Raw genomic sequence first — 57,671 nt, 5'->3', positions numbered from 1 at the left:
GATGGATATAAACGGGGCTAAGCAGTTTATCCTGCAAAAGCAGGAAGAAGAACTGCCCAAACATTTAACCTATCATAGCATTAATCACATTAAAGATGTGTATAATGCGGTTTGCCGCCATATTGAAGCCGCAAACATAACCGGAGATGACGCTATACTGCTTCAAACAGCGGCGTTGTTTCACGATTCGGGGTTTATGGTGCAGGCACAGGGGCATGAGGAAATTTCGTGTGGTTTTGCGAAAGAATACCTGCCGGGTTTTGGCTACAGCCAAAGCCGGATAGATGCCATTTGTGGCATGATTCGCGCTACTAAAATTCCGCAAATTCCGCATACACCACTGGAGGAAATACTGGCTGATGCCGACCTTGATTACCTGGGGCGTGATGATTTTCAGCCTATATCAAACAGTCTTTTTGAGGAACTTAAAAATATGGGAGTGGTAGATAGCGAAGCCGCCTGGAATCAGATGCAGGTGCGCTTTTTTGAAAGCCACCATTATTTTACTGCAAATGCCAAAGCCTGGCGCGAGGCTAAAAAACAAGAAAACCTGAATACCATAATACAAAAATTAACCAACCAATAAATGAACGCAATAATCAACAAGCTGCATATTAAAGATACACTTACTGATTATGTATATCTAATACTGGGCATACTTTCCATAAATTTTGCACTTAAGGGCCTGCTGATGCCCAACCACTTTTTTGACGGTGGTATAACCGGCCTTTCTATCCTGCTGCACGAAAAATACCATTTTGATATAGATATAGTTATAGTATTGCTCAACCTGCCGCTTGTGGCGTTAGGGTATAAGCTGGTGGGCAAAAAGTTTTTCTTTAAATCGCTTATTGCCATTGTGCTACTGGGGGTGTGCCTGCGCTGGCTTGATGTGCCGGAGCTTACACATGACAAGCTTATTATCTCGGCATTTGGAGGGTTTTTCATTGGCCTGGGTGTAGGTTTTGGTATGCGTGGCGGCTGTGCGCTCGATGGTATTGAGGTACTGGCGGTGTACACCGGTAAGCGCGTAGGCTTCACTATGAGCGAGATTATCCTGGGGCTGAACCTTGTTATATTCCTTATTGCTTCGGCGTTCTTTGGGCTTGAAAAAGCGTTTTACAGTATGCTTACCTACTTTGTTGCATCGCGCACTATTGCCTATGTGGTAGACGGTATACAGGAGTTTACGGGAATGACCATTATATCATCTAAAAGTGAGGAAATTAAGCGCTACCTGGTGCTTGAAATGGAAAAAGGCATTACCATTTATAAAGGCGAACGCGGTTTTATGAAAGACAGCTTTGAAGTAAGCGCCGATGTAGATATTATTTACACTGTAGTAACTCGCCTTGAAGTGCGCCGCTTAAAGGCCGCCCTGCATGAAATAGACCCCAAGGCATTTGTATTTAGCCAGTCTATTAAAGAAACTGCGGGTGGGGTGCTTAAGCGTAAAGAGCACTAAGCTTTCAGCGATTAGCGGTCAGCTTTCAGAAAAAAACGGATAGTCATATTATAATATAACTATCCGTTTTTTTTGCTTAGTAGCTAAGCGGCTCAGTAGCTAAGAAGCTTTTACTTAACCAACATCCTCTTAATCTCGTTTAGCTTCATGAGGGCTTCAACGGGCGTAAGGGTGTTTATGTCAAGGTTTACAATTTCTTCTTTTATTTCTTCCAGTAGTGGGTCGTCAAGGTTAAAGAACGACAGTTGCAGTTCGTCTTTGGCCTGTGCCTTAACGTTGGCAAGGGCTTCACCGCTGTGGTCTTTTTCTAATTTTTTAAGCAGCTTTTGCGCTTTTTGTATTACCGTTTGCGGCATGCCGGCCATTTTGGCTACGTGTATACCAAAGCTGTGTGCACTGCCGCCTTTTACCAGCTTACGGATAAACAGTACGTTGTCTTTCAGTTCCTTTACACTTACGTTGAAATTCTGGATGCGCTCAAAAATATCCTGCATTTCGTTAAGTTCGTGGTAGTGTGTGGCAAACAGCGTTTTAGGCTGTGAAGGATGTTCGTGCAAAAACTCGGCAATGGCCCAGGCGATTGAAATACCGTCGTATGTACTGGTGCCGCGGCCTATTTCGTCAAGAAGGATAAGGCTGCGGTCGCTCAGGTTGTTCAGGATGCTGGCGGTTTCGTTCATCTCAACCATAAAGGTCGATTCGCCCATAGAGATGTTGTCGCTCGCGCCCACGCGGGTAAAAATCTTGTCTACAATGCCCATACGCACGCTTTCGGCGGGTACAAAGCTGCCCATTTGCGCCAGCAACACAATAAGAGCCGTTTGGCGGAGTATGGCCGATTTACCCGACATATTCGGGCCCGTAATCATGATGATTTGCTGGGCAGCACGGTCAAGATACACATCGTTGGTTATGTAGGGTGTGCCTACCGGTAGCTGTTTTTCAATAACCGGGTGGCGGCCTTCTTTAATTTCCAGCTCAAAGCTGTCGTCTATAAGCGGCTGAACGTATTTGTTTTCTATGGCCAGCTGTGCAAACCCGGTAAGGCAGTCCATTTGGGCTACAAGCCCGGCGTTGAGCTGCACGGGTTTAATGTAGGTACTTATCCACACCACAAGCTGGTCAAACAGCTGGGTTTCCAGGGCGTGTATTTTTTCTTCGGCACCTAAAATTTTCGATTCATATTCCTTAAGTTCCTCGGTAATGTAGCGTTCGGCGTTAACCAAAGTCTGCTTACGTATCCACTCAGCCGGAACCTTATCTTTGTGCGTGTTGCGTACCTCTATATAGTACCCAAACACATTGTTGAATGATATTTTAAGCGATGTAATGCCCGTAGCCTGGCTTTCGCGCTGTTCAATACCCTCAAGGTATTCCTTACCACTGTAGGCAATGCTGCGCAGCTCGTCAAGCTCAGGGTGTACACCGGTAGCAATGGCATTGCCCTTGTTTATGGCAACAGGCGCTTCGGGATTCAGGGTGTTTTTAATCTTCTCGCGAAGCAGTTCGCAGGCATGCAGGCTGTCGCCAATGGCCTTTAGGGCTTCGTTGTCGCTTTCCAGCGCAAGCTGTTTTATGGGTACAATAGCATCAAGCGATTCTTTTAAATACACCACTTCGCGGGGCGAAATTTTGCCTGTAGCTACCTTGCTTATCAGGCGCTCCAGGTCGCTTATTTGCTTAATCTGGGTTTGTATGCGGGCTAAAATGCTGTTATTGTCTTTAAGGTAGGCCACCACTTCATGGCGGGCACGCACTTTATTGGCATCCTTTAACGGAAGTGCCAGCCAGCGTTTCAACAGGCGGCTGCCCATGGGGCTCAGCGTGCGGTCTATAACATCGAGCAGGGTAACGGCATTTTGGTTGGTGCTGTGGTATAATTCGAGGTTGCGAATGGTAAAACGATCCATCCAAACATAGGCGTCTTCGGCAATACGCTGAATGCTGGTTATGTGCTGCACACGGTTGTGCTGGGTTTCGCCCAGGTAGTATAACACCGCGCCGCTGGCAATAATACCCTCCTGTAATTCTTCTACACCAAAACCTTTAAGCGAGTTGGTGCCAAAGTGTGCTGTAAGGCTTTCAAAGGCATAGTCTTCTTTATATACCCAGTCTTCAAGAAAGAAGGTGTGGTGGTCTTCGCCAAAAGCTTCCCTGAAGGTACTTTTTTCGTTTTTGGCAACCAGTACCTCGCTGGGGCTGAAGTTTTGCAGCAGTTTGTCTATATAATCTTCATTGCCCTGTGCACAAAGGAATTCGCCGGTAGACACATCAAGAAATGAAATGCCTATGGTTTTCCTGCCAAAATATACTGAGGCCAAAAAGTTGTTCTGCTTGCTGTGAAGTACTTCATCATTCATGGCCACGCCGGGGGTAACCAGCTCTGTAACACCGCGCTTTACAATGGTTTTGGTCATTTTAGGGTCTTCCAGCTGGTCGCATATTGCTACACGCAGCCCCGCCTTTACCAGCTTGGGCAGGTAGGTGTTAAGCGAGTGGTGCGGGAAACCCGCCAGCGCTGTTTCGCTTTCGCTGCCGTTGCCGCGCTTGGTAAGGGTAATGCCCAATATACCGGCCGCCCTTATGGCATCCTGGCCAAAGGTTTCATAAAAATCGCCCACACGGAAAAGCAGGCACGCATCAGGATATTTAACCTTAATGGCGTTGTATTGCTTCATTAACGGGGTTTCTTTAGGGGCTTTCTCTTTGGTTGCCAAGGCTGTGGGTTTTAAAATGACTAAGGAGCGAATTTATCAAAAAAATATGCAACGGTAAAACTCAGGGCATGCCAACTTATACACAGTTATTAACCTTTGTTTTTAACCCGTTAACCTCAAAATACATACAGGCTAAAATGCCTGTTGTATGTTTGTGGCTCATAAGGTGATTTTAAGAAGCTGCAATAAAACACAACTATTCAGCTTTGGTTTTTAAACCGCTGCCACTTCCCGGCCGCGGTTTTTTATTGCCCTTAACAATCTATTGCCTTACTTTTACACCCTGATATAAATAAAACCCTATGAGAAAACTGGCCAATAGCGAACTGGACCGCAAGAGTGTGGAAGGCTTTAAAGAAGCCCAAAAAACGCCTGTTATTATTGTTCTTGATGATATAAGGAGCCTGCACAATATTGGTTCGGTATTTCGCACGGCAGATGCTTTTCTGGTAGAAAAAATATATTTGTGCGGCATAACGGCCACCCCGCCCAACAAAGAAATACACAAAACGGCCCTTGGCGCTACTGATACGGTGGCATGGGAGTATGAAAAAGACGTTTTAACCACCCTTACAACACTACAACAACAGGGGGTAACCGTGCTGGCCATAGAGCAGGTTGAAAACGCTGTGTTTTTGCAGGATTTTGAGCCCCAAACCGGTAAAAAATATGCCTTAGTGTTTGGCAATGAGGTAAAAGGGGTAAGCGAAGAAGCCGTAGCCCTGGCCGATGGCTGTATTGAAATTCCGCAGCTGGGCACTAAACATTCCCTCAACATTTCGGTAAGTGCGGGCATAGTAGTGTGGGATATTTTCAGAAAATTACAATACGCTGAAAATTAACCTACTATTTTTTTATTTTTACCGCATGAAGAAAACTATATCGTTTTATTACGCTTTATACGCCATTACACTTTTATTTTCGGCAAACGTTTTCGCCCAGGCAGACCAGCCACCGGTAGTGACCGCCGGGGGCGACCAGCTGTATTGCCCGGGTTCGCCTATGAATATTGTGCAGAGCTTTAACATAACCGACCCCGACGATACCGGCACTAATGCCATTTATATCCAGATATCTTCAGGATATGTGTCGTGGCAGGACCAGCTGAGCCTGGCTACTACAATACCTAACGTTACCGCGAGCTGGAATGCCACGGCAGGCAAGCTAACCATATCGGGCGTTGGCGGGCAGGAAGTGCCCTATGCTACGCTTATAGATGCGGTTAATAATGTGGTGTATACCTCTACAGCCCCAAACCCTACGGGCACGCGCACGTTTTCTATAACGGTGGGCGAGGCAAACTACCTGCCTTCAACCGGGCACTATTACAAATTTGTACCCCAGTATAACATAAGCTGGTCGGCTTCTAAAACAGCAGCTGAAAACAGCAACTATTACGGCCTGCAGGGCTACCTTGCTACCTTGCTTTCGGCAGAAGAAGCACAGCTGTGTGGCGAACAGTCAAACGGTAACGGCTGGATAGGCGGTTCAGACTCTCAAACTGAGGGTGTTTGGCGCTGGATGACAGGGCCCGAAGCAGGTGTTATTTTTTGGAATGGCGCCGCAAATGGCTCAACCCCTAATTATGCCAACTGGAACAATGGAGAGCCTAACAACTCTGGTGGCAATGAAGATTATGCACACATAACCGCACCGGGCCTTGGCATACCCGGCTCCTGGAACGACCTTTCTAACGAAGGTGATGGCTCAGGCCCTTATGCAGCCCAGGGTTATATTGTAGAATTTGGCGGTATGCCCGGCGATCCTGAGCTGCAAATATCGGGCAGTACTACCATTGCCATGGCAACCGTTACTGCCACCACCCCGGTTACGGCCTGCGGCGAGGGCAGTGTAACACTATTAGCTACTGTAAGTGCAGGCACACCACATTGGTATGAAAATGCCACCGGAGGCACTGTGCTTGCAACGGGTAACAGTTTTGCCACGCCGTCTATTGGCGCGCCAACTACCTACTATGTTTCGGCTTATGATGAAACCTGTGCCACCGCACCCCGCACGGCAGTTGTGGCTAACGTTACGGCAATACCTACCGTTACAGTTACTACTCCCGTAACTGCCTGCGATAACGAACCGTTTGCATTGCAGGGTATTCCATCGGCCGGGCAGGTATACTGGTATGATGCGCCAACAGGAGGTACTGCTTTTGCATCAGGTTCTAATCCATCGTTTGTAAATACAGCCGGACTAACATCGGTTTATGCGGAGGTTGTAAATAACGGGTGTACATCTACAGCGCGTGAGGAGGTAGTGCTGGTGTCTTATGCTGTGCCGGTAGTATCTCAAAATATTGAGATGGAGTTTTGTGAAGGTACAACACTTAGCCTGAATGCAGGTATTTCGGGGCTTACTTATCTTTGGAATACCGGTGAAACAACCGAAACCATTACTGTTACCCAGCCCGGCGATTATGAGGTGGAAATGACCAATGCCAATGGCTGTAGCGATATACAAACCTTTACCGTAGAGATGGTAAATGCCCCGCAGATTGCTAATATTGCATTTACCAATAATTCGGCTACGATAATGATGGTAAATACTGATATTGAAAATTTTGAGTTTTCGATAGATGGTGTAAACTATTATGCATCGCCCACGTTTGCAAACCTGCCTGCCGGACAGTATACGGGCTATGCACGTTCTGTTTTGGGCTGTGGGGTAGATAGCGACCGTTTTGTTATTTACCTTATACCCAAGGTTGTTTCGCCTAACGGCGATAATATAAACGATGTGTTTACCATTGCCGGCATGAGCGCCCTGCCGCGTGCCGAGGTACTTATTATGGACCGCTATGGCAAACTTATTGTGCAGCTAAACCGCACCAACCCGCGCTGGGATGGTACTGTAGACGGCTACCCGCTACCGGCTACCGATTACTGGTATATTATAAAAATTGACGACCAGACCCCGGAGATAAGGGGGCACTTTGCTCTGGTGCGATAGATTTAAGCCACTAATTTCACGAATTATCACTAATTTAATTGGTAACAATTCGTGAAATTAGTGGCTTTTAAAGTTCCTGTAGTGGCTTAATACTTATTTAACGGGTGCATTTTGCAACTGCTCCAGCACCCAGATGTAATCTTCCTGGCGGTTTACAAAATCGCGCCCGGTTATGTCGAGCAGCAATATATTTAGCCCAGTGGTAGAGCGTATGTAGTCTAAATACCCGCGGTTAATGTTTTCAAGGTAATCGGCAGAAATATCCTGTTCATAATCGCGGCCGCGTTTTTTAATGTTGCCCAGCAGCGCCTGGCTGTTTTGGTACAGGTATACATACAGCCCCGGGCGTGGAATTTCCTTATACAAAATATCAAACAGGCGGCGGTACAGGCGGTATTCGTCTTCGCCCAGGGTTACCCGTGCAAATATGAGCGATTTTACACTGTGGTAGTCGGCCACCACAAAATCGCTGAAAAGGTTCAGCTGTGCCAGGTCGTCTGTAAGCTGGCGGTAGCGCTCGGCTAAAAAAGACATTTCCAGCGAAAAGGCAAACCGCTGCGGGTCTTCATAAAACTTAGGTAAAAACGGGTTGTCGGCAAAGCGCTCCAATACCAGTTTGGCATTAAAATCTTCCGATATTTTTGTAGCTAATGATGTTTTACCCGCGCCTATATTGCCTTCTATGGCAATGTAGCCAAATTTATGCAGGGTGCTGCTTTCCAGGGGTTCGGGCAGCTTCATGATAAATTCGCACGGACTCTCATCGCCACTCAGCTCAATCAGGCGGTTAATGTCTTCCTTAAGCACAGGGTGCACCCAGCGTGGGTTGAGGTCGCGCAGGGGGTACAGCACAAAATTGCGCTGGTGCATGCGGGGGTGGGGTATGTGCAGGTGCGGCTCGTTTACCACATCATCATCAAAAGCAATAATATCTACATCTATAGTGCGCGATATATAGCCGCTGCCCTCAATGCGGGTGCGGCCACCCCTGGCTTCGGCATCAAGAATGACTTCTAAAAGTTCGTGGGCGGTTTTACCGGTGTGTACCAACAGGGCACAGTTGTAAAAGGCATCGCCCTCAAAGCCCCAGGCCGGAGTTTGGTAAATGCCCGATGTTTTTACCACAGTGGCAATATGGGCGTGTAGGTGGGCTATGGCATCCTGAATGTTCTCCAGGCGGTTGCCCATGTTGCTGCCTAACGATAAGATGGCGGTGTGCTGCATATTCATAGGCTACAAAGTAACTAAACATTTTTTTGTGCTGCCCCGTGTGTTGAAAACTATTGCAACTGTAATATTTTTTATGCTAAACATAAAAGCCCCTGTAACAATAGGTGTATTTTTGCTACTTATTTAAAAATTAAATCGTTCAATATATGCAATTCTTTAAAAATGTATTGTCTACCGTAGTGGGGCTGTTCCTGTTTTGCTTCCTGTTTTTTATTATAATAATTATAATAGGCGTTATGGCCGCAGCAGGCAGTAGCAGCAGTAATGATGTTGTTAAGGTAGAAGATAATTCTGTTATAGAACTTGACCTTGAAGATGTAACCGATGACTATTCGGGGAGTTTTAAATATACTGATTTCAGCCTTTTAGACCACACCTATAACGAAGGACTGGTAGATGTGCTGCGTGCACTTGACCACGCCAAGACCGACAGCCGTATAAAAGGCATTACCCTTACAAACAGCAATGCGAGCCTGGGTATGGCCCAGAGCAAGGCGCTTCGCGATAAGCTTGAAGAAGTTAAAAAAGCAGGCAAATTTGTGGTAGCCTATAGCGATGCCTACAGCCAGCGCGATTACTACCTTAATTCGGTGGCCGATACACTGTACCTTAACCCTGCGGGCGAGCTTGAATTTAAGGGCCTTAGCAGCGAGGTGCTGTTTTTTAAAGACTTCCAGGATAAGACCGGTGTAAAAATGGAGGTTATACGCCACGGTAAGTACAAAAGTGCCGTAGAGCCGTTTTTATCTAACGAAATGAGCGAGGCCAACCGCCAGCAAATAACCGAACTGCTTAATTCGGTATGGGCATCGGTAGCCGAAGATATAAGCAAAAGCCGTAAGATACCGGTGGCCACCCTTAACAATATTGCCGACAGCCTGGGTGCGCGCACACCCGAACGTGCCAAAGCCGTTAAACTTATTGACAAGATAGGCTACCAGGATGAATATGAAAACGGTATTAAAAAAGCGCTTAGCCTTAGGAAAACCGAAGAGTTTAATACCGTAGATGTGCTTGATTATGTTAAGGCCACATTGGGCGAGGTTCAGGCAAATACTTTTACTAACGATATTGTAGCCATTATATATGCCCAGGGCGATATAAACGGTGGCGAAGGCGATGTTAACGTTATTGGCGAAGAATCCATTCGCAGGGCGTTTAAGGAAGCCCTTGCCGATGACGGTGTTAAGGCCATTGTGCTGCGTGTAGATTCTCCCGGGGGCAGCGCCCTTACCAGCGAGCTTATTTGGCGTGAGGTAGAACTGGCTAAAAAACGCAAGCCGGTGGTGGTAAGCATGGGTAACTATGCGGCCAGCGGCGGGTATTACATATCATGCGGTGCCGACCGTATTTTTGCCGAACCCAACACCATTACAGGGTCTATAGGGGTGTTTGGCGCACTGCCTAACCTTACCGGCCTGGCTAATAAGGTGGGCATACATGCAGAGGAAGTGAGCACCCATGCCAACGCAACCGGTTACAGCGTGTTTACCCCGCTTAAAGAAAGCACCCGTGGCTATATTACAGAAGATATTGAAGACGTATACCAAACATTTGTAAGCCGTGTGGCTGCAGGCCGCAAAATGAGCCCTGAAGCGGTTGATGCCATTGCGCAGGGGCGTGTATGGAGCGGTTCTGAAGCGCTTAAAGTGGGGCTTGTAGATGAGCTGGGCGGGCTTGATAAAGCCGTTGCCCATGCTGCAAAGCTGGCTAAATCTAAAAAATACGGCACGCTGGACTATCCTGTATACGAAAAAGAATTTGGCGATATGTTTAAAGGCCTGGGCTTTGCCAAAACCAAGGAAGAACTTATAAAAGAAGAGGTGGGCGCCGAAGCCTATGAGGTTATGCAACGCATAAAACGCATTTCTCAGCTTAAGGGTGCACAGGCCGCAATGCCTTATGAAATAAATATAAGATAAGATTGGTTAAATAATCTTTTGCACAATTATTGCTATCTTTAAACCAAAATAATTGTACCATGGTTAAGAAGATATTAAAGTGGACGGGCATTGTGCTGCTGGTGCTTATTATAGCGCTGTTTACGCTGCCGTTTTTGTTTAAAGACAAAATTAAGGAGCTTGTAATAAAAGCCGTTAACGAGCAGGTAGATGCTACCGTGGCAGTGGGCGATGTAAGCCTTAGCCTGTTTAGCCATTTCCCCAAGGCGAGTGTTAGTGTAGAAAAGCTTAGTGTTATAAACAAGGCCCCGTTTGCCGGCGATACCCTTGTGTATATGGGCGAAATAAACCTTAACATGAGCATTAAGGAGCTGTTTAAGGGCGATGGCGAAGCCATGCAGCTGGAGTCGTTTAGTACTAAAGACGGTGTGGTAAACATCCTTTTTGATAAAGACGGCCGCGGCAACTTTGATATTGCACTTAAAAACGCAGAAGAAAATAAAACCGAAGAAGAAAAGGCAAGCAAGCCTTTTGCCCTTACCATACAGGAATACAAGGTAGAGAACCTTAAATTCCGTTATTATGACGAGCGCAGCAAAATGCGCGTGGTTATTGACAGCCTTAACCACAACGGCGTGGGCAACTTTGCCGCCAATAAGCTGGACCTTGACACGCATACCGATGCCACACTTACGCTGGATATGGATAAGGTAAACTATATGCGTGCCGTAAAGCTTAAGCTGGATGCCATATTGGGTATGGATATGGATAAGAGCATTTATACCTTTAAGGAAAACAAGGCATTCATTAACCAGATGGGCCTTAAATTTGGCGGAAGCGTAGGCCTGCTTGAAGCCGGTCAGCAAATAGACATTACGTTTGAAACGCTGGAAACATCGTTTAAAAACTTCCTGGCGCTGGTACCCGAAAGCTATAGCGGCAGCCTGGCCGATGTTACCACTAACGGCAACTTTACCGTTAAGGGCAGGGCAAACGGCCTGTACAGCGAAACCACGGTGCCTAAATTCAACATAGAGTTTGCTTCAAACAACGCATCGTTTAAATACAAAAGCCTGCCTAAGGCCGTTGAAAACATCTTTATCGATACCAAAATCATCAACGAAAGCGGTGTGCTTAATGATACCTATGTAAACATAGATAAGTTTGCCTTCCGTATAGACCAGGATGTTTTTGATGCCAATGCACACATTCGCAATGTGGCAGACAACCCGCTTGTAGATGCCAAATTAAAAGGTACGGTTAACCTGGGTAATGTTACCAAGGCTTACCCCGTGCAGCTTGATGTGCCGCTAAGCGGTATCCTTAAGGCTGATGTGGAAACAAAATTCGACATGAAATCGGTTGAAACCGGTGCTTATGAAAAAATACAGAACAACGGCAGCATAAGCCTTAGTGGCTTTAATTATAAGCCGGATGGGTTTAAGAGCCCGTTTGTTATCAGCCAGGCTAATGTGGCGTTTAACCCAAGCCGCATAACCCTGAGCAAATTTGATGCTAAAACCGGCAGCAGCGATATTGCCATTACCGGTTCGCTGGATAACTTCTATGGCTTTGTTTTCAAAAACCAAAACCTACAGGGCAACTTTGCCATGAACAGCAACAAGCTGGTAGTGCAGGACTTTATGGCTGCCGAAACTACAGCAGCTGCCAAACCTGCCGTAACCGCTGAAGGCGAGGCCAAGCCTGCTGCAAAACCGGCTACCACAAGCGATGCGGTTAAAATACCGGCGTTCCTGGATTGTACCATTACGGCCAATGCCAAAAGCGTGGTATATGATAACCTGAACCTTACTAACGTTCAGGGTAAGATGATAATTAAAGATGAGGCGGTGGCGCTTCAAAATGTAAAGACCAATATTTTTGGCGGTGCCATTGGCTTTGCCGGAAATGTGTCTACCAAGGGCAAGGTGCCTACCTTTGAAATGGGCCTTGACCTGAGCAGCCTTGACATTACACAGAGTTTTACACAGCTGGATATGCTGAAAAGCATAGCGCCTATTGCCGGTGTTATTGCCGGTAAGCTTAACGCCGATGTAAAGCTTAAGGGTAACCTTGATGCCAAAGAAATGACGCCCGACCTTAAAACCCTTACCGGTAGCCTTTTGGGCGGCCTTGCGGGTACAAGCATTAATGCTAACGAGAGTAAGCTGCTAAGCACGCTGCAAAGCAACCTTAAGTTTGTTGACTTCTCTAAAATAAACCTGAACAAAAACCTGAAGATAGGTTTTGAAGACGGCAAGGTAAGGATTGAGCCGTTTGAGCTGAAATACCAGGATATATCGGTTAAGATAGACGGTACGCACGGTTTTGACCAGACTATGAGCTACAACCTGGCGTTTGATGTGCCTGCAAAATACCTGGGCAGTGATATTAGCAAGCTGCTGGCTACCCTTAAACCGGCCGATGCCAACAACCTGAGCGTGCCTATTAATGCTGTGCTGGGTGGCACGTTTAAGAGCCCTAAAGTTACAACCGACCTGAAACAATCGGTAACCACCCTTACCAACCAGATTGTGCAGCAGCAAAAAGACAAGTATGTAGATAAGGCCAAGGCCAAAGGCGAGGAGCTGCTGGGTAACCTGTTAGGGGGCAATAAAAACAACAACACTAACGGCACCACCACCCCGGCCGATACTACTAAAGCCGCTGCACCAAAAGGCGAGGAGCTAAAGCAGCAGGCAAAAGATAAGGCTAAGGAAGCCGCTGCCGAAGCCGCCAGGAACCTCTTTAAAAAGCAAGACAAGAAAGAATAAGCCCAATAAGGGTAATATAATAGGGGCTGCCGTTGGGCAGCCCTTTTAGTTTGTAGCGACCCTGTTTTAAATTTATGCTAACTTTGCAGTAATGGAACACAACCTTCTTGACCAAATACAGTCGCCCGATGATTTGCGCAGGCTTACCCCGCAGCAGCTGCCACAGCTTGCCGCACAGCTGCGCCGCTTTATTATTGATGTGGTATCGGTAAAAGAAGGGCACCTGGGTGCCAGCCTGGGCGTTACAGAGCTTACCATAGCACTGCACTATGTGTTTAATACGCCCGATGACCAGCTGGTGTGGGATGTGGGCCACCAGGCATACGGCCACAAAATACTCACCGGCCGCCGCGATGCCTTTGATACCAACCGGCAGTGGGGTGGCATAAGCGGTTTCCCAAAGCGCAGCGAGAGCGTGTATGATACCTTTGGCACCGGGCACAGCAGTACGTCTGTTTCGGCGGCGCTGGGCATGGCTATAGCCTCTAAATTACAGGGCAATACAGGCCGCAGCCACATAGCGGTTATAGGCGATGCGAGTATAGCATCGGGTATGGCGTTTGAAGGGCTTAACCATGCGGGAGTGACGGATGCCAACCTGCTGGTAGTGCTAAACGACAACGCCATAGGCATAGACCCTGCCGTGGGTGCGCTAAAGGATTACCTCACACAGGTAAAGCAGGGCCGCAACCCAAGGCAAAACAACATGATTAAGTCGCTTAACTTTGATTATACCGGACCTGTAGACGGGCACGACCTTGAGGCGCTCATCCGCGAGCTTACAAGGCTTAAGGGGGTTAAGGGGCCTAAGTTCCTGCACGTGATTACCACTAAAGGGAAAGGGCTTAAACAGGCTGAGGAAGACCAGGTTAAGTATCATGCCCCCGGCAAGTTTGACCGCCTTACCGGTGAGATTCTGGCTAAAGCTGAAGACGGGCTTCCGCCCAAGTACCAGGATGTGTTTGGGCTTACCCTTGTGGAGCTGGCACAGCAGAACGACAAAATAATAGGCATAACCCCGGCCATGCCCAGCGGCAGCTCTATGAAGTTTATGATGGAGGCTTTCCCCGAAAGGGCGCTTGATGTGGGTATTGCAGAGCAGCACGCCGTTACCCTGGCTGCCGGTATGGCTACACAGGGCATGGTGGTGTACTGCAATATATACTCTACTTTTTTGCAACGCGCTTACGATCAGGTAATTCATGATGTGGCGCTGCAAAACCTGCCCGTAATTTTTTGCCTTGACCGCGCCGGGCTTGTGGGCGAAGACGGTGCCACCCACCACGGCGTGTTTGACATTGCCTACCTGAACTGCATCCCGAACCTTATTGTTTTTGCCCCGCTTAACGAGGTTGAGCTGCGCAACATACTCTACACGGCCCAGCTTGGGTTGCCGCACCCTATTGCCATTCGCTACCCGAGGGGCAGGGGCCAAAACACAAACTGGCAGCTGCCTTTTGGGCGTATCGAAATGGGCAAGGCCATCGAATTGAAAAAGGGGAGTGAGGTTGCTGTGCTTTCCACCGGCACAATAGGCAACAATGTAGCGATTTCAATTTCCGAAAGTGAAAAATTAGGCCTTTTTTCGCACTGGCACTTCGGGTTTATAAAGCCGCTTGATGAGGTTGCGCTGCACCATATTTTTACCACCCATAAAAAAATCATAACCGTAGAAGACGGTACAGTTACCGGTGGTTTTGGCAGTGCAATTTCTGCATTTGCTGCAAAGCACAATTACAGGCTGGAAGTCAGAATATTAGGTGTGCCCGATGCATTTATTGAGCACGGCACGGTACATCAGCTACAACAATATTGCGGTATTGACGTTAAAACCTTAACAGATATTTTTTCAGAATATTGAAATTGCCGACTTTTGTAGGCGTTTTTCCCATCTAAAAGAACACGTTACATGAAATTAAGAGCCGCCTTAATTGCCTTACTTTTTATTGCAACCTCTCAAATAACTCATGCACAGGTGCTTATAACCACCACGTTGCCCGATAGTATTAGCTACTGGGAGCGCACTAACCGCATAGGCCTCGATATTAACGAGATAGCCTTTGTAAACTGGAGTGTGGGTGGTAACAACTCGGTATCGTTACTGGCTAAGGGTAACTTTGTGCGCAAGTACAGCAAAAAGAATGTTAACTGGCATAACGAGTTGATATTCAGGTATGGACTTAACAGCCAGGAAGGCCAGGAAGTGCGTAAAACGGATGACCAGTTTCAGTTTAACTCTACTTTTGGTTACCGTAAAGACAGTGTAACCAACTGGTTTTACAGCGCTAAATTTACTTTTACCACCCAGTTTGCAAACGGTTACAGTTATCCGAATACCGAAACCGAAATATCAGGCCCTTTTGCACCGGCTTATATTTTCCTGGGTATTGGTGGTGAATATAATCGTAAAGACCTGGGACTCACGGCTTATTTCTCTCCGTTAACGGATAAGACCACGTTGGTATTAAACCAGATGCTTGCCGATAAGGGGTCTTTTGGTGTACAAAAGGCTATACTTGATGCCGACGGAAACGTATTGGTTAACGGTAAAAAGACCCGTACGGAATTGGGTATACTGCTTACCAACCAGTTTAAACGACAGGTTTTCAAGAACATAATGCTCGACCAGCGTACTACGCTGTATACGGATTACCTCAATAATTTTGGTAATATAGATGTTGATTTTCAGTTTAGCCTTGATATGACTGTTAATGAGTATGTTAGGGCTAATATTGGTGCCCACATAATTTATGACGACGATATTAAAGCCACTGAAGAAGTAGCCGGTGAAGTAGTGCAGGTAGGCCCTAAAATGCAGCTTAAGCAAATGGTGGGTGTAGGGTTAAGTTACACATTCTGAGTAGATTATTGTATATTTGCTATAGAAAAAGGCCGTCACGTGACGGCCTTTTTTATGAGTTTGCCTTAACGGCAGGTGTTGTTTTTTGCGACTCTACTATGCAGCGGCCGCCACGGCAACCATAGCGCGGCCTTGTTGAGCATGAGGCCAGTAGTAATGTTGCAGCACCAATTAGCAGTAAGTTCCTCTTCATAAAAATCATCTTCATCATCTTGCTTATTAATCCGTTAGTGCCCAGTAATAAGCAAATGCAATGCCAAAGCGTGTAACGTGTTGTAAATTTGAATGTTAAAGTTTATACCACGCTGCCCGCCTGCTGCATATCCTTAAGCTGTTGCAGGTAATGGCGTTCGTTACTAAGGCGCGGGATTTTGTGCTGCCCTCCCAGTTTATCCTGCTCTTTGAGCCAGTCATAAAACAGTTTGGGGCGTGCCACGTTAAGCACCAGTGGGTTAAGCGTCATGTTATTATATCGCTTGGCTTCATAGTCAGAATTAAGGCTTTGCAGGGTTTCATCAAGTGTTTTACGGAAATGCTCTACATCCACAGGTACCGACTTAAATTCTACCATCCACTCGTGGGCGCCTTTTTCCTTACCATCCATAAATACGGGGGCTACGGTATAGTCAATAACCTCCGCGCCGGTAATTTCGCAGGTGCGGGCTATGGCGGTATCGGTATTTTCAACCATTAATTCTTCGCCAAAAACATTAATATGGTGCTTGGTACGGCCGCTAACCTTAATGCGATGCGGCTTAAGCGATGTAAAACGAACGGTATCGCCTATCATGTAGCGCCACAGGCCGCCGTTTGTGGTAATGACCACGGCATAGTTCCTATTGAGCTCTACCTCGCTAAGCGGTATAACGCGCTGGTTGGTAGTGCCAAAGGTATCCATAGGGATAAATTCATAGAAAATACCGTAGTCCAGCATCAGGAGCAGCTCATTGCTGTCGTTGCTGTCCTGTATGGCAAAAAAGCCTTCGCTGGCGTTGTATATTTCGTAGTACTTAAAGTCGGCTTTGGGCAGTATCTTCTTATACTGCTCGCGATACGGCTCAAAGCTTACCCCACCGTGAAAATACACCTCAAGGTTGGGCCACAGCTCCAGCAGGTTTGTCTTGCCGGTTTCTTCCAGGGCGCGGTTCAGGAGTACCATCATCCAGCTGGGCACGCCTGCAAAGCTTGTAACGTTTTCATGCACGGTTTCCTGCACAATGGCGGCCAGCTTGGTTTCCCATTCACCCATAAGCGACACGCGGTTGCTTGGGGTGCTGCTAAACTCGGCCCAAAAGGGCATATTGTCTATCAGTATGGCCGAAAGGTCGCCAAAAAAGGTGTTGTTGTCTTCATACAGCTGCTTGCTTCCGCCCAGGCGTAATGATTTGCCGGTAAAAAGCTGGCTGTCTTCGTTATTGTTCAGGTACAGGCACAGCAGGTCTTTACTGGCCTTGTAGTGGCAGTTCTCCAGCGCATCGGCACTTACCGGAATAAACTTGCTCTTGGCATTAGTAGTGCCGCTTGATTTGGCAAACCATTTAATGGGGGTAGGCCAAATCACGTTTTGCTCGCCGCGGCGGGTTTGCTCAATAAGGTGCTCCAGGTCTTCGTAGGTAGATACCGGAACACGCTCTGCAAAGGTGCGGTAATTGCTAATGGACGAAAAGTCGTATTTCCTGCCAAAGGCAGTGTATTCGGCTGTGTTTATAAGGTTGTGAAGCAGTTCTTCCTGCACCTCGTTAGGGTACTTTAAGAACAGTTCCATATCGTGTATCCGCTTTTTAAGGAACCACGATGCTATAGAATTAATAATGGGCAATGCCATAAATTATAGTATCTTTATTGCCCTAAATATAGTAAATTTCTATGCAGTACGAAGGCGTTTTAACAAAAATGCAAACCCAGGCCGGTGCACCCATACAGTATTACCTTGTTTTTGAGGATAGTTTTATACACATGAACCAGCTGCTGGGCCAGCCCCTTGAGATTAATTTTTTAGGATATAAGTGCCTTAACTGCGGCAAAAAGAAGAAAATTTACCGCAATGGTTTTTGCTATGATTGCTTTTATAGCAGCCCTGCGGCAGGCGACTGGATTATGCGCCCCGAGTTAAGTACAGCCCACCTGGGCATTGCCGACCGCGACCTGGAGTATGAAACAAAAGTACAGGTACAGCCCCATGTGGTGTACCTGGCCTCAAGTAGCGATATGAAGGTGGGGGTAACCCGAAAAACACAGGTGCCCACCCGCTGGATAGACCAGGGTGCCAGCTTTGCCACTCCACTTGTTGAAGTGCCTAACCGTTACCTGGCCGGTATTACCGAAGTAGCGCTTAAAGCCCATTTTAGCGACAAGATTAACTGGAAAAAAATGCTGCTTAATGATGTGGCAGTTATTGACCTTATTGCCCGCCGAAACGAAGTAGCCTCGCTGCTTCCTGCTGAGGTACAGCCCTATTTTGAAACCACGCCCGAAAAGTTGTACACGCTGGAATACCCGGTGCTGGAATATCCTAAAAAAATAAGCAGCCTAAACCTTAGCACTACACCTTTTTACAGCGGTAAGCTGATGGGTATAAAAGGGCAGTACCTTATTTTTGAAGACGGCACGGTTATGAATGTGCGCTCTTTTGAGGGATTTGTAGTGAGTATAGCTGTTTAATTACAGGCCAATCTTTTATAGTATGGAAAACATTTTTACCCACGAGTATTTCATGAAAAAAGCGCTCAACGAGGCGCATATAGCCTTTGAAAAGGGCGAAATACCCGTTGGCGTGGTGGTTGTGGTAAACGACAAGGTAATTGCCCGCGGGCACAACCTTACCGAAATGCTTACCGATGTTACTGCCCATGCCGAAATGCAGGCCATAACCGCTGCGGCAAACTTTCTTGGTGGTAAATACCTAACAGGCTGCACGCTTTATGTTACGCTTGAGCCGTGCCAGATGTGTGCCGGTGCGCTCTACTGGAGCCAGGTGTCTAAAGTGGTATATGGCGCGGCAGATGACCACCGCGGCTACCGTGCCATGGGGGGTAAGCTGCATCCTAAAACCGAAGTGGTTACGGGTGTAATGGCAGAAGAATGCAGTAGTTTAATGAAAACGTTTTTTCAGCAAAGAAGGCGCTGATTTTCAGTTGGGTTATTTCTTAAGAAAATTTTAAATATATTTCTTTCATTTATTGCAATATTTGTAAGATATTGTTAGTTATAGCGAAAAGTACAGCTCGCTTTTTAACACGTTTTCGATAACCTAACCAATCCAATACCATGAAAACCCTCAGGCTGTGGCTATGCCTTGTAGCCGTTACCGTGGCACTGCATTCGTGCACCAAATCAGGCAAAGATTTCGACTCTGTTTTTGCACAATTCAAAGAATTTATCACCAGTTTTTCGTCCGGCATTATTTCCTCAAATTCTGATATTCAGGTGGGGCTTGCTATTTCTAAAAAAGAATGGGTGCCCGGGCAGGAGCTTGATAAGGAGTATTTTAGTATATCGCCATCGGTAAAAGGTAAGGTGGTGTACCAGCAGGGCAATATCATTGCCTTTAAGCCGTCTGAGCCGCTGGATAGCGATAAAGAATACCGTGTAACGCTACACCTTTCAAAATTTATAAAAACACCAAAAGGGCTTGAGGATTTTAATTTCCGTGTAAAAACCATACGCCAGGATTTTATGGTGCAGGCAACTGATTTGCAAAGCTACAGCCGCGACTGGCAGTACCTTAACGGTACGCTAAAAGCCAGCGACAAGCTTGATGTTGCCGTTGCCCGCAAGCTGGTTACAGCTGAGCAGGACGGCCGCAAGCTACCTGTACGTTTTAGCGGCACGGGTACAAACGCACAGTTCAGCTTTATTATAGACAGCATTCAGCGCAAAGTGGCTGACAGCAAGGTGAAAATAAGCTGGGACGGCAACCCGTATGATATTGACCGAAAGGGTACAGAGGAATTTATTGTGCCCGGCAAGGATAATTTTAAAGTGATAAGCGTAGAGCCTCAGCCCGAAGACAACCAAACGCTGCTGATAAACTTTAGCGACCCGCTGCGCAAAGACCAGAATTTTGCAGGGCTTGTTGCTATAGAAAATGCCACGGGGCTGACTTTTGCTACTGAGGGTAACCTGCTTAAAGTGTTTTTCCCGGAGCCGGTTAACGGCGATTTCCTTGTAGAGGTATTCCAGGGGATTGAAAGCGCCGATGGTTATAAAACCAAGGACACCTGGACGCAAAAAATAGCTTTTGAGCAGTTGAAGCCCGAGGTGCGCTTTATAAAAAGCGGTACTATACTGCCGGCATCCAGCAACCTGAAAATAAACTTTGAGGCCGTAAACCTGGCTAAGGTTGATGTTAAGGTATACCGCATTTTTGAGAATAACGTAATGCAGTTCCTTCAGGATAACACGCTAAACGGCAGCTACAGCCTGCGAAAAGTAGCCAAGCCTGTAGCTATGAAAACCCTGGAGCTCAATACCGATAAAATGCTAAACTACGGCAAGTGGAATGCCTATGCCATAGACCTTTCTACCATTATAAGCCCCGAACCGGGCGCTATTTACAGGCTTGAGATTACGGCTAAAAAAGCGTATTCCCTATACAAATGCGGCGATGTAAAAGTAGAAGACGATCCGGGTACCGATCTTGATGAGGTGGAGGAGCGCGAAGACTATGCCGGGGAGTATGACTATGAAACATACGACGACGAGTATTACGACTACTATCCGTATGATTATAACTGGAGCGAGCGCGACAACCCGTGCACAAGCAGCTATTATTATGACCGTAAAATAGCCACAAACGTGCTGGCCAGCGACCTGGGTGTGATTGCCAAAAAAGGCGGTAACGATACCTATTTCTTCGCGGTAACAAGCATAACCACCACGCAGCCCGTGGCAGGTGCCAGTGTGGAATTGTTTACCTACCAAAGGCAAAAAGTGGCAACAGCGCAAACCAATGCACAGGGTATTGTGAACATCAGTACCGATGAGGAGGCGTTTTTTGCCATCATAAAAAAAGATAAAAATACCACCTATGTAAAACTGCAGGACGGCACGGCGCAGTCGGTCTCAAACTTTGAGGTGGACGGCACCAAGCTGCAACGCGGGCTTAAGGGCTACATTTATGGCGAACGCGGCGTTTGGAGGCCGGGCGATACGTTGTTCATCGGGTTTATCCTGAACGACAGGGCGGCTAAACTGCCCGATTCGCACCCTATAAAACTACGCCTTAGCGACCCTAACGGCAAGGCAGTATTCCAAACCGTGCAGGGCTATGACCCTAAAAACCACTACAAGTTTATTGTGCCTACGCTGGCCTCTGCACCTACAGGTAACTGGGAGGCGCGGGTATCGGTAGGTGGGGCGCATTTCTACAAAACCATCAAGATAGAAACCATTAAGCCCAACAGGCTCAAGATAAAAAACAGCTTTGACGGTAAAACCATTTATGCTGCCAGCCAAAACAAAGGCAGTGTTGAGGTAACGTGGCTGCACGGCGCTATTGCCAAAGGGCTTAAGGTAGAAATGCAGGCCAAGTTTATGATGCAGGCCAACGAGTTTAAAGGTTATAAAAACTTTGTGTTTGAAGACCCCGCGCAGGATTTTAGCACTGAGGAAATAAATATATTTAGCGGTGTAGTAAACGATAATGGTGTGGCACAGGTAACACTCGACCCGCAGCTGGAAACCCGCGCACCGGGTATGCTTAAGGCAGCTATTATTACCAAGGCTTATGAAAAAGGCGGCGACTTTAGTACCGATGTGGTTACGGCTACCTATTCGCCTTATGATACCTACGTGGGCGTTCGCGCACCGGAAGGCAATAAGTATGGTATGCTGGAAACCGGCAAGAACCAAAAGTTTGACATTGCCACGGTAGACGAAAAAGGCAAAGCCCGCGCCGGCCGCGTAGTAGAGGTTAAAGTATACAAAGTGCAGTGGAGCTGGTGGTGGGATGCCTCTCACGGCAACTCATCGGCCTATAACACGGCATTGGCTAATACGCCTTACCGTACCTTTCAGGTTACAACTGATGGCAGCGGTAAGGCCAACGTTAACTTTAAAACCGAAGAAAATGAGTGGGGCCGCTACCTTGTGCGTGCTACCGATGTAGATGGAGGGCACTCGGCCGGGCAAACCGTGTATATAGATTACCCTTACTGGAGCGCGCGCTCTAAAAACAGCGGTGGCGAAGACGCAGCCATGCTGGTCTTTAAAACCGATAAAGAGAAATACAATGTGGGCGAAAAAGCCGTGGTATCCTTTCCGTCAGGAGAGGGTGGGCGTGCACTGGTATCGGTAGAAAACGGTACGCAGGTGCTGGAAACCTACTGGGTGCAAACGCAAAAAGGCGAAACACAGCTCACCATCCCGGTAACGGAAAAAATGGCGCCCAACGTGTACATCTACATTACGCTTATACAACCACACGCTACAACAGCAAATGATTCGCCTATAAGGCTATACGGTATTGTGCCTGTCGAGGTAATAAACAAAAGCACGGTTTTAGAACCTGTAATTGCTATGCCGGATGTGCTGAAACCGGAGACTAAGACCACCGTAAAAGTCAGCGAAAAGAACGGCACGCCTATGACCTATACCATTGCCGTGGTAGACGAAGGCCTGCTGGACCTTACCCGCTTTAAAACGCCAAACGCATGGAATGCCTTTTATGCCAAAGAAGCCCTGGGCGTGCGCACGTGGGATATTTATGATGATGTAATAGGTGCTTACGGCGGCAAGGTAAACCAGGTGTTTAGCATAGGTGGCGATGAAGACCTTGGCGGCGGCAATGCCAAAAAGGCCAACCGCTTTAAGCCTGTGGTTATTTACCTTGGGCCGTATACACTTGGCAAAGGCCAAACCCGTGTGCACGATATTAAACTGCCGCAGTACATCGGTTCGGTACGTACCATGGTAGTAGCTGCCAATACAGATTTAGCAGCATACGGCAGCGCCGAAAAAGCCACGCCGGTACGCAGCCCGCTTATGGTGCTGTCTTCGCTTCCGCGGAAAGCCACACCGGGCGAGAAAATAACGCTTCCGGTAACGCTGTTTGCTATGGAAAACAACGTGAAAAACGTAACGCTACAGGTGAAGACCAATAACGGTTTCCGCATTGTGGGCCCGGCATCGCAAAATGTAAGTTTTACGCGCCCGGATGAAAAGATTGCGTATTTTGACCTTGAGGTGGGCAGTACAACGGGCATTGGCAAGGTGTCGGTCATTGCAACATCGGGCAGTACCAAAACCAGCTACGATGTAGAGCTTGATATTGTAAACCCTAACCCGGTTACCACTAATTATAAAGAAGTTATTATAGATGCCGGTAAGAGCGCCACAATAGACTGGGCGGCCTTTGGTGTTGCCGGTACCAACAAGGCGAAGCTTGAAATTTCGAGCTTCCCAAGCATTGATTTTAACCGCAGGCTGGATTACCTGATTCAGTACCCGCACGGTTGTTTGGAGCAAACCACAAGCAGCGCGTTCCCGCAATTATACCTTGCTGATATAGCTGATATAGATGCCGCACGCAAAAATAAAATACAGGGCAATATAAAGGCAGCCATACAAAGGCTGGGGCAGTTTCAGCTGGGTGATGGTGGCTTTAGCTACTGGCCGGGCAACACCCAGGCAGACGACTGGGGCTCAAGCTATGTGGGGCACTTTTTTGTTGAGGCCGAGAAAAAAGGCTATGCCCTGCCTATGAATGCCAAACGCCAGTGGATAAACTACCAGCAGCGCATGGCCCGCAACTGGCGCTACAACAACGGCTACCGTAACGATATTGCACAGGCATACAGGCTTTATACGCTGGCCCTTGCCGGCAGTGCCGACCTGAGCAGCATGAACCGCCTGCGCGAAACGGGGGGCATCAGCAACGAGGCACGCTTAAGACTGGCGGCAGCTTATGCGCTGGCAGGCCAGAAGAATGTGGGGCTCGAAATGCTGGCTAAGGCAACTATAGACGATTATAATGAGCAGTACTATTACTACTATGGTTCGGCGGTGCGCAACCGTGCCATGGCGCTGGAAACCCTTGTAGTGCTGGGGCAGAAGGAGCAGGCCTGGAACCTGGCGGTTAAGCTGGCTAAAGATATGTCTGGCGATAGCTGGATGAGTACGCAAACTACAGCCTACAGCCTGTATGCCATGAGCAAATTTGCACAGGGCACAGGAAGCAAAGGGCTTGATGCATCTTACACCTTTAAAGGAAAATCTGAAGCCATAAAAACCGGTAAGAGCTTTGCCGACCGTTCGCTTGAAGTAAGTACAGATAATGCCGTAACGGTTAAGAACAACAAGCAGGGGGCGCTGTATGTTAAGGTTATTTACAGCGGCATATTGCCTGTGGGCCAGGAAATGGCCGAAGAGCGCGGCCTGCATACCAATATTGTGTTTAAAGACCGCAGCGGCAAGGTTATTAACCCGTCTCAGCTGCCGCAGGGCACCGAGTTTGTGGCTGAGGTTACGGTTTCTAACCAAAAGAATGAGTATGTGCAGAATATAGCGCTTACGCAAATTGTGCCGTCAGGGTGGGAGATTGTAAATACACGTTTTACCGATTTTGGCAGCTATGCCGAGAACAACGTGGATTATACGGATATTCGTGATGACAGGACTAATTTTTACTTCCCGCTCAAAGCGCACGAAACCAAAACGTTCAGGATACTGCTCAACGCCAGCTACCCGGGCAGCTACTACCTGCCGGGCATACAGGCCGAGGCCATGTATGACAACAACTACCTGAGCAGGACCAAAGGGCAATGGGTTAATGTGGTGAGGTAATAAATAAAAACAAGAAACCCCGGCAATTGCCGGGGTTTGTATATACTATTGTTGAAATTAATTCGGTAGCGAATATTCTTTTATTGAGGCTACATAATCAGAAATGAAATCCTGGAATTGATTCAGGTTCATTATGTTGTTGTTGTTAACCATAATATCCAGCACGTAGCGGTTTTTAAGGATAACCTTGTAACCATAAATGCGTTTTGTTCCGGTATTAACATCGTGTGAAACAATGCTTTTGGTTCCCAGTTTAAGGCGGCTTACCGTCATCGCGCTTTTGTCTGATGATTTTTTAGCAATTTCATATTTAGACTCTGCGTCTTCCAGCATGCCGTGGTTTGATTCCTGCTTTGTATCGGTAAGTATTATGCTGAAAACCTGTTGGTTCTCTCCGTCGCCTATAGTGTAATAGGTTGTTATATACCCCTGTTCGCACACAAAGCCCTGTGCCAGAGAGTATTTGTCATAGCGTTGCAGGTTAGGCAGTGCGCCTATAAGGTTTTTGCAAATGTCTGCCTGGGCAAAAATTGCTGTTGTAACCAGGGTAAAGGTGATAGTAAGGAGTTTTTTCATAAGTAGTAATTTTTGCTGTAAAAATACTGGTATTTTTTTAGAAAGCTATTTTATTAATAATACTTTTTAGTGATATGTCCTGCATAAAAACGCAGGCAGCACACGCTTTAGTATGCATAAAACGTTTTACATTTACATAAACCGCCAACCGGTATACAACTAACAATGGCCAAATTCTTACAGCAGGCTGCCCTTAAAGCCGCTGCTTTTTTTCAGCATATTTTTAACCGCATTGCCCGGTGGGTAAAACGCAACCGTATTAAGTCGGCACTTATGGCGGTGCTGCTGGTATGGTACTACTTTTGCCTGCCCCGCACGTTGTTTAAAGACCCGTACAGCACCGTGATTGAAAGCACTGAGGGCGAACTCCTGGGTGCCCGCATAGCCCGGGATGGGCAGTGGCGTTTCCCGGAGCAGGACAGTATACCCGAAAAATTTAAAAAATGCATAGTGTATTTTGAAGACCAGCATTTTTACAAGCACCCCGGCTTTAACCCCGTGGCTATTGTAAAGGCCATGAAGCAAAACCATGATGCAGGCAGGGTGGTGCGCGGGGGCAGTACCCTTACGCAGCAGGTTATCCGCCTGAGCAGGGGCGGGGAGGAGCGCAGCTATGCCGAAAAGATAATTGAGATGATACTGGCCACCCGCCTGGAGCTGCGCCACAGCAAAGACCAAATTTTAGGGCTGTATGCCGCCCACGCTCCGTTTGGGGGTAATGTGGTGGGGCTTGATATGGCTGCCTGGCGCTACTTTGGCGTACAGCCGCACCAGCTTTCGTGGGCAGAGAGTGCCACGCTGGCCGTGCTGCCCAATGCCCCAGGCCTTATTTATCCCGGCAAGAACCAGCAAAAGCTTCGCGATAAGCGCGACAGGCTGCTTAAAAAGCTGTTTGACGAAAAAATAATAGATAAGACCACTTATGAACTTTCGTTGCAGGAGGGGCTTCCGCAGAAGCCGTATGACCTGCCGCAGGCCGCGCCGCACCTGCTTCAGAATATTGCAAAGGCAAAAGAAGGCCAACGCATAAAAACCACCGTTAAGCACAGCCTGCAGGAACGCGTTAACCAGATTGCCGCCCGCTACTACCAGGAATACCGCCAAACCGAGGTGCACAACCTGGCCGTTATGGTGGTAGATGTGCAAACGCGTAACATTGTGGCTTATGTGGGCAATGCCCCAACCGACCGCAAGCACGGCAAAGATGTAGATATTATACCTGCACCGCGCAGTACCGGCAGTATTTTAAAGCCGCTGCTGTTTGCCAATATGCTCGATGAGGGCGAACTGCTGCCCAACACCCTGATTGCCGATGTACCCACACAAATTTCGGGCTATACGCCAAAGAACTATGAACTGACGTATGACGGGGCGGTACCGGCACAACGGGCGCTTTCACGCTCGCTGAACATACCCGCAGTGCTGATGCTGAAGCAGCACGGCATCCGCAAATTTTATGATGAGTTGCAGAATTATAAGTTGCGCGATGTTAACAAGCAGCCTGACCATTACGGGCTCTCGCTTATACTGGGTGGGGCAGAGAGTAACCTGTGGGATTTGTGCCGCACCTACGCCGGGCTTACGGGTACGCTGAACCATTTTACCGCCACACAGGCCAAATACCGTAAGGGCGAATTTGCCGAACTGAACTGGGACAGCAGCATTACGCGTGAATTTGGCAGCGAAACCTACCAAAAGCCACAGCTTGGGGCGGGTAGTATATGGCTTACGTATAATGCCATGAAAGAGGTTAACCGCCCGCAGGGTGATGAGGCCTGGCGCTTTTATGATTCGTCGTTACAAATAGCGTGGAAAACCGGCACCAGTTTTGGCGGGCGAGACGGTTGGGCCATAGGCACCAGCTCGCGCTATGTAGTGGGCGTTTGGGTAGGCAATGCATCGGGCGAAGGCAGGCCATCGCTTACCGGGGTGGGCAGTGCTGCGCCTATTTTGTTTGATGTGTTTAACCTGTTGCCGCGCACCCCGTGGTTTGCCGCCCCGCTTAACGATATGGAAAAGGCAGATATATGTGCCCTAAGCGGCCACCTGGCAGGTGAATACTGCCCCGTACAGCAGCAGTGGATTCCCGTTAATGCAAAGAAAACAGCGGTATGCCCGTATCATAAGCTGGTGCACCTTGACATAACCGGCCAATATCGTGTAAACAGCAATTGCGAAAGTATAGACAACATGGTTGCCCGGCCGTGGTTTGTACTGCCACCGGTTATGGAGTGGTATTACAAAACAAAGCACATAAACTACCTGCCGCTGCCGCCCTTTAGGGATGATTGCCGTGAGGGCAACGCAGCGGCGCTTGATTTTATTTATCCGCAGCAGGATGGTAAAATATACCTTACTAAAGATTTTAACGGCGCTGTGCAGCCCTTTATGGCCCGTGCCGCCCACACCCAGCGCAATGCAAAGCTGTTTTGGTACCTTAACGATGTTTATCTGGGCACCACCCAAACCTATCACGAAATGCCCATTAAGGCCAAAAGCGGCCGGTATGTTATTACCGTAACCGATGAGGCGGGTAATGAAGTGCGGCGCACTATTATTGTTGAGGCAGGTAGCAGCTAGCAGGTAGCAGGTAGCAGGTTTGCGGCGGCCCTGTAGGGGCCGGACTTTTCAAAGCCCCGGGTATCGCCCTGGGAAGGAATCAGTGGGTGATGCATAAATTTGATGGTTTTTTACCGAACTTTAGCATTGCCCTGAAAAAAGATGAAAAAATTTTCATTTTTAAAAATAACGTTTTCAGAAGGTTATGAAATTTGTGTAATTTTTTTTTGAAAAAGGCTTGCAGAATTAAAATTATGGCCTACATTTGCACTCGCAATACGGAAGTAACGCCAACAAATTGAAATAATGCGAAAATAGCTCAGTTGGTAGAGCGCCACCTTGCCAAGGTGGAGGTCGCGGGTTCGAATCCCGTTTTTCGCTCGAAAGTTTAAGCTCGAGTGGTGGAATCGGTAGACACGCTGGACTTAAAATCCAGTGGGCAGTAATGCCCGTGCGGGTTCAAGTCCCGCCTTGAGTACTAAAAAACCAAGGCCCTGACGCAAGTCAGGGTCTTTTTTATTTGCAATAAATTGTGTTTGCATATTTTGTTCCCCCGGCTTAAGCCGAGGGCAAATCATTTCGTAGGAACTGGAACAGGCAAATCTTTCAGTTTATAATCATTTACACCCAGTTTCAGCCTACAGCAATCATTTGTCCCTGGCTTTAGCCAGGGGGAAACAGGGAAAACTTCATTCAATAAAAAAAGGAAGGGCATTACACCCTTCCTTCTCATCATTAATAAAACTCCAAATTTATTTTTTAAGGCCGTAGCCGGCATCTATAAGTTTCTGGATAATATTCCAGTCGTAATAGTGAAACGTCATGCCGTTGCTCATGGCTACCAGCATCCCGTTACGGAAGTTGCCGCCCAGGTTTATGCTTGTGGCATCGGCGCCATCGCATTCAATTGTTGAGGTAGGTATTTCGGCAAGCAGCGGGTGGTTGTTGGTGTTGCCGTTAGCACCCTCGCGCGGGAAAACCATAAACGTGTTGGCCTGCTGGTTAGATACCAGTATGTAGCCTGTTTTAGGGCTGCTTTTGTAAATGGCTATACCCTCGTGGTCTGATACAAAACCCTGTGTGCCGAACAGCACCAGTTCGTTGTCGTTTTTGGCATCCGGGTCGGCTATGTACTTTTTAATGCCTACGGTTTCGTCGCAGTAATAAATAAAGCCCAGTTCGTTATCTACGGCTATGGCTTCTATTTCTTTTTTACCGCTAAAGCTGCCGAATTTGCGCACCACCGTTGCGGCTGCATATCCGTTGCCTGAATCGCTTATTTTGTACTGCCACAGGTATGAACCCGTTGGCCCGCTTTTGCGCCCTACAACGGCAAATATGGCCTTGTCTTGCGGGCGGGTGTAAATGGCCACACCCATTGGCCCCTGTTCGGCCTCGCCTTCAAAAACCGGGATGCCACCGTTATCAAGGGGCTTCATATCCGGAATTGAGAATATGCGAATCATGTTGCGCTCGCGTTCTGTGGTAATGACCACATCATATTTTTTGCCGCCTATGGTAAGGCCATACGCCAGGTCTACATTATTGGGCCTTTTAAGCGTTTCGCTTTTGCCTACAATCTTCCCGGCAAGGTCATACACATACAGGCCACCTTCGGTATCCTTGTCAGTGCCTATTACAAGGCTTTTAGAGGCGTCTGCGGGGTTAATCCATATACATGGGTCATCTGTATCGTGTGGGGTTGGCTGTGTTACCACAGTGGGTGTAATGGCATCGGCCTTTATGGGTGCCAGGCTGCTTTTGCATGAAGCCATAAGTGCTGCGCCGGCCAATAGTGCTATATATTTTTGCATTGTTACTTTTTGTTTATTTCGGTTGTGTATAAAATTTTCCCTTCATGGTTAACTACCTGCACCAGCAGTTTATTGCTTGTGATGGAAAACGTCATGAAGCCCGCCTGGCTTTCGGCAAACAGCGTGCCCTCGGTTTTTCCGGTAGGCCTTACCTCGCTTGCCGCGCCCGAAAGAAACTGCGTGGTGTACCTGCCTTTAGGCTTAATGATTTGCAGGTCGTGCTCGTGCCCGCAAATGTAGGCATCAACCCTGTAAGTGTCAAACACGCCGGCAAAGCGCTCTGCAAATTTAATGGTGTCGGGGTTGGTTTTTCGTTTACCGCCGCTGTATAACGGGTGATGCCCCACTACAATTTTCCACTTTACCTTCTCGTCGGCATTTTTAAGGGTTTCGGTAAGCCACTGCGTTTGTGCAAGGGTGTCCTGGGCAATAATGTTTTCATACATCATGCCCGGCTTGCGGTAGCTGTCTATGTAGGGGTTGGTGTCCATAACCACCATAAGTACTTTGTCTCCGTTATCAAGGTCGAAGGTTTTGCTGTAGTACTTATCGGGCATTTGCCACCTGCGGCTCACTTTTGTGTAATCTAACTGCGCCTGTATGCTGCCGCGGTAGTCGTGGTTGCCCAGGGCTACATACCAGTCGTTATGCAGGCTCATGTTTGTGTAGATGTTTTCGAAAGAAGATATCCACTGGTGGTCTTCGGTGCTTTGCACGCCGTTAGGGTAAAAATTATCGCCTACGCATACGGTAAAGTCTGACTCAATGGTCATGGCAGCCTTGCCCATTTGTTCGGCTACGGGTTTTTGGTAGTATTGCCCAAAGCGGCCAAAATCACCCAATGCCACAAAGTTAAGGCTCTTATCCAGCAGCTTCAGTTCCGGGATAAACCCCTCGCGGTAGCCTGATTTTTCTTCGGCTAAGTACTCCTGGCTGTAAATACTAAAGCTAACAAAGCCTGTAAGCAGTAATAACAGTAGTTTTTTCATACTTCTTAAAATGGATAAAAGCCGGGCAATGAAAAATCATTACCCGGCATTGATATTTTATTGCGACTTTTAAAAGTCAAACTTAAGGCCCAGGTTAAAGCGGCCCTCATAAAACTCAACCTGCTTTGTTCTTGACGAAACGCCCTGGTAGTAGCGCAGCGGCTGGTTTGTAAGGTTATTAGCCTCGGCAAAAATGCGGATGTTATCTGTAATTTTGAACGATGCATTTACATCAAGGAACGTTTGCTTGTCATAATAGCTGTCCTGGAAGGCATCGGCGCCCAGTTCATCAAGATAATCGGCAGCATAGTTAACCGATACCCTTGCAGAGAACCTGTTGTTGTCCCAGAAAAGTGAGCCGTTAAACATATGCGGCGCTGTGCCCGGAAGGCTTACGTCGTTTCTTTCATCGCCGTCTTCGCTGGCAATACCTTTTGCTTTAGAATCGGTATAGGTATAGTTGGTATAGATACCAAAGTGCCTTAAGAAGCCCGGAAGGAAATCAAGCTGGCGCTGGAACGCTACCTCAAAACCGTAAACATCTACGCTTTCGCCGTTGCGCGACTGAAGGAATGTCCAGTTTTCGCCGGCCGGTACAGGGTTAGCCTGGCCCGGGAAGTCGTTAGCAAAATCGGCAGTGGTGTACTGGTTGTTGCTGTAATTGTAGATGAAATCGTTCAGCTTTTTGTAGAAGAAACCACCCGACACAAGGCCCACCGACTTAAAGTAGTTCTCTGCCATAAAGTCGAAGTTGTAAGAGTAGGTAGCATCAAGCGCAGGGTTACCGGCTATAATTTCGGTATCGGCAGCTATGTTGTTTACATAAGGCGCAAGGGCATAATAATCAGGCCTTGCAAGCGCTGTGGTAAAGGCAGCACGCAGAATAAAATCATCTGTAGCGTTGTACTTAAACTGCAGGTTAGGCAGTATGTTAGTATACGAGTTGGTGTTGGTAATAGTACCTTCAAGCTCTTCTTCGTCAAGAACGCGGTTACCGGTATAGTCAATGTGCGTGTTTTCTATACGGGCACCCACAATAACAGATAGTTTTGATGTAATGTCCTGGTCCCAACGGATGTAACCGGCATAGATGTTTTCTTTAGCGGTATAGTTAACGGCAAGGAATTCTGAAGGGTCGAGCTCGCTTGTAAAAAGCGACGTGTTGTTAAGGTTAAGGTTGCCCAGGTATGAAGCTGAGGCAAATATGCCCGGCACATACTGGCTGCCCGGATTGTAACCGTCGCCGCCAAAGAAGCTTGTGCCTACCTGCCCAAGTGTAGGGGCATCGCCCACAGGCTCGTAAGAATAGAAAATGTTGTTACGGTCTTTGTCTTTTATCCTAACGCGAAGACCGGTCCTGATGCGGCCCTTTTGACCCTCGATAGCCGATAGCGCAAAACGGAAGTTAAGCTTGGCGCCAAATTCACTTTCCTGTGTATCGTCCCTATTTTCAGTAAGGCCTGATTGTGCAAACTCGTTTACATCTTCGCCTGTACTGCCAATAAACGGCCTCTCAGGGTTGGTTATGTTTTGGGTAAAGTCAAGACCTTCCTGTTCAAACTCAATATACCTTTCGCCCGGGCGGAATTCGCGCGCTTTGGCATAGTTAACCTGCCAGTCCATATCAAGGCCCGGGGTTAGCAGGTGCTCGCCACGTACCGAGTAGTTTTGCACGCGCTGGTCTTCAAGCCTGCGGCTTTTGTTGCGGCTGTTGTTTACACCGCCTTTTGTTTCGCGCTTTACGCGGCCTGTAAAGCCGTCTATGGTTTCGCCATCGGCAGCATAGTTTACCTCAATATCATCATACGTGGTGCGGAAACGGTTTTCGCGGTCGTCTCTCCAGTTGTACATGGCGTTAAGGTAAATGGTGTTGTTTTCGTTAAATTTATAATCCATGGCAAGGGCGGCACTGCGGCGTATGCGCTGTACATCATACTTGCGTATGTCCATCTCTTCAACGTAGGTATTGCCAAAATCGTCCTGAACCCAAACGGCCTCAACGTTGTCTGAACCAAAATCGTTATTGTTGTAAGAAGCACTTACCACAACGCCCAGCTTGTTATCAAGGTAGCGGTTACCGTATACAAGGCCTGCGGTGTAAATAGGGTTTTCCCTGATTGGCGCATAACCGCCTGCAAGGGTGGCAGAAATCCTTTCGCCGTTAGGTGCGGCACGGGTTATAAGGTTTACCGAACCACCTATCGCATCGGCATCCATATCGGGCGTAAGGGTTTTGTTAACTTCCATAGTGGCAATCATGTCAGATGGAATAAGGTCCATCTGCACGTTGCGGTTATCGCCTTCGGCAGAAGGGATACGGTCTCCGTTAATGGTAACCGAGTTTAGTGCCGGTGCAAGGCCGCGTATGATGATGTTACGCGCTTCGCCCTGGTCGTTTTGCATGGTAATGCCCGGTACACGCTTAAGTGCGTCGCCTATGTTACTGTCAGGAAAACGGCCTACCTGGTCAGATGAAATTACGTTGGTAATGTTCTGGTTGTTTTTTTGCTGGTTCAGCGCACGGGCCTGGCCTTTAAGGCGGTCGCCCACAATTATTACCTCTTCAAGGTTTTGGGCATCAGAACCCATAATAAAGTTAAGCACGGCGGTTTTTCCGGCTTCAACGCTTACTTCCTGTGTTTGTGTCTGGTAGCCCATATACACAACCTCTACGGTATAGCTGCCTTCCGGTACGTTTAAAAATTCGTAATCGCCTATCTGGTTAGAAACCGTGTAGCGGTTGCCATCTGCAATGCGCACGGTGGCGCCGGGTAAAGAGAAGTTGCTCTCGAGGTCGGTTATTTTACCTGAAATAACCCCTTTTTGTGCATAAGTTGCTAATGCCGAAAAGAATACGGCAAACAAAAGTAGCTTTTTAATCATGTGTTTTGCTCTTAGTAGTTAATGGGTGCAAAACTAAACCCGCGGTGTTTTGTTATGGTTAACCCTTTGTAAACAGATTTTGTGGCTGCGTTACAAAACGGTTAAGATTAAAGCCCGGTTGTTAACCTGTAAGAAACAAAAAAGCCCGTCCTGGATAGGAGGGGCCTTTGATGCTTTTACTAAAGTGTTTCTTAGTGAGCAGGCTGAGCAGCAGGAGCAGCAGTGTCAGCTGGAGCAGCAGTATCAGCTGGAGCAGCAGTGTCAACTGGAGTTGCAGGAACTTCAGTTTGAGCAGCAGTGTCAGCAGCAGCAGTGTCAGCAGAACCAGCAGCTTCACCATCTTTCTTACAAGAAACTAGAGCGATAGCAACGAATGCTAGGCTTAAAACAACTTTTTTCATCTTACTAAATTATAAAGGTTAATTATTAATTCGGAGCAAAGATATAAATTTTTTGATACCGCAAAATATTTCACACTAAATTTTTTTCGGAGTGTTTTCGCGTTGAACCTGAGAATTTTACATCAATCACATTGCTTTTTAACATATTTGCCGCTTTTTTGCCCGATATGCTGTTTGGGTAAATATTCTTACACAGCGCAGGCGCGGGTGGTTAGCGTACTATTTTCATTTCTTCAACCAGGTTTTTAGCCCCGGCAAACTTATCTACAATAAACAGCACATAGCGCATGTCTACCATTATGTTTCGGCATATAGACGGATCATAATAAATATCGCTCATGGTGCCTTCCCACACGCGGTCAAAATTAAGGCCTATAAGGTTGCCTTTTGCATCTATGGCCGGGCTACCGCTGTTGCCGCCCGTGGTATGGTTAGTGCCTATAAAGCATACCGGCATTTTGCCGTTTTCGCCATAAGGGCCATAGTCTTTAGTGTTGTACAGGTCTATAAGCTTTTGCGGAACATCAAACTCATAATCGCCGGGTACGTATTTTTCTATAACGCCGTCAAGGTAGGTAACGGGCTTGTAGTAGGTAGCGTCTTTAGGCTCATAGCCTTTAACCTTGCCATACGTTACACGCAGGGTGCTGTTAGCATCGGGGAAAATACGGGCATCTTTGGGGCTAAGCTCTACAATGGCTTTCATGTAGGTGCGTTGCAGGGCTGCCACCTTAAGGTTAAGCTCCTGGTATTTTGGTGCTACCTTATCATAATAGGTATTGGTAAGGGCGGTAACCAGCTTGTAACCCGGGTCGGCAGCCAGTTTGGCCTTAACCTCGGCAGGGGTGCCGGTAAGCAGGCTTTGCACACCTTCAAAAGACGTAAGCTTGCTTTGGCTGTAAATATCAGCGGTAAGCTTTTTAACATCAGCACCTTTGTATTCCGTTGATAAGAACTGCTGCGGCACTTTTGTAAAGTAAAGCGCTATAAGCTGCTCAAATACCTTTTCGTCTACGTTTTTATTAAACTCGCCATACAGGTCTTCAAGGGTGGCAAGTGTTTTGGTTTTTTGCGTGTTGAATGCCGCCTCGCCGTCTCTGGCAGTGCCCTCAAGGTTGTAAATGCGGTAGCCAAAGCCCAGCAGTTCTGTATTGCGTATGGTTACCTCTACAAAATAATCATAAGCCAGGGCATAGGGCTCATATTCTTTATAATATTTTTCGAAATCAGGCAGCAGGCTGCCGTATTCGGCCTGTTTGCCGGCCTTGTTTACCCAACCGGTAAACTGCTGCTCATAAGCGCGCTTTTTAGCCACGGCATTGGTTTTTTTAAGCCCCAGTACTTCGCCTATCCATTTTTTCCAATAGTTGGCGGTGCTGGCATACTTGGCGGCATACTGAATTTTAATAGCCTGATCTTTGCGCATAAAGCCGTCCTGAACCTTAAGGGCGGCATCGCGCACCTCAATCTTGGCAGGGTCGAGCACGTTAACCACCTGCTCTACGGCTACTGCCGGAAGATACTCTGTTGTGCGGCCCGGATAGCCAAACACCATGGTAAAATCATCTTCTTTAATGCCTTTTATAGACACGGGGAAGAAGTGTTTAGGGGTATAGGGCTTATTGTCTTTGCTGTATTCTGCCGGGCGGTTGTCTTTGCCGGCATAAATGCGAAACAGGCTGAAATCGCCCGTATGGCGCGGCCATACCCAGTTATCGGTATCACTGCCAAACTTGCCTATAGACGATGGCGGCGCACCCACCAGGCGGATGTCTTTAAAGGTTTCGGTTACAAACCACATATACTGGTTGCCTTCATAAAAGGTGCGTATCATGTTGTCCTGCCAGGCTTCTTTAGGAAGTGATTTGGTAAGGCTGGCTATGTTGTCTTTTATTTTTTGCTGGCGTGCTTTTTCGTCAAGCGCCTGTGTGCCCTCTAATACTTTAGTGGTAACGTCTTCTATCTTTACAATAAAGGTTACTACCATGCCGGGGTTTGCCAGTTCTTCGCCCTGGCTCATGGCCCAGAAGCCGTTGGTTAGATAATCATGCTCCAGCGAGCTGTGGTTTTGTATGGCATCAAACCCGCAGTGGTGGTTGGTAAGCAGCAGGCCCTGGTTTGAAATAACCTCTGCCGTACAGCCGCCGTTAAACTGCGGAACGGCATCTTTAAGGCTGCTGTGGTTAACGCTGTAAATATCTTCAGCAGTCATTTTCATGCCCAGGTGCTTCATTTCTTTTTCGTTCATGCCGTCGAGCAATGAGGGAATCCACATGCCACCCTGCTGTGCCAGCGCGGGCAGGGCTATGAATAAAAACAGTAAGCGTAATAGTTTCATTTAATGAGTATTTGTTTTGCGGGATGCAAGGTAGGGAATTTTACCTAATTGAAAAGTAGGGGAAAAACGGGTGTTTTTACGGGGTAGAAGTAAGAAAAGTTTTGTTAGATTTGATTTATACATTATTGATATGGAAAGACCTTTTGAAACAATTTTGAAAATTAGCTATAGCGCAGTAGAAAAAGACAAAGAAAATCTGATTTTTACATTTGACCAACTAGATAAGATTATCATTTGGGTTGTGGGTTTTTCTGTTACGACACTTTCATTAATTGTTAGTCAAATTTTTTTCGCCAATAATTATTCACGATGCATATTGAAAACTGTTTTAATACTCTGTATTATATCTACAATATTTGGTATTATTTATAGAATTAGCGCTCTTTTAAGAATCAGATATTATCAAAATATATCTTTTCATTTAGCTAATGCTTTTGCCAATCATGAAATAATGCCAATTGAAACGATGGATTTTGAGGGATATAACATAAACCAAATTAACAAGACGATTACTTCGGATTTTGGTTATGATTATTCTGATATAGTTCAATTGTATAATGATACGGATAATGCTGAAAAGCGTCAGTATTATATTGATTATCTTAAAGGTGAATATGAGCGATTAGTTGAATTGTCAAAGAAAGAATTTATCGCAGCAGAAAAGTTTGTAAAGCAAACTATGCAGGAGGCTTTTAAATTCTCTGATAAAAAAGTTGATAAACTTTTCGACAATGATAATGATATTAGTTTGTTAAAGTTTTTTGATACTCTTGGAATTGCTTCTTTTTTAATTACATTAATTAGCTTTATTTCGGTTTTAATAATATTGGTTTTTAATTATTAATTTAAGATTGCCACGCTCCGCAGGCTCCGCTCGCAAAGACAGGGCGTGAAGAAAGCAACGTGAAGACATCTGTTTAAACCGTGTTTCCATTATTTGAGATTCCTCAACTCCGCTGCGCTTCGTTCGGAATGACAGAACGTGAAGAAAGCGGCGTAAAGAAATCTGTTTAATCTGTGTTTCATTATTTGAGGTTCCTCAACTCCGCTGTGCTTCGTTCGGAATGACAAAGCGTGAAGAGAGCGGCGTGAAAAAAATCCGTGTAAATCCGCTCAATCCGCGTCATCCGCGTTCCATAATTTGATATAAACACAAAACCCCGGCTATAAACCGGGGTTTGTTGTTTTGTTACTGCAGGGTGGCTTCGACAGGCTTATGCTTCGACAGGCTCAGCATGACTGCTACCTGCTTGATCACTGAATACTGACCACTGATTAAGCTCCCGCCGTTTCTACGTCTTTGTTGATTTTTTTAACAAGGCCCTGTAGTACGTTGCCAGGGCCCACTTCTGTAAACAGGGTAGCGCCGTCGGCAATCATGTTTTGAACGCTTTGTGTCCACTTAACGGGGGCAGTAAGCTGTATGATAAGGTTTTGCTTTATGGTAGCGGCATCGCTTACGGCAGTAGCGGGTACGTTTTGGTACACCGGGCACACCGGGTTGCTAAAGGTGGTTTGTTCAATGGCGGCGGCAAGCTCTTCGCGGGCAGGCTCCATCATTGGGCTGTGGAATGCACCACCCACAGGCAGCAGCAGGGCGCGCTTGGCACCGGCAGCTTTAAGGGCTTCGCAGGCGGCTTCAACGGCTTTTGTTTCGCCGCTTATAACCAGCTGGCCGGGGCAGTTGTAGTTGGCCGCAACCACTACGCCGTCAATAGAAGCGCATACGTCTTCCACAATTTTATCTTCAAGGCCCAATACGGCAGCCATGGTGCTTGGGGTAATTTCGCAGGCTTTTTGCATGGCAGTGGCGCGTTGGCTTACCAGCTTAAGGCCGTCTTCAAAAGTAAGGGCACCGGCGGCAACCAGCGCGCTGAATTCACCCAGCGAGTGGCCTGCAACCATTTCCGGCTGGAAGCTGTCGCCCAGTGTTTTGGCAAGGATAACCGAATGCAAAAATACCGCAGGCTGTGTAACGCGGGTTTCTTTAAGCTGCTCGGCCGTGCCTTCAAACATTACATCGGTAATGCGGAAACCAAGTATATCGTTGGCTTTTTCAAACAGTTCTTTAGCCTGGGCGTTGTTTTCATACAGTTCTTTACCCATACCGGTAAACTGGGCACCCTGGCCCGGAAAAACATATGCTTCCATAGTGTGTGTCTTTGTTTGCTTTGTTATTTGTTTTTTGAAATTTGGTGCTTACGCTTCACTTACCGTTACCAGCGCCGCTGCTTCCTGTGCTTTTTTAACGAGTTCGGCCGTATCAGTACCCACGGGGCCGTAGGTTAACGAAACACCCATACGGCGATAAGGCCTTGTGGTGGGCTTGCCAAACAGGCGGAAATCCGTCTGCGGAAGTGCTGCAATAGCCTCAATGCCGGTAAATACAGGAGTGCCCATACCACTGGCCAGGATTACCGCGCTGGCACCGTGGCGTTCCAAGGTAATTTCGGCAATAGGCAGGCTTAGTATGGCACGCAGGTGCAGTTCAAACTCGCTAAAGTTTTGGGTATTGGCAAGGGTAACCATGCCGGTATCGTGCGGCCTTGGCGAAAGTTCGCTAAAATACACACCTTCATCTGTAAGGAAAAACTCAACGCCAAAGATACCTGCGCCGCCCAGGGCTTCGGTAACCTTGCGGGCCATATCCTGCGCTTCGGCAATATCGCGGTCGCTAACATGGGCGGGCTGCCAGCTTTCCTGGTAGTCGCCGCGCTCCTGGCGGTGGCCAATAGGCGCACAAAACAGGGTAGGGTTGTTGTTTTGGGTAACGGTTAATAGTGTTATCTCACTGTGGAAGTTTACAAATGCCTCAACAATAACCTCTACCACATCGCCACGGCTGCCTTCCACGGCATATTTCCAGGCTTTTTCTATATCGGCTTCAGCCTTAATGGTGCTCTGGCCTTTTCCGCTTGACGACATCAATGGTTTTACCACGCATGGTATGCCTACTTCGGCAACGGCCTTTTGCAGCTCCTCAGCCGATGTGGCATAGCGGTAGTTGGCGGTGCGCAGGCCTAAATCTTTCGCAGCCAGGTCGCGTATGGCTTTGCGGTTCATGGTAAAGTTGGCCGCTTTTGCAGAAGGCACTACGGTAATGCCCTGTTTTTCGTAATCGTAAAAACGTTCGGTGCGTATGGCCTCGATTTCAGGTACTATAAAATCAGGGTTGTGTTTTGCAACTATGGCATCGAGCGCGGCGCCGTCGAGCATGTTTATTACCTCAAAGGCATCGGCTACCTGCATGGCAGGCGCGCCTTCATAACTGTCTACGGCTATTATGGTTTGGCCCAGGCGCTGTGCGGCAATTACAAATTCTTTGCCCAGCTCTCCTGACCCTAAGAGTAGTATTTTCTTTTGCATGGTTATGCCCCCTAACCCCCAAAGGGGGAATAGCTGCCGGGGTTGGCAGTGTTATGTTGTTTATAGTTTATAGTTGGCAAAGGTAGGAATTTTAGTTTTCAGATAGCAGGTGGCAGTTTTTAAGAAGATGTGAGGCTGAGGGGGGGCAGATGAAGTATGCCCTTGTTTTACAATTGCCAGCCTATTTTCATGTTCAGTTCGCTGTAGCTGTCGCCATTGGTGTCGTTTGCCTGCATTATGCCCGGCGATATAACGAAGCGGCCAAACTGAAAGCGTAGTGCAAAGCCAAACTCATAGCCTAATGTAATGTTTTTATTTCCGGCATCGTAGATAAACACTTCAAAACTTTGGGGGTTGTAGCTGGTACTATATCCGCCCAGCCAATTGACCTGGTTGTAGTAGCCGGTGCGTATACCGCCTACCGCTATAATATCAAAATGTTTAGTGTTTATGGGGATAAGCTGTATAAATGGAGTGATTTTGTATTCCTGTATTTTTCCGGTGTACTGATATCGCTGTCCGGTAAACGGATTTTTAAAGTCCCAGTCCTGTTTGCTGTTTTGCCAGTAGCTAAGGTTCAGGCCAATGCCTATCCAGCGGTTTAGGTCTTTAGACATTTCTATACCGCCGCCAAAGCCTATGTGGTCGTTAGTGCCATAGCTGCGGTAAATTAGCTCTGTGGAAAGGTAAGTGTCTTTAAAGAAAGGCTTTTTTTCTTGCTGGGCATACGTTACGTGTGTAGTGAAAATAAATAAGGCGTAGAGGAAATAATGTTTCATGCAGGTAAGATTAATTGGTTAACGCTGTGTGGGCAAATAATATGCCATTAAAGGGTGTGGTTTTATATTTTTTACCTTGGTTTTAAGCTGATTTGTATGGGGTTTTTGTTGTCACGATCCTAAAGGGGTCACGCACATTAGCCCGGGATGGAATCCCGGGAGATGAACGGTGCATTTTTGTTTCCCGAGGGCGTTGCCCCCGGCTAATATACGCGACCCTTTCAGGGTCGGGCAATGTGGATTATTTCATACCTTTGAAGCAAACCCTCACAATGTATATATACGACAGAAAACGTGCCGGGGAGGTAATAACCAACCCTCTTTTGCATAGTTTTACAAACCCATCACATCTATATGAACCTTACCAAAACCGTCTTATTAGCTTTGCCCATTTGCCTGCTGCAATCGTGTAAAGAAACGCAACAAGAACCCAAAGCGGCCGTTACCGCATCAACAAAATTGCCCGAAAAAAAGAACGAAACCCCTGAAGACTACAGGCAGGTTATGCTTGCACCACAGGGCGATACCCTTGAGGGCTATGTTTTTCGTTACGGGTATACGGCCTATGATGAGGAAGACGGTTCAAACCCTGGCTACCTTGAGGTGCTTAAAGGCGGAAAAGTGGTTTTTAAAGATGCTTTTAAAGGCGAGGGGTACATTAACATTACTCCCCTTGGACACCACGATTTGGATGGTGATAAGGCCGTGTTTGTAATGCAATATGGCATTGAGGCCTGCGATTACCCCAGTACCGGGCGTTATTATGTAGTTGATGGCGCAGGTAAATTCAGTTTTATAAACAGTTACTGGGCGGCTACAGGTGGCGACCTTTATGCCTCACGATATTACAGTCATATTTTTCCGACAGATTCGCTGGGTAAACCCAATACACTTACCATTGTAGAAGGCATGGCTTACCACGAGCGCGACCAGCCCGACGTGGCCGATACTACCCATATTGTGTTTGCAGGCAACAGTTTTAAGCTGGATAAGCTGAGTAATGATTTGGGGAAGGAGTGAGTTTAAGAAGCTTCTGGGCCGCTGAGCTGCTTAGCTTCTGAGCGGAGATTGCTTCGTCGTTCCTCCTCGCACCCGAGGGCTGTGCCCGAATCGACGAAGTAAAGACGGTATGTGAAGAAAACAATGTGAAAAAATCCGTATAAATCCGCTTAATCCGTGTCATCCGCGTTCCATTTGTCATCCTGTCCCGTGCTATCGGGAGCTTAAAGGCGCGTTCCATTTAATAAAAAAGCCTGCTGAAATCAATCAGCAGGCTTTTGGGTTTATCTCATTAAAGGTGTTATCCCAGGAAAGGATACCTGTAATCTGTAGGCGGAACAAATGTTTCTTTAATGGTGCGTGGCGATACCCAGCGGTACAGGTTTAGTACAGAGCCTGCCTTATCGTTGGTTCCGCTGGCGCGGGCGCCACCAAATGGCTGTTGACCCACTACGGCACCTGTTGGCTTATCGTTTATGTAGAAGTTGCCCGCAGCGTTTTCAAGCGCTTTGGTGGCTTCTTCCACGGCATAACGGTCCTGGCTGAAGATGGCGCCGGTAAGGGCATAGGCCGATGTGCCGTCTACCAGTTTAAGGGTTTCGGCCCACTTGGCATCTTCATACACATATATGGTTAGCACAGGGCCAAAAAGCTCTGTGCTAAGGGTTTCGTAGTTAGGGTTTGTGGTAACAATAACCGTAGGCTCTATAAACCAGCCCACCGACTTGTCATAACCGCCACCGGCAACAATTTCGGCATCCGTTGCGGCTTTGGCAGCATCTATGTATTTGGCAAGCTTATCAAACGAACCTTCGTGTATAACCGCCGATACAAAGTTGGCAGTATCTTCGGGCGAGCCCATTTTAAAGCTTTCGATATCTTTAACCAACAGCTCTTTAACTTCCGGCCATATAGACTGCGGAATGTATGCCCTTGAAGCAGCCGAGCATTTTTGCCCCTGGTATTCAAACGCACCACGGCTAAGTGCTGTAGCTACCTCGGCCGGGATTGACGATGGGTGTGCTACCACAAAGTCTTTACCGCCGGTTTCGCCCACTATGCGCGGGTAGGTTTTGTATTTGTTGATGTTCTGGCCAATTTTGCCCCATATTCCGTTAAAAATAGAAGTTGAACCGGTAAAGTGTACACCGGCAAAATCAGGGCTGCCGATAAGGGTATCGCTAATCATAACAGGGTCGCCGTGCACCATGTTTATTACACCGGCAGGCAGGCCTGCTTTCTGGAATACTTCCATAATTACCTGGGCGCTGTATACCTGGCTGGCGCTGGGTTTCCATACCACCACGTTGCCCATTAGCGCTGGCGCTGCAGGCAGGTTACCGCTAATTGCGGTAAAGTTAAACGGGGTAATGGCATACACAAAGCCTTCCAGCGGGCGGTACTCCAGGCGGTTCCATATACCTTCGCTGCTTATGGGCTGCTCGGCATATATCTGGGTCATAAACTCTACGTTAAACCTTAAAAAGTCTATAAACTCACACGCCGAGTCAATCTCAGCCTGGTGAATGGTTTTGGCCTGGGCTATCATGGTAGCGGCGTTTATCTTGGCGCGGTATGGCCCGGCAAGCAGTTCGGCAGCCTTTAAAAAGATAGCGGCGCGGTGCTCCCAGCTTAGGTTGGCCCATTTTTTACGGGCTTCAAGCGCGGCGGCAATGGCCTGCTCTATGTGTTGTTGTTCGCCCTCGTGGTACGTGCCCACTACTTTTTTGTGGTCAAACGGTGGGTTTATGGTTTTGGTTTTCCCGGTGCGGATTTCCTGGTTACCTATGTACATAGGCACATCTACCGTGGTATTGTATAGTTCCTTAAAAGTGTCAAGCACCTGCTGGCGTTCTTTGCTGCCCGGGGCATAAGCCCTTACGGGTTCGTTAACGGCCTTGGGTACGTTGTAAATTCCTTTAGGCATAGTTTGTTGTGTTTAAATTTTAGCTTTGCAAAGGTACGAAATTTGTCGGAAGGTCTGAAGCCGAAAGTCAAAAGTCCGGGATCGGATTTCCGAACTTCGATATATGATGAAAGATACCGATTAGAAATTAATTTTTGATTCGGAAAAAGACAAAATCAATTTCTTTTATAGCATATTAGTTTTCTATAAATGTTTTTGATTTAAAGTGTGTTTTTACGACGACGGGCTTTTGACTTTCGACCTTTGACTTTAAAACTGAATATTGAACTCCAATTGTGAATAATTAGCGTTAAAATTGAGTTAAAACGTAAGGATTTACTTGGTTTGAAGATTTCTCTTCGCGAAGCAAAAATGTCCGGATTGTACAAATGAAATTTTAGTTAAGCGCAAAGGGAGCACTTAGCCTGAAAGTGGGTACTATTACCCTGAAAGAACGGGTGTTAGTAAAGTTTATCATGCTAAAATAACCCCTCATGGCCCCAAATGGGGATGATAGCAGGCAACCTGAGCTGTAGGTGTGTTTTTCACCGGGTTTTAAAACGGGTTTTTTGCCTATAACTCCTTCTCCGTCAACTACTTCAAGGTCGTTAAGGGAGTCGTATATTTCCCAGTGGCGGGTGTTGAGCTGTACGGAGTCTTTGCTCTGGTTTTCTATGGTAATCTCGTAGGTAAAGGCAAACTGTATGCGGTAGTTTTTGAAGTAAGTGCCTTCAAAACTGGTTGATACTGAAATCTTTATGCCTCTTGTAATTTGCGATACCATCAGCAGTTTGCATTTTTTACAAATTTATAAAAATATTTGGCAGGAGGTACCTCCTTGTTATTAAATTAAACCCAAATTATTCTTAACTCATTGTATATTAGTTGATAATGTTCTCGGAATTAGCGTTTCCGCGGCCTATAACACGGTCGTAGCGCTCGTTGTTTTCTCGGTAGTATACAAAGATGTTGTACTCGTCTTCTGTTTGGTAAAAGTTGCCGTCTACCGCGTTTTTACCGTCTACAACTCCTTTATTATCAGCGGTTATATATAAAAAGTTGGTAAAGCCCTGCTTAATCATAATGGCCTTTTCATAGGTTGCCGTCTTGGGGTCGTACTCCATTTTATACTCATCGGTCTTAGCATAGTTGTTAAACAGCCCCCCTACATAGATGTTCTTATTCTCGTAAAATGCAGGCGCACTGAGCTTAAAGAATACCCAGGCATAATCGCTCTCCAGGCTTTGGTCGGTAACACTTAGATTTATGTTCTTAATCAGGAAGTTACCATTTACATCGGGGAAAAATGTGTAGGGTTTGCTGGCCCTTGCCTCGTTAGTGTAGAGTATGGTGTTGTATACTTCGCCTGCCGAAATCCGGGCAATGTTGTTTACGGCGTTACGTATATCCTTATTGTCGAAGTACAGGTACTCATTGCCTGCCCAGAACTGGGTTTCTTTGTCGTACTTGTAAATCAGGTCGTTACCTATGGTGTACTGCGGTTTTACATTGTAAATGGCGTTGTCAAACCTGCCGTTTTGGGTTAGCAGTACCTTTACATTTTGCAGTGGGCTCTGGAACAGTACGGCCTCACTTTTAATAGAAAAATCAAGGTTGTGGGCACCGTCTCGCTCATCAAGGCCACGAGCGCGTTTAACCTGAACGGGTACCGCAACCTGCTCATTATAAACAATAAAGCGGCGGGTAAAAACTACTTCGCGGTCGTCGTTAAGTACTTTAAGTATGTAATTGCCTGTTAATTTGAGCCTTGTAAACTGGTTGGGTATAGACAGCACAAAGTGCGAATAGATTTGCAGGGTGTTAAATGAGTTTTGGTAGTTTTGGATGCGTTGCCCATCGAAACCATCAAGATAGTCATTTACAGATAGTTGTGTGCTGGGTGTCCAGTCATAGTTGCAATGTACAATGCTGTAATAGTAGTTGGCCTCGTTGCCAAAAAGGTCGTCAAATTGAAGCGTAATAGGTTCTCCCTGCCTGAAATAGGGGTAAACGTTCTCTCCATTACTAAGGAATGAAACGGTTTTAATGTTGTAGGGTGGGGCAACTTCCTGCTGTACCTGGGCAATTCCGCTAAAAAACGTAAGTAAAAGGGCAACTATACTAAACCTGCGTAGGGCAATTGTCATTGTTTGTGATGTTTTAATCGTGAACGTAAAGATACTAATATTATTATAACAATAAGGGTGCCAATGCCTTTTGATAAAACAAAAAGCCCTGCAAATGCAAGGCTTATGATTAATCTTTATAGCAAACAGGAATAATTTCGCCGGGTGCAAGGCAGTAGCGCTCAACATCTTTCGGGTTGAGCTTTTTGGTATAATCTTCTTCAACCACCCTGAAACCTATGCTGCGCAGCTTGTCAAAATAGTCTCTGCCATAGACCCTTACGTGGTCATACTGCCCAAAAATACGCTGGCGCTCCTTGGGGTCGGTAATGCTGTTGTCTTCAAAAGTTGTGGCACGGCTAAGATCCTGCGGAATCTGTAAAATAGCTGTACCTCCGGGTTTTAGCACGCGGTAAAGCTCCTGCATGGCCTTTGTGTCATCAGGAATATGCTCTAAAACGTGGTTACACAGTATAAAGTCATATTCATTATCCTTAAACGGAAGGTTGCAAATATCGGCCTTAACATCCGCAAGCGGAGAGTAAAGGTCTGTTGTGGTGTAGTTTAGGTTTTCCTGCTTGCGAAAACGCTTGTAAAACGCCTGCTCAGGGGCAAAGTGCAGCACCTTGTGCGGGGCGGTAAAAAAGTCGGTTTCGTTTTTCAGGTACATCCACAGCAGCCTGTGCCTTTCCAGCGATAAAGTTCCGGGAGCCAGTACGTTATTGCGCTGATGTCCATAACCATACGGCAGGAAGTTTTTAAAACTGCGCCCATCAATAGGGTCGGTATAGGTGTTTCCTTTAAGAAAAAAGGCCAGTACCGGGCGGGCTACATAGCTAAGGCGTATAAGCAATGGGCGCGGTATGGTGTTGAGTACGAGTTTAAAGAGTTTCTTCATGTTTGAGGTTTTGTACCACAGAGACACGCTGAGTGAGCCCGGAGATACGCAAAGTTTTTAGAGGTTGCCATCCAAAGGATGGGAGGCCTCAAAGTTGCTGTGGATAATTCTTTTTAATCCGTCCTTTAAAATTTTAGAGTGAAAGTTTATTAGTAAGCCTAATGGATAATTGCCTAATTTTAAATAGGTAATAACTTGCGCCTGATGTACATCAGTCAATTCTTCTACAGTTTTAAGCTCTATGATGACCCTACGTTCTACAACAATATCAATCCTATAGCCCTGATTTAGTGATATACCCTTGTACTTAAGCGGCAGTGTTTTTTCTCTTTCGATAAATAATCCATTTTGGGTTAACTCGTAAGCGAGACATTCATTATAAGCAGATTCGAGTAACCCTGGCCCTAAGGTTCTATGAACTTCAATAGCTGCACCAATAATTTTGTGTGAAAGCTGGTTTAACTCCATACTCTGTGGCCTCTAATCGAAGATTATTAACTTAAAATAGCTCTGTGTATCTCTGTGCCTACTCAGCGTGTCTCTGCGGTAAAGCTTAGTTAATTGCAAGGGGTGTTGTTCTAAACTCCTCTTCTTCATTACTCTCAATACCAAGCGCTTTGTATATATACGCAAAGGTGCTCAGTAGTTCAGGCTTGCCGTTTACAAGGGCTACGTTATGCTCAAAGTGGGCGCTGGGCTTGCCATCGCGGGTTACTATGGTCCAGCCGTCTTTAAGCTGGCGTATGTTTTTAGTACCCATATTAATCATGGGTTCAATGGCTACCACAAGGCCTTCAACAAACAGTTTGCCGCGGCCACGCTTGCCATAGTTAGGCATTTCGGGGCCTTCGTGCATTTTGCGGCCCACACCATGGCCCACAAGCTCGCGTACTACACCATAGCCAAAGCCTTCGGTATAACGCTGTATGGCGCTACCTACGTCTTCAACGCGGTTACCTACTTTAAACTCGCGGATACCCACATAAAGCGACTCCTTGGTAACCTGAAGCAGCTTTTTGGTTTCGGGGGCTACATCGCCTATTTCAAACGTATAGGCATGGTCGCCATAAAATTCGTTTTTAAGGGCGCCACAATCTACCGATACAATATCGCCTTCCTCAATGGGGCGGTTTGTAGGCAGGCCGTGCACCACCTGATCATTCACGCTTGTAAGCAGGGTAGAAGGGCATCCGTAAAGGCCTTTAAATCCGGGTACTGCGCCATGGTCTCGAATAAACTCCTCGGCCATACGGTCAAGGTCAAGGGTGGTTACTCCCGGCTTAATTTCGCCGGCAAGCATGCCCAGGGTTTTACTTACTATCAGTGCGCTTTCGCGCATTATTTCAATTTCCTCGCGGGTTTTAGGAATAATCATCTCATGTAATTTTCAGCCTGTAAAAATACGATTTTAAATGTGAATAACTAATACCTTATAAATACGTATGTTATTGCTGGAACTTTGAGCGAAAATTCTTGTTTTATCGTTTTGTTAACTACTGTTTATGCTAAGTTTTGTTTAATTTTAGAGAAATTTCATTAAACAAAATAAATGAAGCCCCAAAAAGCCGTAGTTATAGGTGCCGGATTTTCCGGCCTGGCCGCTGCCATAACCCTTGCCAACAGCGGTTATGAGGTGACGCTGCTGGAAAAGCACCCCACCCCCGGAGGCCGCGCCAGGGTGTTTAAAAAAGACGGCTTTACGTTTGATATGGGCCCCAGCTGGTACTGGATGCCCGATGTTATAGCAGGCTTTTTCAGGAAATACAATGCCGAAGGGCTGTTGCCTGAGCTGGTAAGGCTCAACCCGTCTTACCAGGTAATATTCGGGGAAAGCAATACCCAAACAGTGCCTGCCGGTTATACTGCCCTTAAAGAAACATTTGAGGCGATTGAGCCAGGAAGCGGCGCTAAGCTTGATATTTTCCTTAATGAAGCACAGCAAAAGTATGAAGCTGCCATGGGCAAATTCATCAACAAACCCTGCATTTCGGTTACAGAATTTCTTGATACGGATATATTGAAATCGGCTCTGAAGCTTGATTTATTGAGCTCATACTCAAATCATGTGAGGCGCTATTTTAAGTCGGAAAAGATTTTACAGATGCTGGAGTTTCCTATACTGTTCCTTGGGGCGCTGCCTAAAGACATACCTGCCTTGTACAGCATGATGAACTATGCCGATATTAAACTCGGCACATGGTACCCTATGGGTGGTTTTGGGAAAGTAATTGATGCTTTTGTAAAACTGGCTGAACAAAAAGGGGTTACATTTTATTTTGATGCCGATGTTAAAGGTTTTGATGTTAGTAGCGGCGAAGTAACCAAAGTAATAACGGATAAAGGTGATTTTGAAGCTGATGTTGTTGTAAGTTCTGCCGACTACCATTTTACCGAGCAGCTACTGCCTGAAAACTACCGTAACTATACCGAAAAGTATTGGGATAAGCGCGTTATGGCACCGTCGTGCCTGCTGTATTATGTAGGTATAAATAAAAAACTGGGTAAGCTGCTGCACCACAACCTCTTTTTTGAAGAGAATTTTGCAACCCACGCCCATACTATTTATACCGAACCCAGCTGGCCGCAAAAGCCGTTATACTACGTGTGCTGTCCCGGTAAAACTGATGCTTCTGTAGCACCCGAAGGTATGGAAAACATCTTCCTGCTCATTCCTGTTGCGCCAGGGCTGGAGGATACACCTGAGATTCGGCAACATTATTTTAATGAAACCATAGCCAGGCTTGAACAATATTGCGGCGAGGCCATCAAGCCTCATATTGTGAGCTATACTGATTATGCGGTATCTGACTTTAAGGCTGACTACAACGCTTTTAAAGGCAATGCTTATGGCCTGGCCAACACGCTTAAGCAAACCGCCTTTTTTAAACCGGGAATCCGTAATAAAAAGATTGCCAACCTGTTTTACACCGGGCAGCTTACCGTTCCGGGCCCGGGCGTACCGCCTTCTGTAATATCGGGCGAAATTGTAGCCGGGCACATTATCAAGACCTCCAAAAAACACGTATATGAAAGCATTGTTTGACACCGTTTCCTATGATTGTAGCCGCAATATAACGCGCAGCTACAGTACCTCATTTTCAATGGGGATTTACCTTTTGGCCCCACACATGCGCAGTGCTATATACAGCATATACGGGTTTGTAAGGCTGGCCGATGAAGTGGTAGACTCTTTTGAGGGCTATAATCAGAAAGAGATGTTGAGTGAGCTGAAAGTAGATACCTTTAAGGCACTGCGGGATCGCATTAGCCTTAACCCGGTGCTTAATAGTTTTCAGCATACGGTGTTGCAATACAATATAGAATATGAGCTTATAGAGGCATTTTTGGAGAGTATGGAAATGGACCTTGAAAAGCAGCTGTATACCAATTCGCTTTACGAAAAATACATATATGGCTCTGCCGAAGTAGTAGGCCTTATGTGCCTCAAAGTGTTTTGCAACGGCAATAAAGACCAGTATGATGCTTTGGAGGAACCTGCCCGAAAGCTGGGGGCTGCATTCCAGAAAATTAACTTTCTGCGTGATTTTAAGGCGGATAACCTTGATTTGGGACGCACCTATTTTCCAGGGGTGGATTTTGATGCTTTTACTGAGCCCGACAAGCTGGCTATTGAGGCTGATATAGAAAAAGACTTTAACGATGCCCTTGAAGGCATTAAAAAATTACCAAAAGAAGCCCGGTTTGGGGTTTTTCTGGCGTATATTTACTACAAGGCGCTTTTCAGGAAGATACGCAAGCTGCCCAGCCACCGCATTATGCAGGAGCGAATAAGGGTGCCCAATACCCAAAAATTTGCCCTGCTGGTGGGGTGTTACCTGCGTAATGGCGTAAATATGATTTAACTGAAATTACATGACAGCAATAACCTATATACTAATAACACTGGGCACATTCCTGGCTATGGAGGGTGTTACGTGGCTTACACACAAGTATGTTATGCACGGTTTTATGTGGTATTTTCACCATGACCACCACAACCCGCAGCATACTGTTTTTGAAAAGAACGATGCCTTTTTCCTGATTTTTGCCACACCCAGCTTTTTGCTGATGCTGTTTGGCTCTTATGCCGGTTTCGACTGGAAGTTTTTCCTTGGTTTTGGTATAATGCTTTACGGTATCTGTTATTTTTTAGTGCACGATGTGCTGATTCACCAGCGTTTTCCATGGTTTAAGCATACAGATAATGTGTATTTCCGTGCATTACGCAAAGCCCATAAAATACATCACAAGCATTTAGGTGCAGAAGACGGCGAATGCTTTGGCATGCTGCTGGTGCCCTTTAAATACTTTAGGGAAGCCGCTGCCTATAAACGCAAAAAGCTAAGGCAGGCATGAGTACACACTGGTATTACATTTTGGTAAACCTGGCGTGTTTTATGGTGCCGTTTATCTTTAGCTTTCATCCTAAATTAAAATTTTACCTGAAGTGGAAAGCCTTTGTTATAGGGGCTTTAGCCATGATGGCGGTCTTTATTCCGTGGGATGTATACTTCACATCTCAGGGCATTTGGGGGTTTAATACAAAATACACATCAGGCTTATTCATAGGCAACCTGCCTGTAGAAGAGTGGTTTTTCTTTATCTGCATACCTTATGCTTGCCTGTTTACCTACCATTGTATAGGTGTTTTGGTGAAAAAAGTACCTTTTGCGGCGGTTTGTAAGGCGCTTGCATGGATTTTCGCCATAGCCTCTATACTCATTGCCGGTTTAAATATGGGTAAATGGTATGCTTTTACCGCGCACCTGTTTTGCGGAGTGTTCCTGCTACTGCATTTACTTTGGCTAAAAAGCAGCTACCTGCCCCGGTTTATCTTTGTTTTTATACTGATATTGCCACCATTCCTGGCGTCAAACGGGGTGCTGACGGGTGTTGATTTCTGGAATTATCCGTTTATTAACACCAACCCCGAAGGTATTGCCGAAAAAATAGTATGGTATAACAACAACCACAACCTGGGGCTGCGCCTGTTTACCATGCCTGCTGACGACCTTGCATATGGGCTTACCATGCTGCTGCTGTGCGTAACCGTATTTGAATGGCTGAATAAAAAAGAAAACCCTGATGTTACTCAGGGTTTGCCAAAATCTTAAACAAATCGGCTTTACTGAAAAAGAACCGGTTTTCAAGGCTTATTTGCTGTAACCGTGCGTTTATCAGGTTGTTTTCGCGGGTGTTGATCAGGAAGAATGAGCTTTCTCCGTATGAAAACAAACGCTCTTCTGATTTGAGCATGGTTTCATAATCTTTTACCAACGATGATATAACCTCCCGCTGTTCTGTTACTGAAGATATTTCGGTACGCTGGGCATCAATCTTATTTTTAAGTTGCAGGCGCTCCTGGTCGAGTTGAAATTGCGTATCCTGAATCTTTAGTTTAGCCAGTTTTACTGCTCCCCGTTCTTTTCTTAAGAAGATTGGGAAGGCAAAATTTACGGCAAACTTATAGTCCTCAAACCTGAAATCATCTATATAAGATGGTTCTGAAATGTAATGATACCCCACGTTGAGCTTGGGTAACAGCATATTAGCCTTTAGCTTGCGCTCTACATCAAGCATAGATATTTTGGTTTCCAGCGATTGCAGCTTGGGGTGGTTTGTTACCAGGCTATCGGTAGTGGCCAGCAGGTTGGTTTTTAGTGAATCGTCTATCGTGGCAGATAGTTCTGTTTCAGGCTTTAAACCCTCAGCAACTTCAACCGGCACATCATTAATCCATAAATAGTTAGAAAGCTCTAAACGCGCTTTGGTAAGCTTCAGGTTGGCATCTATCATGCTCAGCTTCCTGCTTTTTACCGCAATGCCTGATTCCACACTGTCAATAGCCGGTGCGGCCCCTTCGTTAATAAGCCCTTTTATGCCCACTAAACGTGTTTCTGCATAGCGAAGGTAATCCGTATACATTTGGGCTTCACGATAGCTTTTAACCCAGTTAAAATAAGCTGCAGCTGCATCATACAATACGGAAATAGCCTTTAAGCGACGCTCGGCAACACTAAGCTGCTGCTGTAGTTTGGCAGTCCTTACATCGGCCATACGCTGGTTAATAAACAATCCCTGCCCCAGTGGTACGGTAACCCCAAGGGATGTTAACCCGGCATTGGGTACTGTATTTTGCGGGTTAAGGTAGTAGCCCTCGCTGTTATCAAAAGCGGCCTTAATTTCAATGCCATACCATGTAGGTATTTTAAAACTGCTGTTCAGGATAGAGTAATATTCCCTGTCGCGGAACTGTTTTTCGTCAAAGTCGACTTCAATCTTTGGGTCAAATCCACCGCGTGCCTGCATAAGCATAGCCTGAGCCTTGCTAATTTCAAGGTTGGCGCTTTTAAGCAGGGGGTGGTATTTTTTTACATACCCCAGGTATTCTTCAAAACTCAGTACCTCGCCGGGTGTGCCGGGTGTTTCCTGGGCACGCAGGGTGCCAAAGAGCAGTAACGCGGCAAGGGTGAGTATGTGTTTTATAGGTAACTTCATACGTTTACTTTTTTGCTTTTTCTTTAGCTGCATCGGCAGCCGGCTGATAGTAATTAGGTGGGAAACCGTTTAGCACCCGCCAGGTTTCATACCACACCGGTACAACATCAAGCAGGGCCATGGTTTGCGCCCCGGCACCTATGCTAAGCTGCTTAGGCCATGCTTCTTCGGCCTTATCAGGGGCTATAAGTATGCGGTATTTGCCGTTAGGGCTTATAAAGTTTTCAATGGCTACCACGCGGCCTCCAAACGTACCATATGATATGCCCGGCCATCCTGAAAATACCACTGTAGGCCATCCGTCAAACCATACGCGCACTTTGGCGCCTTTGTGTATAAGCGGCAGGTCTATAGGCTCTACATAGCTTTCTACGGCAATATCATAACCCGCAGGCATAATGCTTACCACCGGAGTGCCTTCTTTAATGGTTTCGCCAAGGCCGCCCAGCATGGCTTTGTTAATATAGCCGCTTTGCGGGGCCTTTATGTAATACAACCCATTACGGATGCTGTAATTAACATACTGGTTTTGCAGTTTTGTTACCTGTGCTTCAGTATCATACTTGGTACTCAGGGCGGTGTACTTATCGCTGTTGGCTTTAGATACCTTCTCGCTATATTCGGCTATAATACGGTTTATCTCTACCTCGGCGTTAATCAGGTCGTTTTTAGCTGCAAGGAATTTATTTTCCTGTGTAAGAATCTTGGCTTCGCTTTCCTGTAGCTTAAGGCGCTTTTCTTCAACTTCGGTAAGGGGCTTAAGGCCTTCGCGGTTAAGGTTTACGGCACGGTTAAACTGGGTTTCGGCAATACGCAGCTGTGTGCGCACGGCTTCAAGGTCCATACTGTCGCTTTTTACTTTAAGATGTGCCTGCTTTATTTTATTGCTGGCCTGTTCCAGCTTTAGCTTTTGTTCTTTTTGCAGTGAGCCTATCTGTACATCAAGTGCGCTAACTTTGCCGCCATAGCTTTCAAGCGCCATTTTCTTGGCATCTACCTGGTCACCCGTATTTTCAACAAGGTTAGGGTCAAAATACTCTTCCTTAATTTCGGAAATGAAAAGTATGGTATCGCCTTTGTTTACAAAATCGCCCTCTTTTACATACCATTTTTCTATACGGCCGGCAATGGCGGTGTGTATGGTTTGAGGCCTTTGGTCGGGCTTAAGGGTAGTTACTGCACCGCTGCCCTGTATGTTTTGTGTCCACGGCAGGAAAAGCACCAGTACCAGCACAATGCAAATGCCTATTATTAGCCTCCTTAGTATTTTATAGTGCGGCCTGTTGCTCAGCTCTTTAATGGTTTTATAGCGGCTGCCGTCAAAAGTAACAGGGTTTTTATCTGATATATTTAGCATGGCCTTATAGTTTTATGTCAGTTGTTATAGTACCGTCGTTCATTTCAATGTGCCTGTTGCAGCGTTCTTTCCAGTAGTTGTTTACTGATGCCACAATAACCGTCCACTTGTGTTCGGGCGCAAATAAAAAGTCTATGATTTTTTTGGCGCTTTCCTCATCCATGGCTTCGGTAGGGTCTTCCAGGAACAATACACCCGGTTTTTTAATAATAGCACGTGCCAGTATAATTTTGCGTGCTACCGATGCCGTTAGTTGCCTGCCCAGTGGTGTTATGCGGGTATCTAAGCCCAACGGAAGCGTTTTTACAAACTGGGTAAGCCCGGTTTGTTCTAAAGCCCATTTTATGCGCTCGTCGTTAATTTCGGGGTTATTAAGGGTAATGTTTTCAAGTAGCGTACCTTCAAAAGGCGTTTCGCCCTGTAGCACCACACCGGTTAGCGCGCGGTACTGGTTGCTGTCGGCCTTGTTAAGATTACTTTCATTTACATAAAATATACCCGATGAAGGCTGCAGGTAGCTGCTAAGCAGGCGCACCAGCGTGGTTTTACCCGAAGCATTGCGCCCACTTATAAACACTTTCTCGCCCGGCTCAATTTTAAGTTTGATGTTCTTTAGAGCGTTTTTGTCTGCCTCCGGAAAACGGAAACAAACATCTTCTGCTTCAAGCGTAAGGCCATTTTCGCCACTGATTTGTTTGGCTGCTTTTTCATCGTCAAGTTCAAGGTCGCTTACCTGGCCTATTTTTTCTACCGATGTTACCACGTCATAAAGCGTTTCAAGCCCGGTTATGGTTTTTTCTATTGAATTCATAACCAGTAATATAATGATTTCGGCAGCTACAAACTGGCCAATGTTCATTTGCTGGTTCAGCACAAGGTAACCACCTACCGACAGTAATCCGGCAGTAATCAATACCTTAAACAGTATCAGCTGGCTGAACTGCCTTTTCATGATGCCAAAGTGTTTTTCGCGGGTGCCTACATATTCGCCCACAATTTTGTCGTTGCGATGCAGGGCATAATCATGGCCGGTAGTACTTTTAAAGGTGGCACGGTTACGGGCTATTTCCTGAAGCCAGTAGGCGCCTTTATACTTAAACTTAGATTCTTTAAGGCTGGTTTGCACCCCTTCTTCATACGAAAACTTAAGGATGGCATACAGGATAACCAAAAGCAGTATCCCGAAGATGATAAACACAGGGTGGTATAAAGATAATAGTATGATACCCAGTAGTATTTGCAGTAGTGCCGTAGAAAAATCAAGTAACAGCTTAGAGGTGCCCTTTTGTATGGTTAGGGTGTCAAAAAAGCGGTTGGCCAGCTCCGGGGCATACTGGTCATACAGCTCTTCATACTTTATTTTGGGCATACGCAGTGCAAATTCAAACGATGCGCGCACAAATATTTTTTGTTGCAGGTTTTCTGTAATGCGCAGCTGCATAAGGGTAAGGATGCCCACAAGCGCCACGCCAAGTGTTACCATTATAATAAGCACAACCCACGACACACTTGCCTGGCCGCCCTGTATAAAATTAATAATGGCCTGTATGCCCAGCGGCAGAGAAAGGCTTATAAGGCCTGCAAATGCGGCATAGAATACAATTTGGTAAACGTCTTTCTTATCAAGCTTAAGGAGGTTATAGTATCTTTTTAGGGGTGTCATACATTTTGTTTTAAAACATTATCTATCAGGCTTAAATAAAAATCAGTGGGCGATGTGCAGCTGTTACAACTGGTTATAGACTGCAAATGGTCTTTTAAAAAATGCTGGTGCAGCGCACCTTCTACGATGGTGCTGGCAAGGCTTTCAGCATACGGGTATTTGGGCGCATTTTCCAGAATAATATCGGTAACGCGTTGTATAACGCGGGTATATATCTGAAAGAAACCGCTGCGTATTTCTTCATCAACCTCCTTGGTAAGGAAGGTTTTCATGAAGTTATTAATAATAATGCGCTTTAGCAGGCGCACGTCTATATGTTCGCTTATATCGGCTTCGGCAGCATCTTCGGTAACTATGGTAATGGCAATTTTTAACCTGTCCTGCGGGGTGGTAAGGTTGGCCACACCAAACACCAAGCGGTATTCTACCCAGCTCCAGTACCACGATGAGAGGTATAGCAAAAGTTTGTGCTTGTTTTCGAAATAACGGTATACAGAGCTTTCATTGCTCTCTATGCGTTCGCCAAGCTTTTTAAAGGTATATGCTTCAAACCCTATTTCATCAATCAGCAAAATACTCTGTTGCAGTATCTTTTTACCCAAAGCCGACGTTTCAGGATCTTTCAGGAAGATCTTGTCGTTTATGTTTAGCTTAGGGTTTAAGAGTATAAATCTCATTCTGTAATCGTTTGTCGCAAACTTAATAGTATTACTATCATTTTGCAAATATTGTGCCAAAAAAATATTCTTAAATATGAGTTTTGTCATGTTTTTAAAGGCTTCACAGCGTGTAACTTTGCTAAAACTTTTAGGATAGTTTATATGAGCAAATTTGTTTCCGCTGCTGTTGCTGTACAGGTTGTACAGCCCGGCGACAGGGTGTATGTGCAGGCTGCTGCCGCCACGCCCAATATATTAACGGCCGCCCTTGCCGAGAGGGCTGCTGAATTGAAAGATGTTGAAGTGTGCCACATGCATACCGAAGGCCCCGCGCCGTATGCCGACCCAAAGTTGGCCGACAGCTTTCACGTAAATTCGTTCTTTATAGGTAAAAATGTAAGGCATACGCTGGCGGCCGGAAACGGTAGCTACACCCCGGTATTTTTGAGCGAATTGCCGCGTTTGTTCCGTAAAAAGGTGGTAACGCTTGATGTGGTGTTCATACACATTTCGCCGCCTGATGCACACGGCTATTGTTCGCTTGGGGTTTCGGTAGAGGCTACAAGGGCAGCTATTGAAATGGCTAAACGCGTTGTAGCACAGGTTAACCCTAATATGCCGCGTACTTTTGGTGATAGCCTGGTGCATATTTCGGAGATTGATTATCTGGTGGAAGCCAATGTGCCCATTTACAGCCACGGAACTGATGCCATTACCGAACAGGAAGACAAGATAGGCAGCTATGTGGCCTCATTGGTTGATGACGGCAGTACCCTGCAAATGGGTATAGGCTCTATACCTAATGCTGCGCTTACCAAGCTGGTGCACCACAAAAACCTGGGCTTGCATACTGAAATGTTTTCAGATGGGGTTATCGACCTGATTGAGAACGGTATTATTAACTGTAACCACAAGGGCGTGGTAAAAGGCCGTGCACTGGCTACGTTCTTACTTGGCTCTAAAAGGCTGTATGATTTTGTAAACGATAACCCGTTTATTGAGATGCGTGAGTCGTCTTTTGTAAACGACACTGCCGTTATACGCCGCAACCCGAAGATGGTGGCCATAAACTCGGCTATTGAGGTAGATGTTACCGGCCAGGTGTGTGCCGACTCTATAGGCAGCCGTATGTATAGCGGTGTGGGTGGCCAGATGGACTTCATCCGTG

43 protein-coding genes and 2 tRNA genes (2 of these 45 only partly in view) are annotated in these 57,671 nt (G+C 46.5%); 22 read left to right on the top strand and 23 right to left on the bottom strand.

Going from position 1 to position 57,671, the window contains the following annotated elements; genetic code table 11:
* The 3 genes in view from AM279_RS11595 to AM279_RS11585 are tightly spaced (each overlapping or abutting the next) and all read left to right on the top strand, a layout consistent with a single transcriptional unit that may run on beyond the window.
* Positions 1–2, top strand: a 2-nt sliver of a protein-coding gene (locus AM279_RS11595; protein ID WP_054408200.1) for an adenylate/guanylate cyclase domain-containing protein. The gene continues 2,182 nt to the left of window position 1, outside the view; a 2-nt sliver of its 2,184-nt coding sequence is all that appears in the window; its start codon lies beyond the left edge, outside the window; only part of the stop codon is in view: it crosses the left edge, with 2 bases visible at positions 1–2.
* The gene (locus AM279_RS11590; RefSeq protein WP_054408199.1) at positions 2–586 is read left to right on the top strand and encodes an HD domain-containing protein; all 585 of its coding nucleotides are present in this window, start codon (positions 2–4) and stop codon (positions 584–586) included. The genes AM279_RS11595 and AM279_RS11590 overlap by 1 nt, the downstream gene beginning before the upstream one ends.
* Positions 587–1,465 carry a YitT family protein gene (locus AM279_RS11585; protein ID WP_074961341.1) on the top strand — a complete coding sequence of 293 codons (879 nt, stop codon included), beginning with the start codon at positions 587–589 and terminating at the stop codon, positions 1,463–1,465.
* Positions 1,466–1,575: 110 nt separating this feature from the next.
* On the opposite strand, the gene mutS is transcribed toward AM279_RS11585, so the two are convergent.
* The gene (gene mutS, locus AM279_RS11580) at positions 1,576–4,182 is read right to left on the bottom strand and encodes a DNA mismatch repair protein MutS (protein ID WP_054408198.1); all 2,607 of its coding nucleotides are present in this window, start codon (positions 4,180–4,182) and stop codon (positions 1,576–1,578) included.
* 302 nt (positions 4,183–4,484) lie between these two features.
* Between mutS and AM279_RS11575 the strand changes: the two genes are divergently transcribed.
* Positions 4,485–5,024 (top strand): TrmH family RNA methyltransferase, encoded by a 540-nt coding sequence (locus tag AM279_RS11575; RefSeq protein WP_054408197.1) that lies wholly within the window; start codon positions 4,485–4,487, stop codon positions 5,022–5,024.
* A gap of 25 nt (positions 5,025–5,049) precedes the next feature.
* Positions 5,050–7,143 carry an Ig-like domain-containing protein gene (locus tag AM279_RS11570; RefSeq protein ID WP_054408196.1) on the top strand — a complete coding sequence of 698 codons (2,094 nt, stop codon included), beginning with the start codon at positions 5,050–5,052 and terminating at the stop codon, positions 7,141–7,143.
* Between the two features lie 93 nt (positions 7,144–7,236).
* On the opposite strand, the gene folK is transcribed toward AM279_RS11570, so the two are convergent.
* Positions 7,237–8,373: a 2-amino-4-hydroxy-6-hydroxymethyldihydropteridine diphosphokinase gene (gene folK / locus AM279_RS11565; RefSeq protein ID WP_054408195.1), complete on the bottom strand. Its 1,137-nt coding sequence runs from the start codon at positions 8,371–8,373 to the stop codon at positions 7,237–7,239.
* Positions 8,374–8,519: 146 nt separating this feature from the next.
* On the opposite strand from folK, the gene sppA reads away from it, so the two are divergent.
* The 4 genes from sppA to AM279_RS11545 all read left to right on the top strand — a co-directional run bounded on the left by sppA (position 8,520) and on the right by AM279_RS11545 (position 15,908).
* Complete coding sequence (sppA, locus tag AM279_RS11560; RefSeq protein WP_054408194.1) at positions 8,520–10,295, top strand: signal peptide peptidase SppA; 1,776 nt, start codon at positions 8,520–8,522, stop codon at positions 10,293–10,295.
* 59 nt (positions 10,296–10,354) lie between these two features.
* A complete protein-coding gene (locus AM279_RS11555; protein WP_054408193.1) occupies positions 10,355–13,048 on the top strand; it encodes a DUF748 domain-containing protein in 2,694 nt (897 codons plus the stop codon).
* Between the two features lie 91 nt (positions 13,049–13,139).
* A complete protein-coding gene (locus AM279_RS11550; protein ID WP_054408192.1) occupies positions 13,140–14,909 on the top strand; it encodes a 1-deoxy-D-xylulose-5-phosphate synthase in 1,770 nt (589 codons plus the stop codon).
* Positions 14,910–14,957: 48 nt separating this feature from the next.
* Positions 14,958–15,908: a DUF3078 domain-containing protein gene (locus AM279_RS11545; protein WP_054408191.1), complete on the top strand. Its 951-nt coding sequence runs from the start codon at positions 14,958–14,960 to the stop codon at positions 15,906–15,908.
* Between the two features lie 52 nt (positions 15,909–15,960).
* Here AM279_RS11545 and AM279_RS20640 read toward each other — a convergent pair whose 3' ends face one another.
* Positions 15,961–16,101, bottom strand: coding sequence for a hypothetical protein (locus AM279_RS20640; protein ID WP_160316446.1), 141 nt, complete (start codon positions 16,099–16,101; stop codon positions 15,961–15,963).
* A 102-nt stretch (positions 16,102–16,203) separates the two neighbouring features.
* Positions 16,204–17,733, bottom strand: a complete 1,530-nt coding sequence (locus AM279_RS11540) for a GH3 auxin-responsive promoter family protein (protein WP_054408190.1) — start codon at positions 17,731–17,733, stop codon at positions 16,204–16,206.
* A 41-nt stretch (positions 17,734–17,774) separates the two neighbouring features.
* Here AM279_RS11540 and AM279_RS11535 point away from each other — a divergent pair, with 41 nt between their 5' ends.
* The 3 genes from AM279_RS11535 (at position 17,775) to AM279_RS11525 (ending at position 24,692) form a co-directional block, all read left to right on the top strand.
* A complete protein-coding gene (locus tag AM279_RS11535) occupies positions 17,775–18,569 on the top strand; it encodes a DUF2797 domain-containing protein (protein WP_054408189.1) in 795 nt (264 codons plus the stop codon).
* Between the two features lie 22 nt (positions 18,570–18,591).
* Positions 18,592–19,035, top strand: a complete 444-nt coding sequence (locus tag AM279_RS11530) for a nucleoside deaminase (protein ID WP_054408188.1) — start codon at positions 18,592–18,594, stop codon at positions 19,033–19,035.
* 140 nt (positions 19,036–19,175) lie between these two features.
* The gene (locus AM279_RS11525; protein ID WP_054408187.1) at positions 19,176–24,692 is read left to right on the top strand and encodes an alpha-2-macroglobulin family protein; all 5,517 of its coding nucleotides are present in this window, start codon (positions 19,176–19,178) and stop codon (positions 24,690–24,692) included.
* A 57-nt stretch (positions 24,693–24,749) separates the two neighbouring features.
* On the opposite strand, the gene AM279_RS11520 is transcribed toward AM279_RS11525, so the two are convergent.
* Positions 24,750–25,268, bottom strand: coding sequence for a hypothetical protein (locus tag AM279_RS11520; protein WP_054408186.1), 519 nt, complete (start codon positions 25,266–25,268; stop codon positions 24,750–24,752).
* A 165-nt stretch (positions 25,269–25,433) separates the two neighbouring features.
* Between AM279_RS11520 and pbpC the strand changes: the two genes are divergently transcribed.
* The 3 genes from pbpC (at position 25,434) to AM279_RS11505 (ending at position 28,305) form a co-directional block, all read left to right on the top strand.
* Positions 25,434–27,848, top strand: a complete 2,415-nt coding sequence (pbpC, locus tag AM279_RS11515; protein ID WP_054408185.1) for a penicillin-binding protein 1C — start codon at positions 25,434–25,436, stop codon at positions 27,846–27,848.
* 287 nt (positions 27,849–28,135) lie between these two features.
* A tRNA-Gly gene (locus AM279_RS11510) sits at positions 28,136–28,208 on the top strand.
* 11 nt (positions 28,209–28,219) lie between these two features.
* Positions 28,220–28,305 (top strand) — tRNA-Leu (locus tag AM279_RS11505).
* Between the two features lie 274 nt (positions 28,306–28,579).
* On the opposite strand, the gene AM279_RS11500 is transcribed toward AM279_RS11505, so the two are convergent.
* From AM279_RS11500 to AM279_RS11480, 5 genes are all read right to left on the bottom strand, one after another.
* On the bottom strand, positions 28,580–29,641 hold the full coding sequence (locus AM279_RS11500) for a phytase (protein WP_054408184.1): 1,062 nt from the start codon (positions 29,639–29,641) through the stop codon (positions 28,580–28,582).
* Between the two features lie 2 nt (positions 29,642–29,643).
* Positions 29,644–30,630 carry a metallophosphoesterase gene (locus tag AM279_RS11495; protein WP_054408183.1) on the bottom strand — a complete coding sequence of 329 codons (987 nt, stop codon included), beginning with the start codon at positions 30,628–30,630 and terminating at the stop codon, positions 29,644–29,646.
* A gap of 69 nt (positions 30,631–30,699) precedes the next feature.
* Positions 30,700–33,513: a TonB-dependent receptor gene (locus tag AM279_RS11490; protein WP_054408182.1), complete on the bottom strand. Its 2,814-nt coding sequence runs from the start codon at positions 33,511–33,513 to the stop codon at positions 30,700–30,702.
* Positions 33,514–33,634: 121 nt separating this feature from the next.
* Entirely contained in the window at positions 33,635–33,853 is a 219-nt protein-coding gene (locus AM279_RS11485) for a hypothetical protein (RefSeq protein WP_160316445.1), read from the bottom strand.
* A 272-nt stretch (positions 33,854–34,125) separates the two neighbouring features.
* Entirely contained in the window at positions 34,126–36,252 is a 2,127-nt protein-coding gene (locus AM279_RS11480) for a S46 family peptidase (protein ID WP_054408180.1), read from the bottom strand.
* Positions 36,253–36,382: 130 nt separating this feature from the next.
* Between AM279_RS11480 and AM279_RS11475 the strand changes: the two genes are divergently transcribed.
* Positions 36,383–37,096: a hypothetical protein gene (locus AM279_RS11475; RefSeq protein WP_054408179.1), complete on the top strand. Its 714-nt coding sequence runs from the start codon at positions 36,383–36,385 to the stop codon at positions 37,094–37,096.
* Between the two features lie 431 nt (positions 37,097–37,527).
* On the opposite strand, the gene fabD is transcribed toward AM279_RS11475, so the two are convergent.
* From fabD to AM279_RS11460, 3 genes are all read right to left on the bottom strand, one after another.
* Complete coding sequence (gene fabD, locus AM279_RS11470) at positions 37,528–38,403, bottom strand: ACP S-malonyltransferase (protein WP_054408178.1); 876 nt, start codon at positions 38,401–38,403, stop codon at positions 37,528–37,530.
* Positions 38,404–38,451: 48 nt separating this feature from the next.
* A complete protein-coding gene (gene purT, locus AM279_RS11465; RefSeq protein WP_054408177.1) occupies positions 38,452–39,618 on the bottom strand; it encodes a formate-dependent phosphoribosylglycinamide formyltransferase in 1,167 nt (388 codons plus the stop codon).
* A 167-nt stretch (positions 39,619–39,785) separates the two neighbouring features.
* Positions 39,786–40,397, bottom strand: a complete 612-nt coding sequence (locus AM279_RS11460; protein ID WP_054408176.1) for a hypothetical protein — start codon at positions 40,395–40,397, stop codon at positions 39,786–39,788.
* A 354-nt stretch (positions 40,398–40,751) separates the two neighbouring features.
* Here AM279_RS11460 and AM279_RS11455 point away from each other — a divergent pair, with 354 nt between their 5' ends.
* Positions 40,752–41,417, top strand: coding sequence for a hypothetical protein (locus AM279_RS11455; RefSeq protein WP_054408175.1), 666 nt, complete (start codon positions 40,752–40,754; stop codon positions 41,415–41,417).
* 280 nt (positions 41,418–41,697) lie between these two features.
* On the opposite strand, the gene pruA is transcribed toward AM279_RS11455, so the two are convergent.
* The 6 genes from pruA to map all read right to left on the bottom strand — a co-directional run bounded on the left by pruA (position 41,698) and on the right by map (position 47,701).
* Entirely contained in the window at positions 41,698–43,323 is a 1,626-nt protein-coding gene (gene pruA, locus AM279_RS11450; protein WP_054408174.1) for an L-glutamate gamma-semialdehyde dehydrogenase, read from the bottom strand.
* A 376-nt stretch (positions 43,324–43,699) separates the two neighbouring features.
* Positions 43,700–44,086 carry a Co2+/Mg2+ efflux protein ApaG gene (gene apaG / locus AM279_RS11445; RefSeq protein ID WP_054408173.1) on the bottom strand — a complete coding sequence of 129 codons (387 nt, stop codon included), beginning with the start codon at positions 44,084–44,086 and terminating at the stop codon, positions 43,700–43,702.
* Between the two features lie 97 nt (positions 44,087–44,183).
* Positions 44,184–45,449, bottom strand: coding sequence for a type IX secretion system plug protein (locus AM279_RS11440; RefSeq protein WP_054408172.1), 1,266 nt, complete (start codon positions 45,447–45,449; stop codon positions 44,184–44,186).
* Between the two features lie 109 nt (positions 45,450–45,558).
* Complete coding sequence (locus tag AM279_RS11435; protein ID WP_054410292.1) at positions 45,559–46,326, bottom strand: class I SAM-dependent methyltransferase; 768 nt, start codon at positions 46,324–46,326, stop codon at positions 45,559–45,561.
* Between the two features lie 57 nt (positions 46,327–46,383).
* Positions 46,384–46,794, bottom strand: a complete 411-nt coding sequence (locus AM279_RS11430; RefSeq protein ID WP_054408171.1) for a GxxExxY protein — start codon at positions 46,792–46,794, stop codon at positions 46,384–46,386.
* An 85-nt stretch (positions 46,795–46,879) separates the two neighbouring features.
* Positions 46,880–47,701 carry a type I methionyl aminopeptidase gene (gene map, locus AM279_RS11425; RefSeq protein ID WP_054408170.1) on the bottom strand — a complete coding sequence of 274 codons (822 nt, stop codon included), beginning with the start codon at positions 47,699–47,701 and terminating at the stop codon, positions 46,880–46,882.
* Between the two features lie 174 nt (positions 47,702–47,875).
* Here map and AM279_RS11420 point away from each other — a divergent pair, with 174 nt between their 5' ends.
* Genes AM279_RS11420 through AM279_RS11405 form a run of 4 tightly spaced genes read left to right on the top strand, consistent with a single transcriptional unit; the run spans position 47,876 to position 51,440 of the window.
* Positions 47,876–49,369 (top strand): phytoene desaturase family protein, encoded by a 1,494-nt coding sequence (locus AM279_RS11420; RefSeq protein ID WP_054408169.1) that lies wholly within the window; start codon positions 47,876–47,878, stop codon positions 49,367–49,369.
* Entirely contained in the window at positions 49,353–50,189 is an 837-nt protein-coding gene (locus AM279_RS11415) for a phytoene/squalene synthase family protein (protein WP_054408168.1), read from the top strand. Before AM279_RS11420 ends, AM279_RS11415 begins: the two co-directional genes overlap by 17 nt.
* Positions 50,190–50,199: 10 nt before the next feature.
* Positions 50,200–50,682, top strand: coding sequence for a sterol desaturase family protein (locus AM279_RS11410; RefSeq protein WP_054408167.1), 483 nt, complete (start codon positions 50,200–50,202; stop codon positions 50,680–50,682).
* Positions 50,679–51,440 carry a lycopene cyclase domain-containing protein gene (locus tag AM279_RS11405; RefSeq protein WP_074961344.1) on the top strand — a complete coding sequence of 254 codons (762 nt, stop codon included), beginning with the start codon at positions 50,679–50,681 and terminating at the stop codon, positions 51,438–51,440. Before AM279_RS11410 ends, AM279_RS11405 begins: the two co-directional genes overlap by 4 nt.
* On the opposite strand, the gene AM279_RS11400 is transcribed toward AM279_RS11405, so the two are convergent.
* From AM279_RS11400 to AM279_RS11385, 4 genes are read right to left on the bottom strand one after another with little or no spacing between them, the layout of a single operon-like run.
* Positions 51,415–52,824 (bottom strand): TolC family protein, encoded by a 1,410-nt coding sequence (locus AM279_RS11400; RefSeq protein ID WP_054410290.1) that lies wholly within the window; start codon positions 52,822–52,824, stop codon positions 51,415–51,417. The two genes, AM279_RS11405 and AM279_RS11400, sit on opposite strands and share 26 nt — an antisense overlap.
* A 4-nt stretch (positions 52,825–52,828) precedes the next feature.
* On the bottom strand, positions 52,829–54,181 hold the full coding sequence (locus AM279_RS11395) for an HlyD family secretion protein (RefSeq protein ID WP_054408165.1): 1,353 nt from the start codon (positions 54,179–54,181) through the stop codon (positions 52,829–52,831).
* Positions 54,182–54,185: 4 nt separating this feature from the next.
* The gene (locus AM279_RS11390; protein WP_054408164.1) at positions 54,186–55,844 is read right to left on the bottom strand and encodes a peptidase domain-containing ABC transporter; all 1,659 of its coding nucleotides are present in this window, start codon (positions 55,842–55,844) and stop codon (positions 54,186–54,188) included.
* Positions 55,841–56,521 carry a TetR/AcrR family transcriptional regulator gene (locus AM279_RS11385; protein ID WP_054408163.1) on the bottom strand — a complete coding sequence of 227 codons (681 nt, stop codon included), beginning with the start codon at positions 56,519–56,521 and terminating at the stop codon, positions 55,841–55,843. The genes AM279_RS11390 and AM279_RS11385 overlap by 4 nt, the downstream gene beginning before the upstream one ends.
* A 144-nt stretch (positions 56,522–56,665) precedes the next feature.
* Between AM279_RS11385 and AM279_RS11380 the strand changes: the two genes are divergently transcribed.
* Positions 56,666–57,671, top strand: partial view of an acetyl-CoA hydrolase/transferase family protein gene (locus AM279_RS11380; RefSeq protein WP_054408162.1) — the 5' portion only. Its footprint extends 272 nt past the window's final position; 1,006 of the gene's 1,278 nt are visible here — the first part of the coding sequence; the start codon lies at positions 56,666–56,668; the stop codon falls past the right edge of the window.

Source organism: Flavobacterium akiainvivens (assembly GCF_001278115.1).
Taxonomy (GTDB): domain Bacteria; phylum Bacteroidota; class Bacteroidia; order Flavobacteriales; family Flavobacteriaceae; genus Flavobacterium; species Flavobacterium akiainvivens.
This window is presented reverse-complemented; position numbering and strand designations above follow the sequence as displayed.

Coding starts and splice junctions, on each gene's coding strand:
- AM279_RS11590 (WP_054408199.1), top strand. CDS start 2: ATGGATATAAACGGGGCTAAGCAGTTTATCCTGCAAAAGCAGGAAGAA.
- AM279_RS11585 (WP_074961341.1), top strand. CDS start 587: ATGAACGCAATAATCAACAAGCTGCATATTAAAGATACACTTACTGAT.
- AM279_RS11575 (WP_054408197.1), top strand. CDS start 4,485: ATGAGAAAACTGGCCAATAGCGAACTGGACCGCAAGAGTGTGGAAGGC.
- AM279_RS11570 (WP_054408196.1), top strand. CDS start 5,050: ATGAAGAAAACTATATCGTTTTATTACGCTTTATACGCCATTACACTT.
- folK (WP_054408195.1), bottom strand. CDS start 8,373: ATGAATATGCAGCACACCGCCATCTTATCGTTAGGCAGCAACATGGGC.
- sppA (WP_054408194.1), top strand. CDS start 8,520: ATGCAATTCTTTAAAAATGTATTGTCTACCGTAGTGGGGCTGTTCCTG.
- AM279_RS11555 (WP_054408193.1), top strand. CDS start 10,355: ATGGTTAAGAAGATATTAAAGTGGACGGGCATTGTGCTGCTGGTGCTT.
- AM279_RS11550 (WP_054408192.1), top strand. CDS start 13,140: ATGGAACACAACCTTCTTGACCAAATACAGTCGCCCGATGATTTGCGC.
- AM279_RS11545 (WP_054408191.1), top strand. CDS start 14,958: ATGAAATTAAGAGCCGCCTTAATTGCCTTACTTTTTATTGCAACCTCT.
- AM279_RS20640 (WP_160316446.1), bottom strand. CDS start 16,101: ATGAAGAGGAACTTACTGCTAATTGGTGCTGCAACATTACTACTGGCC.
- AM279_RS11540 (WP_054408190.1), bottom strand. CDS start 17,733: ATGGCATTGCCCATTATTAATTCTATAGCATCGTGGTTCCTTAAAAAG.
- AM279_RS11535 (WP_054408189.1), top strand. CDS start 17,775: ATGCAGTACGAAGGCGTTTTAACAAAAATGCAAACCCAGGCCGGTGCA.
- AM279_RS11530 (WP_054408188.1), top strand. CDS start 18,592: ATGGAAAACATTTTTACCCACGAGTATTTCATGAAAAAAGCGCTCAAC.
- AM279_RS11525 (WP_054408187.1), top strand. CDS start 19,176: ATGAAAACCCTCAGGCTGTGGCTATGCCTTGTAGCCGTTACCGTGGCA.
- AM279_RS11520 (WP_054408186.1), bottom strand. CDS start 25,268: ATGAAAAAACTCCTTACTATCACCTTTACCCTGGTTACAACAGCAATT.
- pbpC (WP_054408185.1), top strand. CDS start 25,434: ATGGCCAAATTCTTACAGCAGGCTGCCCTTAAAGCCGCTGCTTTTTTT.
- AM279_RS11500 (WP_054408184.1), bottom strand. CDS start 29,641: ATGCAAAAATATATAGCACTATTGGCCGGCGCAGCACTTATGGCTTCA.
- AM279_RS11495 (WP_054408183.1), bottom strand. CDS start 30,630: ATGAAAAAACTACTGTTATTACTGCTTACAGGCTTTGTTAGCTTTAGT.
- AM279_RS11490 (WP_054408182.1), bottom strand. CDS start 33,513: ATGATTAAAAAGCTACTTTTGTTTGCCGTATTCTTTTCGGCATTAGCA.
- AM279_RS11485 (WP_160316445.1), bottom strand. CDS start 33,853: ATGGTGAAGCTGCTGGTTCTGCTGACACTGCTGCTGCTGACACTGCTG.
- AM279_RS11480 (WP_054408180.1), bottom strand. CDS start 36,252: ATGAAACTATTACGCTTACTGTTTTTATTCATAGCCCTGCCCGCGCTG.
- AM279_RS11475 (WP_054408179.1), top strand. CDS start 36,383: ATGGAAAGACCTTTTGAAACAATTTTGAAAATTAGCTATAGCGCAGTA.
- fabD (WP_054408178.1), bottom strand. CDS start 38,403: ATGGAAGCATATGTTTTTCCGGGCCAGGGTGCCCAGTTTACCGGTATG.
- purT (WP_054408177.1), bottom strand. CDS start 39,618: ATGCAAAAGAAAATACTACTCTTAGGGTCAGGAGAGCTGGGCAAAGAA.
- AM279_RS11460 (WP_054408176.1), bottom strand. CDS start 40,397: ATGAAACATTATTTCCTCTACGCCTTATTTATTTTCACTACACACGTA.
- AM279_RS11455 (WP_054408175.1), top strand. CDS start 40,752: ATGAACCTTACCAAAACCGTCTTATTAGCTTTGCCCATTTGCCTGCTG.
- pruA (WP_054408174.1), bottom strand. CDS start 43,323: ATGCCTAAAGGAATTTACAACGTACCCAAGGCCGTTAACGAACCCGTA.
- apaG (WP_054408173.1), bottom strand. CDS start 44,086: ATGGTATCGCAAATTACAAGAGGCATAAAGATTTCAGTATCAACCAGT.
- AM279_RS11440 (WP_054408172.1), bottom strand. CDS start 45,449: ATGACAATTGCCCTACGCAGGTTTAGTATAGTTGCCCTTTTACTTACG.
- AM279_RS11435 (WP_054410292.1), bottom strand. CDS start 46,326: ATGAAGAAACTCTTTAAACTCGTACTCAACACCATACCGCGCCCATTG.
- AM279_RS11430 (WP_054408171.1), bottom strand. CDS start 46,794: ATGGAGTTAAACCAGCTTTCACACAAAATTATTGGTGCAGCTATTGAA.
- map (WP_054408170.1), bottom strand. CDS start 47,701: ATGATTATTCCTAAAACCCGCGAGGAAATTGAAATAATGCGCGAAAGC.
- AM279_RS11420 (WP_054408169.1), top strand. CDS start 47,876: ATGAAGCCCCAAAAAGCCGTAGTTATAGGTGCCGGATTTTCCGGCCTG.
- AM279_RS11415 (WP_054408168.1), top strand. CDS start 49,353: ATGAAAGCATTGTTTGACACCGTTTCCTATGATTGTAGCCGCAATATA.
- AM279_RS11410 (WP_054408167.1), top strand. CDS start 50,200: ATGACAGCAATAACCTATATACTAATAACACTGGGCACATTCCTGGCT.
- AM279_RS11405 (WP_074961344.1), top strand. CDS start 50,679: ATGAGTACACACTGGTATTACATTTTGGTAAACCTGGCGTGTTTTATG.
- AM279_RS11400 (WP_054410290.1), bottom strand. CDS start 52,824: ATGAAGTTACCTATAAAACACATACTCACCCTTGCCGCGTTACTGCTC.
- AM279_RS11395 (WP_054408165.1), bottom strand. CDS start 54,181: ATGCTAAATATATCAGATAAAAACCCTGTTACTTTTGACGGCAGCCGC.
- AM279_RS11390 (WP_054408164.1), bottom strand. CDS start 55,844: ATGACACCCCTAAAAAGATACTATAACCTCCTTAAGCTTGATAAGAAA.
- AM279_RS11385 (WP_054408163.1), bottom strand. CDS start 56,521: ATGAGATTTATACTCTTAAACCCTAAGCTAAACATAAACGACAAGATC.